The organism is Exiguobacterium sp. B2(2022), from assembly GCF_028823655.1.
GTDB lineage: Bacteria > Bacillota > Bacilli > Exiguobacteriales > Exiguobacteriaceae > Exiguobacterium > Exiguobacterium aestuarii_A.
This window is the reverse complement of sequence record NZ_JAPEHX010000007.1, coordinates 1-57,283: the sequence shown is the minus strand read 5'-3', so window position 1 is coordinate 57,283 and position 57,283 is coordinate 1. Positions and strand designations below refer to the sequence as shown.

Here is a 57,283-nt window from a genome sequence, read left to right as displayed (position 1 = left end):
GTTTCATGAAGTCGCCGACAATCATCAAAGTCAAAGCGAAAGAAATGACAGTTGAGAACATCAACCAACAGTTCATCGAATTGCGTGAAGGTCAAAAATTCGATACGCTTTGCCGTTTGATCGACATCGACTCACCAGAACTCAGCATCATCTTCGCTCGTACGAAGAAACGCGTTGACGAAGTGACAGAAGCACTTATCAAGCGCGGATATACAGCAGATGGTCTTCACGGAGACTTGACGCAATCAAAACGTGACCAAGTGATTCGTCGTTTCAAAAACGGAACAATCGATATCTTAGTAGCGACTGACGTTGCTGCACGTGGACTTGATATTTCAGGTGTCACGCACGTTTACAACTTCGATGTACCACAAGACCCAGAGAGCTATGTACACCGTATCGGTCGTACAGGTCGCGCTGGTAAAACAGGTACTGCCCTCACATTCATCACACCACGTGAGTTTGGACAAGTAAAAGCAATCGAACGTGTAACGAACAAACGCATGAACCGTCGTCACGTACCGACAATCGCGGAAGTACTTGAAGGAAATCAAAAGCAAGCAGCTGAAGAGTTGATCGAACGCGTTCAAGCGGGCGACTTCAAAGCGTACACGCAACTTGCGACTGAACTTCTTGAAGAGTATGAAGCAGTTGAAATTCTCGCTGCAGCCCTTCGTGGATTGACGAAAGAGCCAGATTCAACACCAGTTGAAATCTCGTACGCTGAACCAGTTCGTGTCAAACGTCAAGGTGGCCGTGGTGGCGATCGCGGTGGATACCGTGGTCGTAACGACCGTCGTGGCGGTGGATCGTCGTGGTGGACGCGGTGGCGAACGTCGTGATGGACGTAGCGGAGACCGTAAAGGATCATACCGTGGTGACGATCGTCGTCGCTCGGATGACCGTGGCCCACGCCGTCCGCGTGACTAATCATTGTGAAATGCCGCATTTCCTTAAGTGGATTTGCGGCTTTTTTTATTGTGTCGTGCTACACTAGTTGAGTAGAGATAGAAGGATGAGGTGTCAACGGATGGTGGAATTAAGTTTCGGTCTCCTTGTGCTACTTGGTTGTGTGCTCGCACTCAAACCAATCGTGTCAAAGACAGACCGTCCTAACTTTCGTTATATCCCCGTGGCGACATTGTTATTTGGAGCGATGATTTTTTTAGTGTTAGCCATTGGAGTAGGCGGAAAGATGGGCATTGCATATGGCGTAATGAGTATCGCCTATTTTATTGCTTGTTTCGGTGCCTATATGTATGTACACACGCGAACGAGCTGATTGTAGCTCGTTTTCGCATTTAACGAAGAGGTGATGAGTTATGGATGCGGTAGAAGTGATGGTCCATCCCGAAGAAGTGATGGTGACGTATGAACCAATCCTTGGAGCGGCGACGTTTCAAGTGGAAGGCTATATGGTACATGGGCGATTCCGAGGAGAATCGTTGACGCCATTTTTTTATGATGATGACGTTCCGCTCGAGTATCAATTAGACATCGCCCAACGGATGGAGCAACTGGCAGCAGCACAACTTCGAGACGCCAAGCCATTTGTCACATTCAGATGTCGGTCGGAATGGATTCTTGAAGAAGGGGGAGAAGCTTTTTTAGCTCCGCTTCGCGAATTGAACTTCCCGTTACATCGCATTTATGTGACGCTTCAAGGGACGGATTTGGTTGATGTTCCTCGCCTATCGCGTGTCATTCAATACTACCGTTCATATGGACTGAAAATTGCCCTAGACTTCGCAGAGTCGACGAGTATCGAGGACATTATGACACTCGCGCCAGAATTGTTGCTTGTCGATCTTGGTACGATGGTGGAGAAAAAGACGTTGTCGGTCACCTATCCGAACATGCTTCAAACGATGGAATATATCGCTTCGAAGCTCGGTGCACCGCTTCTGTACAAATCGATCAACCATATCGGACAGCTTCGTTATGCTTGGCAACACGGCGGTCGCTATTATATGGGTGGTTTGCTTGGTCTAGAAGACGAGCTTCCACAACGAGAAATCAAAGGAATGGGTGTCTTGGCGCAAGAAGTACCTTCTTTCTTTTTGCATGACCAGAAGCGATTGAATCGTTTATACGAACTTGAGTTTGAGTTACATCGTCGAATCGGAGAACTCGTTCAGTCCGGGAAGTGGTCGAAGGACAAGAAGGACGAATGGATTCAATACATCGCGCCGAAGCTCGAGGAAGTGTTTGTCCGTTACTATTTGACGGATAAGACAGGGTTTCAGACGAGTGCAAACGTCTACTGTGTGAACGGAGAATGGCGTGTCGATAATACGTATCGGGGTTACAACTGGAGTTTCCGTCCATATTTCATTCAAACGATGGCGGCCATGGACGTTCGAGGACGTGGCTATTTATCAGGAGACTATCGTGATTTCAGTTCAAACGAAGTGACGCGTACGTTCAGTTATCCGTTACCCGACGGCATGTTCTTGTTCGCCGACATATCCGAAGAATATCTGTACCAGAATCGATTATTAGACTGAAAGGAAGAGTTATGATGTTAGATTATGATTACGATGCGTTACGCGAAATCGGTCGAATCGTCGCACTTGCACGAGATGAGATGGCGAAAGCCGTCAAACCGGGCATGACGACAAAAGAATTGGATGCGATTGGGCAACGTATTTTAGAAGAAGAGGGTGCGGCTTCTGCACCGATTACGATGTATGAGTTCCCAGGATACACATGTATCTCACTCAATGACGTCGCCGCCCACGGGATTCCTGGAGAGGAAGTCATTCAAGAAGGCGATATCGTCAACGTTGACGTCTCGGCTGTGAAGGATGGCTATTATGCGGACACGGGTCGTACGGTCATTGCAGGCGCAGCAAAATCACCTCAACATGAACGATTGGTCGAAGTGTCGTTGACGTCGCTCGAAGCGGGTCTTAGCAAAGTCAAAGCGGGCGTGAAAGTCAACCAGATCGGGAAAGCCATTTATTCGGACGCGAGAAAGAATGGATTCACGGTCATTCGTAACTTGGCCGGACACGGACTCGGTCGGACGTTGCACGGAGAGCCGGAGACGATTTCAAACTACTACAGCCGCGAAGAGAATCAGCTCTTAAAAGCTGGGCAAGTGATTGCGGTCGAAACATTCATCTCGACGAAAGACGAAATCGTCTATCAGTCGGAAGAAGACGGATGGACACTCTTCACACCGAACAAGAGCCTCGTCTCACAGTTCGAGCATACGGTCATCGTCACAGAAGATGGATATGAAGTGTTAACGGGGTCATTCCGTTAAAAGAAGGTGTGGTTCTCGTGAACCGCACCTTCTTTATGTTTGTAAGAAAATCACTTCTTCGCGTAGCTGTTCAATCACATCCCAGTTGGGTTGTACCGAATCCGGAAGCGTCAACTTCCCATTCTCGACCTCGAGCGGTGTATCGAGCAAATCTTGTTCGAAGTAAGCGCTCGTTCCCGACATATCCGCCGGAAAGCTCGCGCCGCTGAGCGAAGCGAATAAAAGCGTGTGATACCTTCCGATTCCGGATTCATACATCCCAGTGACGCCTCGCTGAAACCACCGACACGTGCAGGCTTAATATTGACGATTTTACCCGCGCCGAGTTGCGTCATCGTCTCCACATCGTCGTAAGACGTAATCGACTCATCGAGGCAAATCGGTGTTTTGAGTTTTTGTTGAAGAGTCGCCGATTTGGCGAACTGGCGGCTCGGATACGGTTGTTCAATCATCAATAACTGATGGGCGTCGATTTGTTCGAACCATTCTATCGGTTGATCGGACGCGCTTCCGTTTAAGTCAATCATGAGTGGCGCATCTGGAAAGACAGCTCGGATTTCGCGTAGTGCCGGGAGTAATTCATTAGGGGAGGCTTTTAATTTGATTCGCTCGAAACCATCGGATAGCGCTGCTTCAATCGAGTTCATCGTCTGATGGGGTAGCCCAATCCCGATCGTTCTACCGCAGGAGACGGTATCCCTGGCCTTCATATACGACTTAAGTGACATGTTCGCGCGTGCAGCTTCAATCTCCCATAATGCACTTTCCCACATCGCTTTCGCCATTCGTTGACCGATAACCGATGAGACGAGGGTCGGAAACACGTCCGTCGTGACCGTCATGCCCTTTAATAGATGAAGAATCAATTTTGATGTATCAATCATGGACTGAGTCGTTTCTTCCGTGTACCAAGGTGTCTCAAAGGCGACACCTTCGCCATATCCGACGACACCATCTACAGTTTCAAGTCGAAGGATGAGTGTTCGTCTCACCGACAAAACGGCGTGCGCCGTTACGATGGGGTGTTTAAATGTCAAAGGGACGATTGAAAGGTCAGCACGTTTGATCATGGCAGTAGCTCCTTTAAGCGATGACGCATTAATTTTCCGTTCGCGTTTCGGGGTAGGTCCTCTACGTGATGAATCGCAAGCGGATGTTTATACTTGGCTAACTGGGAATCGAGGATTTTCTGCATCTCCGTCGGGTCATATGATCCGACGACGAAGGCGAGCGGGACTTCTCCCCAGGTCGGGTGTGCTTGTTTCGTAACCCCAACGTCTCGGACACCGGCACATCGTAACATCGCAGCCTCGATTTCAGCAGGATACACGTTTTCGCCACCAGAAATAATGAGGTCGCTTCGGCGATCGTGTACATATAAATACCCGTCTTTCATCGTTCCGAGATCACCTGTTTTCCAGTAACCGTCTGGTGTCCAAGCATCTGATTCAGGTTGTTCGAAGTACCCACTCGTCACAGTTGGTCCTTTTACCTCAATCTCCCCGTCCTGACTGATTCGGATCACGGTCGGTGCGATGGCTCTCCCGCTCGAACCGATATGTGAGAGCGCTTCGCTTGGAAGTAGCGTGGCGACTTGAGAACACGTTTCGGTCATCCCATATGTTTGAGCGACCGGTAACTGTCGTCGCTCTGCTTCTTCTAGTAACGGGCGAGGGACCGGTCCACCTCCGACGAGCAACGTCCGAAGGCGGTGTTTTTCTAAACCGGCATCTAGTAGTCGCTGTAGCATGATGGAGACGAGTGACAACTGGGTAATGCCTTCAGTTTCAATTAAATGAAGGGTTCGGTCGACATCAAAACGGGGTTCGACATATAGCGTCGAACCGATGATTGCACTCCGATACACTTGAGAGAGCCCGCTCATATGAAAAAGTGGCGTCACCGTAAGCATGCGGTCAGATGGACGATAGTTTAGATGCGCTTCGGCAGCACGTGCGCTTGCGAGATGATTGCCATACGTCTGTTGTACAGCCTTGGCCCGCCCCGTCGTACCGGACGTGAACATGAGAGACATGGTGTCATTTTCTTTCCACTCATGTGTCACCGTGAAACATGAACGCGCCCGACATGTCACGAAAAGTTGTGTGACTTGCAAATCAATCTCATCTTCGACGAGAAGCAAATCGACTCTTGCTGTGTTTAACTGAGTGCGCACTTCCTCTTCGGTCAACCGTGTATTGATTGGAACGAGTACTTTGCCAAGCAGGTGCACCGCATGGATGGCGATGATATAGTCTTTGCTGTTTTTAGCGAATATGCCAATCTTTTCGGCAGTGGGTGCCTGTTCATGGATGTATTGGGCAAGTTGCAGGCTCTCGGTACGTAACGCTTCCCACGTCAGTCTCTCTTCACGTGTCACGAGTGCAATCTGTGATGCCGGATGTTGATCAATCCATTCATACATGTCTGTAACCTCCAAAAAAAGAGTAGCGGAATCGCTACTCTCTCAACAAAATTAAGGGAAACGTGGGAATTGACCGAAGTCAGGGTCACGTTTTTCTTTGAACGCATCGCGTCCTTCTTTCGCTTCATCGGTTGTGTAGTAGAGAAGCGTTGCGTCTCCAGCGAGTTGCTGAAGTCCGGCAAGACCGTCTGTGTCCGCGTTCATTGCTGCTTTTAAGAAGCGAAGTGCAGTTGGTGAGTGTTGTAAGATTTCTTGGCACCACTTGACTGTTTCTGCTTCGAGTTGATCGAGAGGGACGACTGTGTTAACGAGTCCCATTTCGAGTGCTTCTTGTGCATCGTACTGGCGGCAAAGGTACCAGATTTCACGAGCTTTCTTATGACCGATAATGCGTGCTAAGTAACCAGAACCATATCCTGCATCGAACGAACCAACTTTAGGACCTGTTTGTCCGAAGCGAGCGTTGTCTGCTGCAATCGTTAAGTCACATACGACGTGAAGGACATGTCCTCCACCGATTGCGAAACCTGCGACCATGGCAATGACCGGTTTTGGAATGACGCGAATGAGGCGTTGGAGGTCGAGGACGTTCAAGCGTGGGATTTCATCTTCCCCGACGTATCCGCCATGCCCACGAACTTTTTGGTCTCCACCTGAACAGAATGCCTTTTCGCCTTCACCCGTCAAGATGATGACGCCGACTTCTTTATCGTCGCGTGCGCGTGCGAATGCATCAATCAATTCATTGACCGTCAACGGACGGAACGCGTTGCGTACCTCTGGACGGTTGATGGTGATTTTAGCAATCCCATTCCATGTTTCATATTTAATGTCTTCATACGTACGGACCGATGTCCAGTTCGCTACTGATTCCATTTTAAATACCCCCTAAAATCAATTTCTTTATTATTGTACCAAACTCTGGTGCATTCTCGATATGAGGAGCATGCCCCGCATCTGAAATTTCATAGATTTTAATATCAGACCGTTCTTTCTGCATGTCTCGTGCAATCGCTTTGAACTTAGAATCTTCTGCCCCGACAATCAAATCGACGTGGGGAAGGCGGTGCAATGCCCCCCAGAGCGAAGGCATATGACCTGTACCGATGGCGCGCAAACTGTTCGCAAGAGCAGTCGGATGTTGTGCGAGTCGGTCCTTCCTAAGTGATTGTTTCATCTCTTCAGTTTGTCGCCAAAGCGGAAGGTTCTCCCATCGCTTGACGAATGCGGAGAGTCCTTCGGTTTCGATGAATCGGGCAAGTTCTTCGTCTTGACGTCGACGAGCTGTCCGTTCTTTAGAAGATCGGAGACCGGGTGTCGTGCTGACCCCGATGACATGTTCGACGCGTTTGTCGCACGCGGCGAGTGTCAATCCGATTCGACCGCCGAGTGAATAACCGACGACTGTCCAAGGACGATCGTCTAAATCGAGTAGGCGTGAAAGATCCTTCACTTGTTGACTCATCGTCGAACGAGTGACGGGAGGGCGTTCCGTTGCGCCATGTTGCAATAATGAAGGTGACACGCGTCGAACCGGTAAGCCAGGGAATGAATCGACCCATTGAGCATTTCCCGTGAACCCGTGTAAAAATAATACTGGTTTTCCTTCTCCCCGAATGCGTACTTCATAGTCGACACCTCGCAACTCGACGATCATGCCTCGTTCTCCGTGATGAGACGAGCGCAGACAGACTGCGTCCATCCTCGGTGAGTTGTTACATTCTGCTCACGATCCGATGGGAACTCAATCAAATGAATGCCGTCTTCAATCGCTTCTTGAATCTCCTGTGGTTGCTCAATTAGACGATAGGACAACCCGTAAGTCTCGGCAAACCCACGAATGTTCAAATTAAGCGGTGTCCCAAACAAATCTTCGAAAAGTTGGGTATCGACGGAAGCTTGCGGTAAAAAGGAGAAAATCCCTCCACCATTATTATTCGAAATCACGACTGAAAACTTCCCAGGATGATGTTTTAACAGTTGTAGGGCATTGCTATCATGATAGAATGCCAAATCACCAATCAGTAGAGCGGCATGAGACGTGTCATAGCAGCTACCGAGTGCGCTCGAAAGAACACCGTCAATCCCGTTGGCGCCTCGGTTTGCAAGAACTTGCACGCTCTTTCCGGCGGATAATGTCGTATCGACATCACGAATCGGCATACTGTTACTGACGAAGAGACGTTCGATTGACGTATCGAGCAACCGTTTCGTCAATTCGGCTTCTCCCTGGAGTGAAGGCTTCGCCGTTTCCGTGACATTCTCGAAGAAACGTAGTCGTTCGACGTAACGTGAATCATTTATTGATTCAATGAGTGGTAAAAAGTCGAGTGCGTCTCCGTAACAGATGGTCGCACGGCTACTTGGGTCACGATAAGAGCCCGGCTCTTCAATCACAACTAGCTCCGTCGCAGTCATCCACTGATTGAGTCGTTTTGAAACGGGTGCGGCACCGAATCGGATGAACACATCCGGTAACCAGTCGGCTTTATGTTCACTTGCGAGCCACGTGTCGTAGTTCGTCAAGACACCGTCGAAACGACGCATGCCGCTGAGTGGATCCGCAAAGATTGGGATATGATGCTCGGTCGCTGATTTGTAAATGGCTTTTTGCCATGACATCGGTGTGTAAGGGCCGACAACGAATGCGAGTTGCTTTTGACTCGTACGTTCCAAAAAGATTTTCCGGTCGGTATTTGACGGGCGAACGCTCTGTCTTTCCGGTATAGCAGGTTCACCTTTCAGCGTCAGCTTCAACTGTTCAAGGTCTGGGAGTAACGGTTCTCGGAACGGGACATTCAAGTGAACGGGTCCCATCGGTGCCTGCATGGCAAGATTCGTGAATCGGGTGACTGTCTGCTGCATGAACGACAGCGTGGCTTCTTCAGGTACAGGTAAGTCGAGACTCGTCTTTACTTGTTCACCGTATAATCGGACTTGATTGATTGCTTGTGGTGCCCCGACGTTCCGAAGTTCATGTGGTCGATCGGTCGTCAAGACGATGAGCGGCAATTGCGAAATGAATGCCTCCGTCACCGCCGAGAAGTAATTTGTCGCAGCCGTACCGCTCGTGCAAATGAGTGCGACAGGGCGAATCATCTCCGTCGATCGAGTCAATCCGAGAGCGTAAAATGCAGCGGAGCGCTCATCGACGATGATGTGATGGCGGATTTGCGGGTGTAAATAAGCCGCTATCGCGAGTGGGGTCGAACGAGAACCCGGACTGATGACCACGTCGGTCACGCCAGATTCAACAAGTCGATTCACCATGGATGCTACCCAGTCGGTCAACATCTTATTCATGTAGGGTGCCTCCTTAATCGTGCGAATCAAACTGCAAAGCTTGTTTGATTGGACTCATTTTCATTTCGGTTTCTTCAAGCTCTTGCTCGAGTACAGAGTCTTTGACAATCCCGCCTCCTGCGTAAAGTGCGACGAACTGATGCTGGACGAGTGCCGAGCGGATGGCGACGACGAACTCGCCATCCCCTTCGTTATCGACCCAGCCAAATGGAGAACCGTACCATCCACGGTCGAACCGCTCGATTTCACGAAGCAATCGGACCGATGTCCGCTTCGGTGATCCTCCGAGGGCTGGAGTTGGATGGAGTGCTTCCGCTAACGACAACAAGGAAGCGTTTGTTTCAAGTGTCGCCTGGATTGGAGTATGCAGATGAAACACCGACCGATTCGCAAGAATTTGCGGTGTCTCGCTCGTGTGAATCGGCGCGGTATAAGGTGTCAAAGCTTGCTTAATATCTTTTACGACGATTTGATGTTCTTCACGATTTTTCGCATCATGTAACAGTTGTTCCTTCGCGAGGTCGCTTTCGATTTCAGTCTGAGGTCGCTTGATTGTTCCGGCGATGGCAGCTGTATTCAGTCGCATCCCTTCTTTTTGAATCAATCGTTCAGGTGTCGCCCCGAAGAAGCCGATGTCACGTTTTGGTTGATATAAGTAGATATAGCTCGACTCTTGATGGTCCGCCAAATGCTTTAAACTCTTGGCGAAAGGAAAGGCGTCGTCAGAACGTTGATAAATTTCTTCTCGCGCGATGACGATTTTTTCGACTCGCTCTTCCTCAATCAACTGCTTGGCTTGCTGAAAACTTGATTTGTAATGTTCCACACCGTCTTTTACTTTCGAATAGGACGGTGTTGACTCTTCGGCCGGACGAAGTGAGCTGAATTGCGCCAATTGATCGGCTAATTGAATTAAATACTGCTCGACCGATTGTTTCGAAGAGACAAGGGTCGCGACTGTCAATGTGTGTCGGTCTTTATAACGACGGTATAAAAATTTTGGAACGACGAGTGATGCCTCCCCAAAGGCATCCCACATACTCTTTTTTGGACGCATGAACGTATCAAATGAAAAGCCGGCAAACGCATGGACGGTTGCGTCGACATCTCGCCGATGGAGACTCCAATCGTACTGGAGTCGCTGAAATCGTTCGGGGCCTGAGGCACTCAAGACGAGCGCATCTCCGCAACCGAGCATTTCAAGCGTACGGTCCGGTGTCATGAAGTAATAATGGGACGTATCCGTGTTTTGAATGATTTGAAACGCATCGAACGCCGAAATTTCCCACGTGTAGGATGCGAGGACAGGACGTTGCCAAGCTCGCGCCCGTTTGTGAGCTTGCTCGATTCGTTGTTTTATATGTGTTTGAGTATCTGGCATGAAAGAAAAGCCTCCTCAATCCGATAGAATTCTCACTCTTTAGTGTATCATGAGTTCGCAATCCACTTGCCTATGAAATGCTCGAGAAATTGTAAGGAACATGAGAGAGATGGCTGACGTTGACAGATTTTTTCATCGAGACGTAAACTAACGAAGGGAGGGAACGAGATGAAACAGAAATCAAAAGGGGCATATTGGCGAATGATTCGCCCACATACCCTGACAGCAAGTTTTATTCCGGTCTTGCTCGGGACGTTCATCGTCCTCGATCAAACCGAACTGAAGTGGGGACTCTTTCTTGCGATGTTAGTCGCGTCAGTCCTCATTCAAATCGCAACGAACTTATTTAACGAGTATTATGACTATAAGCGAGGGTTAGACCATGAAGGATCGATCGGGATTGGTGGGTCCATTGTGCGCGACGGGTTTACGCCAAATCAAATCCTGTCAATCGCCCTTGGCATGTATGCTGTCTCGGCGATACTCGGACTTTATATCGCAGCGTCAACGAGTTGGCACCTGCTTTGGGTCGGTGCGTTATCCATGCTTGTTGGATACTTGTACACGGGAGGCCCGTTACCGATTGCGTATACGCCGTTTGGTGAGATTGTTGCCGGTCTCTTCATGGGATATGTCATCATTGGAATCGCTGGCTATATTCAAATCAATACGGTGACGACGGAATTGTTGCTCGTGTCGTTCCCGATGGCCTTGTTGATTGGGGCGATCTTACTTGCGAACAATATTCGAGACTTAGATAACGATAAAGAGAACGGGCGAAAAACAATCGCGTGTCTAGTCGGTCATCGACGTGCCGTATATGTGCTCGCGGCATTCTTTATCGCCGCATTAGTCGGCATCATCGTCGCCGTCGTGTATTATGGAGTCACACCATGGGTCTTGCTATCACTATTCACCGTGCCGGTCATGGTTCGAGCGATTCAACGGTTTTGGCAAAAGGCTGAACCGGCCGAATTGATGCCTGCGATGGCGATGACGGCGAAGGTGAATACGTTGTTCGGGGCATGGATGGTCGTCGGACTCATTGTTTCAAGATTTGTGATGTGAGAAAAGGGGAGGCGTTAACGTGTCAGTCGTAAAAGAAATGCTTGAATTTAACAAACGTTTCGTAGAGGAAAAACAGTACGAGCCGTTCGTATCTGATAAATTTCCGGATAAGAAAATCGTGATTTTGACGTGTATGGATACACGTTTGACGGAACTGTTACCTCAAGCGCTAGGACTTAAGAACGGAGACGCTAAAATCATCAAAAATGCGGGGGCTGTCTTGTCGCATCCATTTGGTTCAGCCATGCGTTCGATTTTAGTCGCGCTTTATGCGCTAGGCGCGGAGGAAGTTGTCGTGGTCGGTCATTACGATTGTGGGATGGCGGCAATCGAGCCGTCTGTTGTGATTGAAGAGATGGAACGACGAGGAATCGATCCTCAGACGTTGAAGACGTTGAAATCGTCAGGGATGGATTTGGAGCAATGGCTACATGGATTTGATTCGGTCGAAGAGAACGTCGTTCATTCAATCAACTTAATCAACAATCATCCATTATTACCACCAGGCACGAATGTCCACGGGTTCGTGATTGACCCGGCGACAGGACGTCTTGACCCAGTAGAGGCATAAGGAAGGAGCGCGTTCAACTCGAACGTGCTCCTTTTGTATTAGCCGTACGTATTTGTTGGGATGTCTTCATAGTCATCCTCTTCTTGTTTTTGTTTCGCTTTCTTTTTGTTCTTCTTGAAGTCACGTTCATATTCTTGTTCACTTGGCGTTTTAAAGAAACGCATCCACGTCGCGTTAATTTCAGACCCGATGAGGATGATCATTCCCGTCAATTGTAACCAAAGCAACGTGACGATGATTCCACCGAGCGATCCATAGGTCGAGTCGTAACTTCCGAAGTTTGAGACGTACAAACTGAATCCGAAAGATACAAGCTGCCAACCGATGACACCGAAGATGGCTCCTGGAATCGTACTTTTCCAGAATACATGTTGTTGCGGTGAAACTTTATAAAAAATCGAAAGCGTCAAAATCAAGACAACCGTCGTTAAAACGTAGCGGAACACATTGATCATCATCTCTTCTGCCCCGGTAATGTTGACGGGTAAATATTCGGTGACGAACGAAATGATTTGCGCCCCGAACACGTTTGAGATAATGAGGAGTAACATCCCGATTCCGAGTAAAATCGTCATTCCAAGCGCTAATCCTTTTTTGACAAAGAAATTCCGTTCATTGTCCTCGCCATACGCGTGTAGGGAAGTCGTGATGAGGCGATCGACCCCTTTTGCGGCAGACCATATGGCCAAAATCGCACCGAGCGATAAGAGACCGCCCCGCGGCTCCCCGATTGCGTCAAAAATACTCGTCAAAAATCCGGAAGCGGCGGATCCTGGTGCCAAATCATTTAATTGATTTTGGAATGAATCTTGTGAGACATCAAAAAATGATAAGAGTGCCAAAATGAAGATGATTCCGGGGAAAATCGATAAAAACCAAAAAAATGCGAGCGTGGCCCCGTAATCTTGTACATCATGCTCTTTAAAACGACGGAATAACTCTTTTCCAAACCCGAACCAATTCTTTTTTTCCTTTACTTCTGTCATTGCCATCATGAAACCCTCCTGACTCGGTCATTAAAAAAATGTTTCCCGAATTCGGTCGAGGATACACATGATTAATCCTCAGATAACGTCAAATCGTAAAAACGTGACTCATGCGAGGCGAGCTTTTCAGCGAGCGATGGAGGACGGACCGGAAGATGGGGTAACGCCGATCGTTTGATCCACATCGGGGTATAGGATCCGTTTGTCTGTTCTTCCTGGAACTCTTCACCCGTCCCAGTACCGAATTCGCCACCCGTCATCTTCGCCCAATAGTAAGGGTTTAACTCGTTATTAAAGGCAACATAGGCGGCAACCCCTTCTAACTCGACATGAACGCCGAGTTCTTCGAACGCTTCACGAACGGCTGTTTCTTCAGTCGTATGCCCGTATTCCACTCCGCCTCCAGGGAATACGTAATACAAGACGTTCTCTTTTTCGCGGCGAATCAAAGCCACTTCATCTTGGTCATTCATGAGAATGATCGCACTTCTTAATTTCGTTCGAACCACTGACATCGTTCCTTTCATTCCTGTAATTTTGCACAAAACGCATCGACGATTCGTCGATGCGTTCAACTCATTTTTGCGTAGGTTGTTCTAATGAATCATACATATCTTGCGTCAATCCGTTCTCGTGTGACGCGATGACTTTTCCTGCGACACGCATCCCGAGACGAAGCGCATCTTCAATTGGATGCTGTTTCATCAGTTCTGAGATGACAGCGGAGAAGAATGAGTCACCGGCCCCAGTAGAGTCGGCCACTTTCACTTTCGTTGTTGGGACGTGACCTTGTTCATTCGTACGAAGGTCGACATAAACCGCACCGAGCTCGCTCATCGTAACGATTGTGAGGGGTGCACCTTTCATGGCGAGTACTTCGGCGACGCGTAGTGCGTCGTCCACCGTGACGATTGACATATCGGACAAGATTTCCGCTTCTTCGCGGCTACAGATGAATCCAGTGAAGCCTTGGAGTAAATGGCGGTTCCGTTCAATGACAGAAAGGTGGCCACACACACCGTATAGTGGCAAGTCCATCTCACGGCAAAGTTCAATCGTTTCGTTTAAGACGTTAACAGACAAGTCTAAGTCGATTGCGACCGCATCGCTCTCTTTAAAGACCGTGTCGATTCGACGTAAAATCGCTTCTTCCATCCGTGCTTCGTCAGGTTGTTTCGAAATCGAAGTTTGGAGGTCGCCATTGTTATCCATGACGGCGAGCCACATTCCCATTCCGTTATCGTCGAGCATATCGACACCATCGACATTGACCTGTAAACCACGTAACTCCTCGAGGACGCCGACCCCGATTTGGTCGTTCGTGACAGTTGAGACGAAGCGAACGTCATTACCGAGTACACCTAAGTTTTGAGCAACGTTCCGACCTGTTCCGCCATTAGAGAAAGTGATGTCGCCGACATTTTTCGCATCTTTATGAAGCGGTGCGAAAGATGTTCCTTTAATATCGACAAACACTTTGCCGATGACTGCAATCGTATTCATATCATGTACCACCTTTAGCCAATCTTTCGATCTGTTTCAGTCTATTTAGACACATTGTTTCAATTATAACGAAATCGACATATCGTTTCAATCATCGTTTCTATTTTGTCGAATCGGTCACTCCCATGAAGAAGTGAGAAGGCGAAGTCCATTCAAGATGACCAGAATGGTAGAACCCTCGTGTCCGACGACCGCAAACGGCATGATGAGCAGTTCGAAAATGTTTGTGGCAATAAGGACGAGAATGACACCGAGCGCAAAGACGACGTTTTGTAGGACAATTCGGTTCAGTTTACGTGATTGACGAATGGCGTCGCTCAAACGCAAAAGGTCGTTTTTCATCAAGACGACATCGGCTGTTTCAAGAGCAGCATCAGTTCCTTCACCCATGGCGATTCCGACATCAGCGGTCGCAAGGGCGGGGGCATCGTTGATCCCGTCGCCAATCATTCCAATTGAACCGTACTCTTCTCGTAACGCTTTGATTTGTGAAACTTTTTCTTCTGGTAAACACTCGGCAATATAACGTGTCAATCCAGCTTCGTTTGCGATGGCACGGGCAGTCGCTTCATTATCTCCCGTAATCATGATGGTCGCGATCCCGAGGTCATTCAGACGCTTGATTGCTACTTTAGCCTCGGACCGCAATGTGTCTCGGAGGGCATAGGCGCCGATTGTACGAGAGTCATCACTAATAAACACGAGTGTGTGACCGGCTTCTTTCAGCCGTTCCACATCTTCTTTGAAGAAGTCACCACTTCGGTCAGCGAACTTCTGTTTACCGACGCGATATGTCGTCCCGTCAATTGTCGCCTCGATTCCGGAACCTGTGATGTCTTTAAAGTGCGTCATCTCTCCGGTATGTTTTCCGGTATACGAGACAAGGGCCTCTGCGAGCGGATGCATCGAATGCTCTTCAATCAAACTGACGATTCGGTTGACTTCGACTTCCTGTAAATCAGGTGAGATGAGCGCTTCTTGGACGATTGGTTTCCCGATCGTGAGCGTTCCGGTTTTATCAAATGCGATTGCTTTCAACCGACCCATGTTCTCGATATGAGCACCACCTTTGAACAGGATCCCGTGTTTCGCCGATGAGGCGATGGCTGCTAGGGCAGCCGGCGTGATGGCGGCAACAAGGGCACAAGGGGAAGCGACGACAAGTAAAATCATTCCACGATAAATACTTGTTTCGAGAGACCATGACGTGAAGAAGGGGCCGAGCAGGATGATGGCTGCGACGGATAGAAGAACAACTTGTACATATCGCCCTTCGTAGCGGTCGATGAACTGCGCAGAAGGTGACTTTTCTTCCTGCGCTTGCTGTACCATTTGAATGATTTTTTGGAACAACGTCTCGGTTGCGAGTTTTGTCACTTCGATCGTCAAGACACCGTTTAAGTTGACGCTTGAGCCGAACACGTCATCTCCGACCTGTCGGTCAACCGGGACAGACTCTCCTGTGATAGCGGCTTCTTCGACAGATGCGCTTCCTTTCATGATTCGCCCGTCAACAGGGATGCGTTCGCCTGGACGGACATAAATCTGGTCTCCAACTTTCAAATCATCAATATGGACAACTTCAAGTGCGTCAGAATCGGTTAAACGAGTTGCTTGTTCAGGTTGTAGCTCCATCAACGATTCAAGTGCGCGTTCATTTTTATTCATCGTGTATGTCTCGAGGGCGCCGGATAAGGCGAAGATGAAAATCAAGATTGCGCCTTCCATCCAATAGCCGATTGAAGCGGCGCGATAATCATGAGTAGTTCCACGTTCAAAGACTTTGTTTCAATCGTGTCCGTGATTCCCTCTTTCGCTTTTGCGTATCCTCCGATGAAAAAGGCAGATAAGTATAGCGTTACATGAATCCAAGGAGCTCCTTCTTGTGTTTCGGCGATATAAGCGAGTACAATCAATACACCGCTAATGAGCGCCATAATCAATTCGATATGTTCGTACCAGCTAGCCCGTTTGAAAACGTGGCTTTTTTCGTGTGTAACCGATTGGACGTTCATAGAATCCCTTCTTTCTAATTGATAATAAATCTCGATTAAATGATAATGATTGATGATGATTATCATCTTCAATTGGCTTAATATAAGGTTTTAGTCTTTAATTGACTCAATCCCTTTATTTATAATAATTATTATCTAGGTTCATTCTAACACGCTCATCAGTGACTCACAAATAAAAAGATTAAGGAGTTTTTGTGTCATGCAAAATATATTTCAACGCCCATGGACAGTGGCGTTTTTGGCGATTTTTAATACGTTGTTATGGGGCAGTGCCTTCCCGTTCATCAAACTGAGTTATGAGAAGTTGGATATTCAGTCGAACGAATATGGTCAACAGTTGTTGTTCGCAGGCGAGCGCTTCTTACTCGCCGGGGTTCTTCTGCTCATCATCAGTCAGACGGTATTGAAACGTTCAATTCGATTAACGCCTAAGAAGTTTAAAGCGTATGCGCATCTCGGTTCTTTTTTGACATTCCTTCAATATTTGTTCTTTTATATCGGACTCTCCATTTCGACTGGCGTTCAAGGGTCAATTATTGCCGGGTCGACATCGTTCTTCCAAATGGCGCTCGCTCATATCCGCTATGACGATGACAAATTGAATCGTTTAAAAGGACTTGCTTTGACGTTTGGCTTTTCTGGAATCGTGATCGCGAACTGGCCAGCAACCGGTTCGGAGTTTGGTTTTGGGTTAGGTGAAATTTTATTGATTTTGGCGATGGTAAGTGGTGCATTTGGGAATTTGATTGCGAAGGATTATTCGAAAGAATATGACGTTGCCCCGATGACAGCTTGGGCGATGGTGATTGGTTCGATTGGATTGCTCGTCATCGGCTACTTGTTAGATCCAAGTGGGATCTCGATGCCATACACCGGACAGACGATTGCCTTCTTCTTCTATTTAGCGATGTTGTCAGCGATTGGCTTCACACTCTGGAATACGTTGATGAAACATAATCCAGTCAGTCGGATTTCACTTTATATCTTCTTAGTTCCCTTATTTGGTGTCATGTTGTCAGGTATTTTACTCGGGGAGACCATACCGTGGAACGCGATTGTCGGACTCATTTTCGTTATCGTCGGGATTTATTTGTCTACTTATTTTCAAGGGAAGCGCGTGAAAAAACGAAGCGTGAGTCATTGAAACAAGAGACGGAGTTGACGGAATTAAAATCCCGTGACAAAATAAATTAAAAATTCTGAATTTTAAGCTCGGAAATCGGTCTTCGTTTGTAAAGACTTGCGTACGCAATCATTCAAAGGAAGGAGGAAAAACAATGACTAGAAATCGAATCGTCCGTAATATCCTCATCTCGCGTCAACCGAAAGATGAGTACGTCAAGTACGTGATGAAGTGCGTGAGTCAGAGTTTAAAAGAACGTCACGGTCCTGTGGCGACCCGCGCGACGAGACAAGGGGATGACATTCAGACGAGATGGCAGTTCGAAGACCGTGTCGTAGAGGTGACGTTGAAATCGGAAATCCTCGCCTCGCTGGACACGGAGCCGTTCGCACTAGATGAAGTGTTCATCCAGGCGTTGCAGTTAAACGATGAAGAGATGGATCGAGTTGTAGAGTAAAAGAGGGGCAGATGGTTCATGGGAACCATCTGCCTCTTTCTATTATATATTGATCGGTTTTGACTTAGAGGTGAAGAGTCGCAAGGCGAGAATGCCTAAAATCAACGTATACATGAAGAAATAAACCTCTTTCGGAAGCGATAACCAATAGGCGCCGATCATTGGTCCTGAAATCGAGCCGATACTGAATGAGATGCTATACAGCATGTTACCAGTCGGGAGGAGGGAGCGAGGGAGCACCTCTGTCATGTGTGCTAGACCAAGTGAATACGTCGACCCTAACCCTGCGCCGGCAAGAGCGAACAACACGAGGAGACCGACATACTGATCGACGACAAGATTCGCTAAAGCGAAGACGAGTGTACCGAACGCCAGGACGATTTGCAAAATTCGTTTCTTCCCATACAAGTCAGCGAGTCGACCGAGAGGGAGTTGGACGACGATCGACATGACGATGAACGTCGTAATCAGTGTACTCGTCTCTGTCAGGCTCATCCCGTTACGCGACGTAAAGATTGGGAAGTTGGCATTCAAGCTCGCTTCCAGGAATCCGTATGTAAACGCAGGGAGAAGCGTGTATCCCGCACCGACTAGAATCAACCGGATGCGTCCCTTCGAATCCGTCTTCACTTTCTCGATTTCAGGGAACTCATTCTCGACTTTAAAGACGAGCATCAATGAGGCAAGACAGAAAAAGACGATGATCAAAAACGGTAACCAAAACCATAGATCGACAAGTGGTGCAAGTAAAGGTCCGACGGCGAAACCAAGACTGAACGACATCCCATAATACGCCATCGCGCGACCGAGACTACGCTTATCTGTAGAAGATGTCACCCACACTTGTGAACCGTAGTGGAGGGCAGAGTCACCAAACCCGATAAAGAACCGCATCATCGCCCACACGAGTAAAGACGGCCAGATAGGCAAAGCGAAAGTCGCGAATGCGGTTAACACAATTCCGAGGACGATGGTCGGACGGAATCCGTATTTTCGGACGAAGCGCTCAAGGAGCGGCGCAGAAACGATTACCCCGACATAGAGCATCGTTGCATTCAATCCGTTCACCCAAGCAGGTGCTCCGTCACGTTCAATCAACGTGGACAGGAGGGGAATGAGCGCACCTTGAATCAAGCCGGATATAAAAACGATCAATAGTAAAATCATAAAACGAAAGCGGAGCATGGATTCACCTCATGAAGTCAAAGTAAAAAGCCGAGAAGGTTCTCAGCTTTTCGTGTCGTCAATCGGTTGTGGAGAGTGATTCAAGTGAAGCAATTCATCATCCCAACTGCCTTGACTAAACATTTCATCATGCTCTACTTTGTCTGAAACGAATGCGGCTGTCAATAAGATGCTAAGCACACCACCGAAAATAATAATGGCCATTACAGTGATCATCAATACATAAATCGCTGTCATCTATACACACCTCGATTCAGTTAATATACAGAACATTTCCCGAATAGAAATAATTAAAACGAGGTAGCTTTACGGGATTGGAAATCGACTGTCGGATAATAGGCTTGTTTGACGAGTGCGTTCGGCCCGAGACATTTCACGGCAGGACAGTGACAAGAGAGTGTAGCATTCAACTGACTGTTCGTCCATGTATCGTAAGCTTCTTGGAAAGACGTGTCATATACCGTACCGAGTGTACCGAGCTCATCACCAAAATCGGTCACGATAATCTGACCATCGAAGATATTCGTGTTAAGGCGTGAACGGCCGTCCGGATCGTTTCGGACCGTCACGTTTTTCGATTCATGAAGTCGTTTCAATAAAGCGCGATCTTCCGGCAAATCAGAACATGCATAGAAGGGTAATGTTCCAAACAACATCCAGACGTTCTCATCTCGGACATCGAGCAAGTCGTGAATGGCTTGGCGCGTATCCGCGAGTGACGCAGATTCGAGGGCGCTAGCCCAGTCTGCGGGGTACATTGGGTGAACCTCATGCCTTTGGCAACCGAGCGATACAATTTCTTCATGGATTTCTTTCAAATGAGGAATCGTTCGTTTGTTAATCATCGTTTCTGCCGACACAATGACGCCTTCGGCCGTGAGCGCGCGTGCGTTGTCTTTCATCGTCTGGAGCATTTTCAATCGTGCCTCTTCACTCGGTTTCCGATCCATCATTGCAAATCCACCTTCAAGGAAATCGGCATCGGTGCCCCAGTTATGCGAAATGTGCAAAACGTCCAAGTAAGGGGTAATAAGATGATAGCGAGATAACGGTAGTGTCAAGTTCGAGTTGATTTGCGTACGTGCCCCACGTTCTTTCGCATAACGCAACAGCGGGACGACATAGTTGCGAACCGACTTCATCGATAACATCGGCTCGCCACCTGTAATCGAGAAAGCGCGTAAATGTTCGATTTCATCTAACCGTTGAATCAACAGTTCGAGCGGCACTTCCGGTTCTTCCGTTTGGTCGAGCATATAACCGACCGCACAGTGCTCGCAGCGCATGTTACACAATTTTGTTGTAGTTACTTCGACGTTGGATAAGACGAGTCGACCATGTTCGACTTGGTCGAGATAGGCTTCCCAAGGGTCGAAGGTTGGGGAGATGTTTTGCATGTGGATTCCACCTTTTCATCAAGTTACACGAAATAGTATGCTATAATAGCAACTCTTTGTCACGAACCAAAGGAGCGATTACAAGATGGGTAAATCACGTACAGATACCGCCGGAAAGATGAACGTCCTAAAATCGAGAACGGAATTGCTATGTCTATCGGTCAATACGCTAGATGAGCATACGACACCTGAAGATTTACATCGCCTGTTAGCCGACATTGATTCGTTGCGCGCCAAAGTTGTGCGTTACGCCAAAGACCTAGAACAATCGTCTCGAAAGGATGAATCAGATTGAAATTAATTACAGGAGATTTTAAAGATGTCACAGTCGAACGACTTGGCATCAATGGAGAAGGCATTGCGACAATCAATCGCATGGTTATCTTCATTCCGAACTTATTGCCGGGAGAACGAGCAAAAGTCGAAATCACGCGTGTCGAGAAAAACTACGCGGAGGCACGTGTCGTCAAACGCGATAATGACTCAAAAGATCGCGTCAAAGCACCTTGCCCGATTTACGACGAGTGTGGTGGATGTCAAATCCAACATATGAGTTCACGTTTGCAGATGGAGTATAAGGAAGAAATCGTTCGAAACGCTTTCCGTCAAAAGACAAAACTCAACGTGGACAAATCGGATATCCGTCCGACAATCGGTATGGATGATCCATGGTATTATCGCAATAAATCACAGTTCCCACTCGGTACACGCCGTGGGGAAATCGTGTCTGGTCTTTACAAGCCGAATTCGAACCATCTCGTACCAATCGAGCACTGTATGGTTCAACAACGTGACACGACAAACATCAACAATGCGATTGTCCGTATTTTAAACGAACTCGACATTCCCGTCTACGATGCACGCCGGGACACAGGTTATGCTCGGACGGTCGTCGTTCGCTCAGGTTACAAAACGAATGATGTACAAGTCGTTTTGGTCGTCGGACATGAAGATGTTCCGGATTTAGATGAATTAAGTGACCGAATCATGGAATTGCCAAACGTCGTCTCATTCCATATCAACATCAACGCGAATCGTTCAGGTGTGATTTTTGGTTATCGGACGGTCCATATCGCAGGACAAGAGAAGATGGATGAACAACTTGATGATGTGCATTATCATCTATCACCACGTGCATTCTTCCAATTGAACCCGGCGCAAACTGAAAAAATGTATCGCGAAGTCGTTGAAGCGGCAGGGCTCACGGGCGAAGAACGTGTCATCGATGCCTATGCAGGTGTCGGTTCAATCGGTCTTTGGTTGGCACCGTATGCGAAAGAAATTCGCGGGATGGAAGTTGTCCCCGAAGCGGTCGAAGATGCGAATGACCATATGCGTGAAAACGGCTATAACCACGTCACGTATGTCGAAGGACGTGCCGAACACTGGATCCCGCGTTGGGTGAAAGATGGCTGGATTCCAGATGTCGTGGTCGTCGATCCGCCACGAACAGGGATGGATCATCAATTGATCAACTCGATTATTTCATCGAAGACGAAACGAATCGTTTACGTATCATGTAACCCGCAAACGCTCGCGCGAGATGCCGATCAGTTGATGAAAGCGGGATACAAGGTCATTTACGTTCAACCGTATGATATGTTCCCGCAGACGTCTCACGTTGAATCGGTCGTCGTGTTCGAGAAAAAGAAAAAGAAAAAATATTGACGAGTCCGTGAAAACACTTGCTGAGTAAGCGTTTTCACGTTATAGTTCAGATGTCAGACTTCTTCTCAAATTTAGAAGTGGAGGAACATCCAATGATTTCACAAGAACGCGTACAAGAACTTGTGCATAAAGCCATTGAAGCGCGCAAACGCGCCTATACACCGTATTCAAAATTTAACGTCGGAGCCGTCGTCATCGATGCATCTGGTAAAGAGATTACGGGATGTAACGTAGAGAACGCCTCGTACGGACTTTCGATGTGTGCCGAACGGACAGCCATCTTCAAAGCTGTCTCGGAAGGTAGTGACTCGATTGAGACGGTCGTTGTTGTCGGCGATACAGAAGGTCCGATTTCACCGTGTGGAGCGTGCCGTCAAGTCATCGCCGAATTCGCAGGAGAGGATTTTACCTTAATCCTTGCGAACTTGAACGGTGACACAAAAGTGATGACAAAAGAAGAAATGTTGCCTTACGGATTTTCACCGAAGGACTTAACGTAACAAGCTGCGGACGATTGTCCGCAGCTTGTTTATTCGTCTTTATATTTCTTTTCACTCGCCGATTCATCTTTGGAGTGACGTTTATTCTTCTCATCCTTCACCCGCTCATTCAATTCCTCGACGGGAATCGGGTCGACGGTTTGCATGCCGTCCTCGTCAAAAATACTCTCTTTGTCCGTATCGACAGCGTCCGGGTTATCAAACGGACGTTTCGATGTAGATCGTTTCTTTTCCATCCAATCGCCTCCTTCTCACTACAAATTCCACTCCTTGAAAATTTGTAAACGTTTTCGGTTTGGGTTTTAAGATGATGAAATGGTGGAATGAAGACTTCATAGTGAAGGAGGGGACAGGATGGATCGTAAAGTATTGATGGGGATTGTACTTGGTGTCGCAGGCGCAGCACTCGTTGCACCAAAAGTGGCGGCACTGCTTTCGCAACGTGAGGAAGAAGACACGTGGCAAAAGATGGACGAACGGGAAAGTGTGGATGCTGATCAGGATGAAGCGGAGCAAGGTCTCACGCAACTTGATTCGAGTCATCGTGCCGAATGGCAAGCGAACGGATACCCGCAGACACATGCAGAACGAGAGCGACTCGAGCAAGAGTCGGTCGAACAATATAAAGGGAAAGACATTTAAAAGGCAGCCTCGCGGCTGCCTTTTTACATATCGAACGCTTCTTCTGGTAATAGAGGTAAGCCGACCGTAACCGTCGTTCCTTGCCCAACCTCTGAGCTGAAGTGAAGCGATCCTTCATGTCGTTCGATAATATGTTTCGCGATGGCGAGGCCGAGACCGGTGCCGCCATCTTTTCGTGTCCGTGATTTATTGACGCGATAGAAACGCTCCGTCAATTTATCCAGATCTTCTTTCGGGATGCCTCGACCTTCATCGCGTATTTCTGTGATCGCATAGTTTGTCTCGGCGAATGTCTTCACATAAATCGTTTTGCCCGCCTCGGTGTAGCGGAGTGCATTATCGAGAAGGTTACCGATGACTTGTTCGAGTCGGTCATGGTCGCCAAGAATGATCAAGTCGAAGTCTAAATCGGATTCGATTGTCACTCCTTTTGCCCGGGCAATCGGTTCGAGTCGATAAAGGACATCTTCAAGCACTTGCGAATACACGACGGGTTCTTTTGTCATCGGGTACGAATCGCGCTCTAGCTGTGCGAGGTCGAGTAAGTCCGTGACGAGACGTTGAAGACGGTTCGTCTCGTTTTCGATGATGTCGTAATATTGCGCCCGTGTTTTTTCATCCAACGTGTCATCTTGAAGCATCTCCGTGTACCCACGAATGTAGGAAAGTGGGGTACGGAGTTCGTGACTGACGTTCGCGAGAAACTCTTTTCGCTGTTCTTCGACGAGTCCGAGTGACTCCGCCATCGAGTTGAGGGTATCCGCCAACTCGCCGATCTCATCATCATAAACGATTGGGATGCGGTGTGAGAAATCGCCTTGCGCATATACTTGTGAGGCACGCTTCATCTGGATGAGCGGCTGAATGATCGTATCGATGATCTGTTTACCGAATAGGAGCAAGTTCACAATCATGAGGACGAGTAAAAACGTGATCATGAGCCGAATCGGTTGGAACGGTTCGCTGATTTTACTGAGTTCCATATAGAGGATGAGCGCATTATCGAGTTCCCCGTCACGTATGAGCGGGAAAGCGGTCATTAATATATCGACGTCCTCGGTCGGATGCTTTCGCGTAACAGAAATGGCATACCCGTCTTGGAGACGTTCGAGGTCTTGTTGCCGTAGGAACGTCTTACCGGAGCCGAGTGTATCTTCTCGAACAGAGGAAAGGAATACTTTCGTTTCGGTCAGTTCGTTCGTATACGTCATACTGTCAGCGAACGCGTCAGAGAAACCGTCGGCCTTATAGATTGTGACGAGTTTCTCTCCGCGGTTGATGAGCAGTTCTTCTTGCGTTTGGATATAGAATTTGTCGTACAAATAGAACGTCATGATCAGAAACACGAACGCTGAGAAGAGGCTGGCTGTCCAGATGGTAATCCAAATCCGCTTCCGGATCGTGTATCGCTTCATCCGTTTGCCTCAAATTTATATCCGATGCCCCATACAGTTTGAATGTAACCGCCAGCCTCCCCGAGTTTCAGGCGTAACGTCTTAATGTGCGTGTCGACCGTGCGAAGGTTACCGTGATATTCGGTTCCCCAAATTTGATCGAGCAACTGTTCACGAGAGAACACTTTTTCGTCGTTCGTGATGAACAGGTAGAGTAAGTCAAACTCTTTTCGTGTCAGGTTGACGGTTTTTCCTTTCACGCTGACGGCGCGACCTTCGATATCGATGGAGAGAATGCCGACATCAAACGTCGCTTCTTGTTCTTTTGAAAAACTGTGTGTGCGACGGAGTGTCGCTTCGATACGAGCAAGTAACTCGCGCGGGCTAAACGGTTTCGTGATGTAGTCGTCAGCCCCGATTTTTAGACCGTGAATGCGGTCGAGTTCTTCAGAGCGTGCCGTCAACAGAATGATTGGAACGTTCGAGAACTCACGGATACGCATGCAAGCCGTCAATCCATCGAGTTCCGGCATCATCACGTCGAGTAAGACGAGATGGAACGTTTCTTCTTTTAAGCGTTCAATCGCTTCAAGGCCGTTTGAGGCGGTGACCGTCTCATACCCTTCTTTTTCTAAATTTGATACAAGTAAATCTCGCATTTGTTCTTCGTCATCAGTTACGAGGATACGAAACATTGATTCTGACATATGCCATTCTCCTTTACGAAACGGTTAACGAGAGTTGTGATGAATCCCTCATACCTTTATCATACCTATCTCTTCGAATTAGAACAGATTTATTCGGCTCCGACAAGTTACCTCCATCAAATCCACACAAAAACGCCACAAAAAAGCCAATTCTTTGACAGAATTGGCTCATGCTTCGAGTTGTGCCTCGTAAGGGACTTCGTATTCCGGGATGTGAAGAGCGTGCAAGTAAAGTTGGAAGCTCGACTTGGATACTTCGTATAATACATATTCCACATCACCTTGGTTGATCTCAGCGAGCAGTTCAGAACGAAGCTCATTCGCGCAAAATGCGTACGGGAGTTTCTCTGCTGCAGCAATCGATCGTTCATTCGACTTACGAATCTTTAAGAACACACTCTCAATATCAAGCTCGAAGAACAGTTCTGAGAAGAACGCCTCTTTCGCAACTTGATTATAACCTTTGCCGTGATACGGCTTGCCAAGCCACGTGCCGAGGAATCCATACCCGGATTCGATATCGAACAAGCTGATCGTCCCAATCGGGGTGCCATACTCGTTCGTGATGGTACGTGAGATGATATTTCCTTGCTCTTCTAGCTCGATGATTTGCTTCGTGCTAAATAAAAACTCGTCAAAGTGGACCGTCTTTTGACGGACATACGGAAAGACATCTGGGTGTTGCATCAGTTCGAACAACTCCGCGCAGTCGGTGAGCTCACGAAATTTGAGCACCTTTACATTCCTCCTCCTATTTCAGACCGCTGAAGAATAGTCGTAACGAAAGCATACTTCTGGCTTCGCTGTTCGAACCGCCTTGGCTGCTTTATGAAGTTACAAGATAATTTTATATAGTATTTTTAAAAAAGCAAGTAAATTATGCGTAAAATGCTTATGAAAAATAATGAAAATTATTCGACCTCATGATGCGTTTCCGCACGGTCTGTTTTATAGACAACTTCACCATTAACAATCGTCATAATCGGCTTCGCTAAATAGTCGAGCGGGAAGTGATTCCAGAGCACGAGATCGGCGTCTTTTCCGACTTCTAGTGAGCCGATGCGGTCGGCAACACCGAGTGATTCAGCAGGGTTGATGGTGATTCCTCGTAGCGCGATATCGACGGGTAACCCTTCACGTGCAGCAAGACCAGCACATAGATTTAAATACTGCACCGGCGTGTACGGATGATCGGTCGTAATGGAAACAATCATGTCGTGCTCATGGAGGATGCGGTACGTTTCCCACGTCTTATTTTGAAGTTCGATTTTCGACTTTCGCGTAAAGGTCGGTCCGACGGTGACATGTTTCACACCGAGCTCTTGTAACTTTTCTGCGACGAGGTGACCTTCCGTACAATGTTCGATGCGGTAGTCGAGGTCGAACTCTTTTGCAAAACGGACGACCGAAAGAATATCGTCTGCACGGTGCGCATGCACGCGAATCGGCATGTCGCGGTCGAGGGCGAGTTGGATCATCTGACTCCCGAACGTGCCGATCGTCTTCGTCGAACCGACCGTACGAAATGCTTCACGGAGCAAGCCCATGATTCCCATCCGCGTCAGGTCGCCCGTTTTCCCCATACTATGAATTCGTTTTGGGTTTTCGCCGAGTGCCATCTTCAGTCCCGCATGACGGCGGACAATCATATCATCAATATAGCGGCCGTGCGTTTTGATGACACTTGTCACACCGCCGATGACGTTCATACTCCCGGGCATGACCTGAACAGCGGTCACGCCAGCCATCAATGCTTCCTGGAACCCTTCATCGAGTGGGTAGACACCGTCGATGGCACGAGCATGAGGTGTCATCGCTTCGACCGTTTCGTTGGCGTCATTCCCGACAGAGCCTGTCCCCTCGTCGTATAGACCAAGATGGGTATGCGCGTCGATGAAACCAGGGAATAAAAAGTTCCCTTCTGCTTCGATGACATTCTCACCATCCGTCGGCTCGAGCAATTCTGCCATTTCGACAATCTTTCCATCACGGACACGGAGGTCTCCGTAAAAATGGGGGGCGGTAATCGGATAAATATGGGCGTTTCGAATAAGTAAGTGACTCACAATTCATTCTCCTTAAGCATCTTGTAATAAGTTTTTTAATGCGGGTTCTAATGTGTCATATCGGAAGTCAAAGCCATGTTGGAGCGCTTTGGTCGGTACGACTTTTGCTCCTTCTAAAACGATGACACTCTTTTCACCGAGTGCGAGTTTCATCATTGGGGCGGGTGCCGGGATCCAGTGAGGACGGTGCATCACTTTTGCAATCGTCTTCCCGAACTCATTCATCGTCACCGGTGTAGGGGCGGTTCCGTTTACAGGACCTTCGATTGTATCCGTTTCGATGATATGCACGAACAACCGCACGAGATCATCTAAATGAATCCATGGAACCCACTGCTTTCCTGATCCAATTTTACCACCGACTCCGAACTGATAGGGGAGTTTCATTAATGGGAACGCACCGCCATCATTCGATAAGACGACACCGGTACGCATTGTCACGAGACGAACGCCTAAATCACGAATCGGTTCAGCCTCTTGTTCCCAGAGGACACAAACATTCCCGAGGAAATTGGTTCGTGTCGGTAATGGGGTTTCTTCTGAATACGTGATAGAACGGTCTTCGCCGTATATGCCGATTGCCGAGCCGCTGATGACGACTTGAGGTTTTTGTTTTAACTGTTGAATGATCCGGACGACTTCCTTCGTCCCTTCGATTCGACTTTGGAGGATCGCTTGCTTTTGTTTATGAGTCCAGCGCCCGTCGTTGATGGATGCCCCTGCCAAATGGATGAACGCGTCTGTTCCTTCGAGCTCTTCTTCTGGCTTGCTATTTGGCGTTAGCCATTCGATGAACGACACCCCGCGATGGCGGGGACGTGGATGTCTTGTCAAGACGACGACTTGGTGACCGGCGTCAGTCAGTGCGCGGACGAGCGGTTGACCGATCAACCCGGTTCCACCGGTGATTGCGATTTTCATGAAATTCCCTCCGATATCATGTGTTGTTTCTAAAATGGGTATAAGTCAGTATATCCAGATGAATACCCTTTCTTCTAACTTATCAAAAATCCTTTACGCTTTCTGAACGTGATATGTTAGAAACATGAAACGGAGGGGAGTCGTTGTGAAAATTGCGAAGTTCACGACCCAGCAAAAGAATAAGGACCGATTGAACGTCTTCATCGAACGCGAAGGGAAAGAAGAATTTGCGTTCGCCATCGATGTTGACGTGTTTATCAAGTACGGGCTCACGAAAGGGATGGAGCTCGAAGACGACTTTGTGCAAGATGTGCTCGAGGCGGAAGAGGCACAGAAGGCTTATAAACTAGCCGTCAATTATTTATCGTACCGAATGCGTGCGATTTCAGAGGTGCAGGACTATCTCATGAAGAAGGAGTTAAGCGAAACTGCCATCAAACATGCCATCACGCGACTGAAAGAGCAGCGTTACTTGAATGATGCGGAATTTGGGAAAGCTTATGTCCAAACCAAATTCAATACGAGTCCAAGTGGACCGATCAAAATCAAACGTGAGCTCGAACAGCTCCGCATTCCGCCGGACGTGGTTGAATCCGTATTAGCATCAATCACACACGAAGAACTCGTCGAAAAGGCTGGAAAGTTCGTAAAACGGAAACAAATGGAAACAAATCGTCGTTCTGCCACAGAAGTGCAACAAAGAATTCAACAAACCCTGATGCAAAGGGGGTTTACCTTTGATATTATTTCAGAGGCGATTCAAACTTTTTGGGAAGAAGAGGACGAAGATGTCGAGATTGCGGCATGTCTGAAGCAGGCTGAAAAGTTGAATCGGAAGTTCAGCGGGTATGATGCGTTCGAGCGCAAGCAGCGCATGAAGATGCAGCTTCGGCGCAAAGGATTTCCGTATGATGTGATTGAACGTACGTTAGAGAGACTCGTTGAAGAAGAATCGTGATGGGACATCTGTTTACGGTAGGGGAAAACACGAAAAGGTGGGTCTACATTGACGATTTTAGAATGGATTACAGCACTGACACCGATTGTGGCCGTGCTCATCTTATTGGTAATTATGCGTTTACCTGCATCAGTAGCCATGCCCTTGTCACTCGTGACGACGGCGATTTTAGCGTTCTTCGTTTGGCAATTAGATGCGACTCGAATCATGGCGGCGACACTGCAAGGGCTCGTCATCGCCGTGACGACTGTATGGATTGTCTATGGTGCGATCGGAATGATGAATACGATGAAAGAAGGCGGCGGAATGAATGCGATTCGCTCTGGATTCGTCAACATCACACCCGATCCGCGTATTCAAGTTCTGATTGTCGGTTGGTTGTTCGTCTCATTCATTGAAGGGGCTTCAGGATTTGGTACACCGGCGACGGTTGCGGCACCGCTTTTAATCGCCCTCGGTTTTCCGCCGATTGCTGCTGTTGTGATCGCACTTTCTGCGGACGTATCAGCCGTCACGTTTGGAGCGGTCGGGACACCGGCACTCATCGGGATCGGAAATGGCCTTTCGCTAGATGTGAACCAACCGGAATCGATCGCCTTTTTGACGGAAGTCGTCTTGCAAACCGTATTGATTGATATGGTCGTCGGTCTATTCATCCCATTCATTTTAATTTTGATGCTGACACGCTTCTTCAGTAAGGAGAAGTCAATCAAACCGGCGCTCGAAGTATTTCCGATTGCAATCGTGGCAGCGCTGTTATATAGCGTACCAGCCTACATTTGGACACTTGTCCTCGGATTTGAATTTGGAGGAATGCTTGGTGGACTAACAGGTCTCGTCATTCTCGTAGCTATGGCGCGCAAAGGGATTCTCATGCCGAAGCGCGTATGGACGTTCGATGGATATATGGATGAATTGGAACCACCTACCGAAAAAGTAACAGTAACATCGAACAAGCGTGAACTACCGCAATGGAAAGCGTGGGCACCTTATCTCATCTTGACGATATTCTTAGTCCTCACCCGTACGGTTCCGTTCTTGAATGAACTATCTCGGAGCGTTCGAATCAACCTGCCGAACATTTTGGGCGTAGAAGGAATCTCGACGTCTTGGGAGCCGTTCTATTCACCGGGATTCATGTTCATCTTGACGATCATCGCAACATTCTTTTTGCACAACATGAGTTGGTCACAGGTGACGTCGGTCTTCAAAGCGACGACGTTTGGAATCGTCGGAACAGTCATCACGTTAGCAGCTTCTGTTCCAATGGTCCGTATTTTCATCCACTCTGAAGATGGGGGAGCTGGACTCGCATCGATGCCTGTCGAACTGGCAACGGCAGCTGCTGACACGTTCGGCGGGGTATGGCCACTTGTCGCACCGTGGATCGGGGCCCTCGGCGCCTTTGTCTCGGGCTCGGCGACCTTCTCAAACATGATGTTTTCAAGTTTAACGACAAACGTAGCCGAGTCTGTTGGAATCAACGAGACGCTCGCCTTGTCGATGCAGATGGCAGGAGCGAACGCAGGGAACATGATCTGTGTGTTGAACGTCGTAGCGGTTGCTTCCGTTGCGGGGCTGCTCGGTAAAGAAGGGACCATCATTCGATACACGCTCATGCCGATGATTTATTACGTCACGGCAACAGGGGTCATTGGTCTCATTTTGGGCATGTTTTTCTTAAACTGAATCAAGTTACAATTTTTTTACAAAATAATATTGACAATTTTCAGAACAGTCTGCTAAGGTTTGAGTAGATTTTAAAACTATGAAACGAGAGGAGCCAGAATGATGAACAACATTGCACTCACAAACACACTCAAAACATCATATGGCTACTCGTATTTAACTGCGTGACTTTGGCAGCTGGATAGGGGTAGTGTCCTTTCCCTGACCATGCAAAAGATTGAAGACTACTTCAAGCGCGCTTCATTTGATTGGTTGCACAATCAGGTGGAGTGCGCTTTTTTGCGTGCTTAGGTGGATTGGACGGAAGGGGGAAATCAGTCATGAAGCTGATTAAACAATTAGATTGGTTTATTAAAAAACAGAAGCGGACGTATTTGATTGCCATCATCTTACTCATCATCACGGGAGTTGTCGATATGCTGCCACCGTGGATTATTGGACAGGCGATTGATGCGATTCGTGAAGGAAGTTTGACGACAGAACGATTGATTCTCATTGTGTCATCACTTTTAGGCATCATGGTGTTGTCTTATGTGATGTCGTACTTGTGGATCGCCCGACTATTCGGGACAGCCTTTTTACTTGAAAAGAAATTGAGAGGTCGATTTTTCGGTCACCTCCTCAAACAGACGCCACGCTTTTATCAACAGCATCGTACGGGTGATTTGATGGCACTCGCGACAAATGACTTGAAAGCGGTTGAGCGGACAGCGGGATTTGGGGTTATGACATTGGTCGACTCGTTCAACATGACGCTCATCGCGTTGACAATCATGGGTGTATTCATCGATTGGAAGTTGACACTTGCTGCACTTTTACCGATGCCGATTCTCGCTTGGTCGATGAATAAACTCGGAAGCCAAATCCATACACGCTTCACAGCAGCCCAGGATTCATTTGGGGTAATGAACGACCAAGTCGTCGAGTCGATCTCAGGTCTTCGGGTCGTCCGTTCATTCGTTCAAGAAGAGGCGGACACGAAAAAGTTTGATGACATCACAGACGATGTCATGGCGAAAAACATGCACGTCGCAAAAATCGATGTATTGTTTGAACCGGTCATCAAACTTCTTGTCGGACTCAGTTATTTGATTGGGCTCTCGTTCGGGACGTATCTCGTCTTTACGAACGACATCACGCTCGGTCAACTCGTCTCGTTCAACATTTATTTAGGAATGCTCATTTGGCCGATGTATGCGTTCGGTGAACTGATCAACGTCGTACAACGGGGAACGGCGAGTCTCGAACGAATCGAATCGACGATGAACGAAGCTCCGGACGTTTCCTCTACGGGGACGGTCCAGATCGACGTTCCGGAGAAAATCACATTTAAGTCGCTCTCATTCCGTTATCCGAATGCGAATCGTGATTCGTTAGAGGACATCGTCCTGCACGTTTCGCGTGGTGAGACGATTGGGGTCGTCGGACCGACCGGGGCCGGAAAGACGACGTTACTCCGTCAGTTACTTCGGGAGTATCCGATTGATGATTCACTTCTCGTGAACGGCGTGCCGATTTCGGACATCAAACTCGAAACCGTTCGTGGCTGGAGTGGTTATGTGTCACAAGAACATCTTCTCTTCTCGAAAACGGTTCGCGATAACATTCGCTTCGGAGTGGATGATGTCTCGGATGAGGCGCTAGAGACGGCGATTCGTCTCGCGGCGTTTGATACAGATATCGAACATTTAGAGAACGGTTTAGATACGGTTGTCGGTGAGCAGGGTGTCATGCTGTCAGGCGGACAGAAACAACGTCTGTCAATTGCACGAGCGTTGTTGAAGAATCCTGAGATTTTACTCCTTGACGATTCGCTCTCAGCGGTCGATGCGAAGACAGAATCACGCATCATCGATTCCGTTCGTACGAGCCGTGAAGCGAAAACGACATTCATCGTCGCACACCGTCTTTCTGCGGTGGCGCATGCTGATCAGATTCTCGTCCTTCAAGACGGGCGTGTCACAGAACGTGGCACACATGACCAACTGATGGAACGCCACGGTTGGTACTATGAACAATTTATTCGACAAGGAGAGTCGGAGTAATCCGAGAAAGGGGGAATCTCTCATGATCGATCAATATGAATTAGATCCAGTTCGTCGGAAGAAAACGATCCGTTCACTCGTTGGGTACGCCAAACAAGTGAAACGCTCGATCTTCCTCGGATTGACATTACTCTTTTTAGCGGTCGGTGCAGAACTTGCCGGACCGTATATCGCCAAAATCATTATCGATGAGCATATCGTTGCCATTGAACGTGATTGGGTTCAAGTCGAGTCTGGCGGTAGCGTTTCCTTTGATGGAAACTCGTACGAGAAAGAAACAAGGCTTGACGGGCAAGACGTGGTTCAGCCTGTCTCCATCGTGCAGACGACGGACGGATACTATCTCGTCCCTGATGCTGTGATGAACGGGGGAATTCGAGATGTCGAAGGAGACGTGCTGACAATTACACGAGGTGATGAGACGGCGACATATGACAATATCGTTTCACTCTCATCGACTGACGTGTTCCAGTTTTATCAGACAGATTTACGAGCAGTGCTCATGCTATCTGGTCTCTATGTCGTCCTATTGCTACTCGCAGCCGGATTGAACTGGGGACAACAGATGCTCTTGCAACGTTCGGCGCACAGTATCGTGAAGACGATGCGTCTCGACGTGATGAAGCATTTGCAAACAATCCCGGTACGTTATTTTGACCAGACGCCGATCGGGAAGATTGTCAGTCGTGTCACGAACGACACGGAAACGATTCGGGACCTGTATTTAGGAGTACTTGCCCGTGTCTTCCAAAGCGTCGTCATGATGATTGGGGTACTGATTGCGATGTTCTTCCTAGACGTACGTCTAGGCTTCGTCTCACTTATCATCATCCCGGTCGTCATCGTCTGGATCAAATTGTTCCAGCGCTTCTCGACGAAAAATAACTTCCGCGTCCGTGCGCTCGTCGCGGATATGAATGCACAGTTGAATGAAAGCATTCAGACGATGCCGATCATTCAATCGTACGTCCGCGAAGACCTCGTCTATGACGAGTTCAACGAGAAGAACAGTGACAACTTCCAAACGAGACGAAAACTGTTGAAGTTGGATGCATTGATGAGTCATAACTTGGTCAACTTCTTCCGAAACATGGCGCTCGCTTTACTCATCTGGTTCGTCGGGGCGCAAACACTCGGTGGGGGAAGCATCCTGACACTCGGGATCTTGTATGCCTATATCGATTACGTCTCACGGATTTTTGAGCCGGTGACACAAATCATGAACCAGTTATCACCGCTTCAACAAGCGCTCGTATCGGCCGACCGGATGTTCCAGTTGCTCGATGAAAAAGGAGAGCCGGTCTCATCGGAACGCATTCCACGATTTAAAGGGGAAGTTGTCTTTGATGACGTGACATTCAGTTATGAAGCTGGGAAACCAGTGTTACAACAGATTGAACTACACGCAGCTCCGGGTGAGACGATTGCCCTTGTCGGACATACGGGCAGTGGGAAGAGTTCGATCATGAACTTGCTCATGCGTTTTTATGACCCATCGAAAGGCGTTCTCCGCATCGATGGAATGGACGTGACGAAACTGCCGACTCAGGCAGTACGAGACCACCTCGGAATCGTCTTACAAGACCCGTTCCTGTTCACTGGAACGATTCGAACAAACATCACACTTGGAGATGAATCCATTACAGATGACCAAGTATGGAAAGCACTGACAGCCGTAGGAGCGGACCGTTTTGTGAAGCAGTTGCCAAAAGGAATCGATGAACCGGTGATTGAACGTGGTGCTTCCCTTTCAAGTGGGGAACGACAGTTGATTAGTTTCGCTCGCGCCCTCGTCTTTGACCCGGCGATCCTCGTTCTCGATGAGGCGACAGCGAGTGTCGACTCGGAGACCGAGGCGCTGATTCAAGAGGCACTCAAAACACTCACGTACGGTCGAACGACGTTTGTCATCGCGCACCGACTCTCTACGATTCGGGAAGCGGACCAAATCCTCGTTCTCGACCATGGTCGAATCATCGAGCGTGGGAATCATCAGTCGCTCATCGAATTCGGTGGTGTCTATGCTCGAATGCACGAATTACAAAGTAAGCAACAAGCGATCAGTTAAGGAGGTCACATGGAAATCACGGGGAAATATAACCGCGCCAAAGTATTCAATGAACGAATCGATGACATGACGCGGAATCAGATTCAAACCCTTCTTGACCAACCGTTCACAGAAGGAGCATCGATTCGCATCATGCCGGATATGCACGCCGGGAAAGGGTCAGTCGTTGGCACGACGATGACGATTCACGATAAAGTCGTACCGAACTTGGTCGGTGTCGATTTAGGGTGTGGGATGCTTTGTACTGAAATCAAAGTAAAACGAATCGACTTTCAGCGACTCGATGACGTGATTCGCGAACTCGTACCGAGCGGGATGAACATTCGCGAGACGGTTCATCCGTACGCGTCTGAACTTCCACTTGAAGCGGTTCGAGCGCCGTATAAACTCGACCGTGCCTTGCGCTCGGTCGGGTCACTCGGCTCGGGGAACCATTTCATTGAAGTGAACCAGGATGACCAGGGACGTACGTTTCTCGTCATTCATTCGGGTTCGCGCCATCTCGGGGTACAGATTGCCGATCATTATCAAGAGCGCGCGATTCAACACATGATGGAAACGAGAGATGTAAAAGAAGCAATCGAACGATTGAAGGATGCTGGACGGCAGGGAGAGATCTCGACGTATCTGGAAGCGGAACGTGAAGCGCGGAAACCATTCCGTGACCTGGCTTATGTCGAACGGGAGGACATGGACGATTACATGCACGACGTGCGAATCGCCCAACAATACGCAGCAGCGAACCGTCGAGCGATGACAGATGTGATTGTGGAAGCGATGAAGTGGAACGTCGTCGATCAATTCGACACCGTTCACAACTATATCGACCATGACGCGATGATTCTTCGTAAAGGAGCCATCTCCGCGCAAGAAGGAGAGCGTGTCATCATTCCGATGAATATGCGAGACGGTTCGCTCATCTGTACGGGGAAAGGGAACCCAGACTGGAACTTCTCTGGTCCTCACGGAGCAGGTCGGATCATGTCCCGTTCAGCCGCGCGCAAACGCGTCGACTTCAAAGAATTTAAACGTACGATGGAAGGCGTTTGGTCGACTTCGGTTCGACCGTCTACGGTGGATGAGTCACCATTCGTCTACAAATCGATGAACGAGATCGTCCGTTATATCGAACCGGCGGTCAGCATCGACCAAGTCATCAAACCGTTGTACAACTTCAAGGCGAACTGAGTGGATTTCACTCAGTCTCGTCTTTTTCTTTTTTTCGCAAAATCTGATACGCTTACATCGAGGTGAACGAAATGGAAAAGCGGTTAAGTGATTTATCGAAATATGAGTTAGAGCAGGAGATTCAAGCCTTGCATGAGAGAAAACGGAAGGCTGAACAGATGGGCATGGTCAGCGAAATCGAAGTTGTCCTTCGACGGATTGCGATTGCCGAAAGCTATTTGGTCGACCCGACTTCGTTTCGTCCAGGTGAAACATATGTCGTCAACTACAACGACCAGCCGTTCCGCTTAAAATTCGTCAACGGTGTCATGGGTTGGGGTACGTTTGAAGGGGACATGACAGAACGGGCCATCCCGCTCTCTGAACTGTCGGAGGTGAAACGATGAACCGAAACGAACAATACGAGCGACTCGCGGCCATTCTAAAAGAGAAGAATGACGTGCTAAACGATTCGGAAGCCATCACATGGGTCGAAGTGCTATGGGAAGACTTTGAGACGTCGCTCGCCAAGGCAGGCGAACCGTATCCAGGAGAAGCGAAAGCGTTTCAATACGTCATTCAACAGATTGATGCATACGGCGCACAGCTCCATTTGTTCCAAACGAAGAACGAGAAATTTAAGCACTTGATGTCAAAACGAAATTTACACTGAATCACGTCCGTTGTGGCGTGATTTTTTATTTGCAATTCTCATTCAGTTCGTTATAATGAAGGTCGCTAATAGTTTGCTTGTAAGTATAGTATAGATAAACTTTCTTTAGTTGAACTCATGTTTCACTAAACTAGAAGGAGGCGTTCAGTCGTTGGAAGTAGGTCAAAACATTAAGCGACTCCGGATTAAAAAAGGATTGACCCAAGAGGAGTTAGCGGAGCGTACGGATTTGAGTAAAGGATACATCTCTCAAATCGAACGTGATTTAAGCTCTCCTTCATTAGAGACGTTATTTGATTTGTTGAGCGTCCTTGGAAGTTCACCAAAAGAGTTCTTCGATGAAGACTTGAATCAAAAAGTCGTATACACCGTCGATGATCGCACCACGTATACGGATGAGGAACGAAAATATCGAACGGAGTGGCTTATTCCGGAATCGAATGAGAAAGAAATGGAGCCAATTCTCGTCACGTTTTGCAAGAATGGAGAATTCAAACAATATGAACCGTCCCGCTCAGAGACATTGGTATATGTCTTGTCCGGAAAAGTGGCTTTGAAGTTAGGTCATCACACCTACTTTGCCAAGGCGGGAGAAACGATGTATTATGTCGCCTCGGACTCACACCAACTCGTCAACGATCACGATGGCGAAAGTGAATGTCTCATCGTAGCGACTCATTCATATTTATAAGTCAATAGAGGAGGAAACAGCATGAATGCAGAGACAATTATTCGTTTTGACCACGTGTCAAAGCGTTACGACGACACCGTCGTCCTAGAAGATATCAGTTTTGAGATTGAGCGTGGGAAGTTTTATACGCTTCTCGGTCCATCGGGATGTGGGAAGACGACAATCCTACGTCTCATCGCTGGATTTACCGACGCGACTGAAGGTGATCTTCACTTCAGTGGGAAGCGAATCAACGATGTACCCGCCAACAAACGACAAGTGAACACCGTGTTTCAAGATTATGCGCTGTTTCCTCATTTGAACGTATTTGAAAATGTCGCGTTTGGTCTCCGCATTAAAAAGTTGAAAGAAGTAGACATCAAAGCAAAAGTGGAGCAGGCTCTCAAGTTTGTTAACTTAGAAGGATACGGCTCGCGCGAAATCGATGAGATGTCAGGTGGGCAACGTCAACGTGTCGCGATCGCCCGCGCAATCGTGAACGAGCCAGAGGTCATCCTCCTCGATGAACCGTTGTCTGCCTTAGATTTGAAACTTCGTACAGAAATGCAATATGAATTACGCGAGTTGCAACAACGTCTCGGCATCACTTTCATCTTCGTCACACACGACCAAGAAGAGGCGCTCGCGATGTCCGATGAGATTTTCGTCATGAACAACGGGAAAATTGTTCAGAGTGGAACGCCGACTGATATTTACGACGAACCGATTAACCGCTTCGTCGCAGACTTCATCGGAGAATCGAATATCGTACCGGGTGTCATGCCAGAAGACAATGTCGTCACGTTCGCTGGCAAAACGTTCGATTGTGTCGACCAAGGGTTTGACCGTAATGAAAAAGTAGAGGTTATCATTCGTCCGGAAGATTTGGAGATGACATCGATCGATTCTGCGAAACTGATTGTCGATGTTGATTCACAGTTGTTCCGCGGCGTTCACTATGAGATTTGCTGTTACGACCAAGAAGGGAACGAGTGGCTCGTTCACTCGACGAAGAAGTCGACCGTCGGATCAAAAATCGGATTGACGTTTGACGAGGAAGCGATTCACGTCATGCGATTAGGAGAGACAGAAGAAGAGTTCGACCGTCGTCTCGAATCCTATGAGGAGGTCCCTCATGAATCAAACTAACCAGACCGCAAAGACGGTATATTTGACGACATACTGGATTTGGATTGCCTTATTCGTCGTCGCGCCACTCGTCCTCGTCGTCTATTATTCGTTTTTTGATATCGACGGGAACTTGAGTTTAGAGAACTATCAGACGTTCTTCTCTTCGACGTACTTGTCGATGACGTTATCATCATTTTGGTACGCGTTCCTGATTACGTTCTTCTCGCTACTCGTCGGGTACCCGACGGCGTATTTGTTGACGAAGACGAAGCATAAACAGCTTTGGCTCTTGCTCATCTTGCTTCCGTCATGGATTAACTTGTTATTAAAAGCGTACGCGTTCCTCGGGATTTTTGGAACGTACGGCATCACGAATCAGTTTTTAGAGGCGATTGGGATTGGGACGAAGCAGATTCTCTTCACGGACTTCAGTTTCGTCTTCGTCTCGGTATACATTTTCATTCCGTTCATGATTTTGCCGATTTACAACGCGATTGAAAAATTACCACCATCTCTCGTCTATGCATCACGCGACCTAGGTGCATCGAACTGGACGACGTTCCGACGTGTCATCTTCCCGTTGACGCTTGATGGCGTCAAGTCAGGGATTCAAATTGTCTTTATCCCGGCGTTGTCACTCTTCATGATCACACGCCTGATCGCAGGAAACCGTGTCATCACGCTCGGTACAGCGATTGAACAACAATTCCTCGTTACGCAAAACTGGGGGATGGGATCTACGATTGCCGTCTTCTTGATTTTGGCGATGGTTCTCGTCATGGTCATCACGCGTGACTGGGGTGCGAAAGGAGCGGTCCGTCGATGAAACGTAAACGATTCAAACTATCAAACCTATATTTGGCGGCCGTGTTCTTCATTTTATACGCGCCAATCTTATATCTCGTCTTTTACTCGTTCAACAGTGGCGGGACGATGAGTAACTTCGAAGGATTCACCCTTGAGTGGTATAAGTCACTCTTCACGGACACGCGACTTCTTGTCATCGTCTTGAACACGATCGTCATCGCCCTATTATCGGCGACAATTTCGACCGTGCTCGGTGTCATCGGAGCGCTCGCCATCTATACGGCGAAACAAAAGTATACGAAGACATCCTTGTTGTCTTTGAACAACGTCTTGATTGTCAGTCCGGACGTTATCATCGGGGCATCGTTCTTGATTCTCTTCACGATGCTCGGGATTCAGTTAGGCTTCTATTCGGTTCTCTTGTCGCACATTGCGTTCTCGGTTCCGATTGTCGTCATCTTGGTGTTGCCGAAACTTCAAGAGATGAGCCCGACGCTGATCGATGCGTCGCGTGATTTAGGGGCAAGTACATGGGATGTGTTGACGAAAGTCATTCTCCCTTATATCACACCAGGTGTGTTCGCCGGATTCTTCACAGCACTCACGTATTCGTTAGATGACTTTGCAGTCACGTTCTTCGTGACAGGGAACGGGTTCACGACACTTGCAGTAGAAGTCTACTCGCGGGCTCGTCAAGGAATCTCGCTTGAAATCAACGCGTTATCTGCGATTTTGTTCGTCTTCACCCTCATCCTTGTCATTGGATATTATGTGTTGGCGCAACGAGGAGCAAAGGAGGTTAGACGATGAAAAAATTAATCATCATGCTGGCTGTTCCGTTGATTGTCAGCTTCGGTCTCCTTCTTTGGATTCAGCAACTGAACGCTGCGCAAGGATTTGGTGGAGACAATACGCTTGTCGTCTATAACTGGGGAGACTATATCGATGAGGACTTGATCGGTGAGTTCGAAGAACAGAGTGGACTAAAAGTTGTCTATCAGACGTTCGATTCGAACGAGGCGATGCTCACGAAAATTGAGCAAGGGGGTACGGCGTTCGATGTAGCCGTCCCGTCAGACTATGCGATTAGTAAGATGATTGAAGAGGATTTGTTGCTTCCAATCGACTACGAGAAGCTTGAGAATTTCGATAACATCGATCCACGCTTTCTTGACAAATCGTTCGACCCAGGTAACAAGTACTCGGTCCCTTACTTCTGGGGAACGGTCGGGATTGTCTATAATCCCGAAATGGTCGATGGTGAAATCACATCGTGGAACGACTTGTGGGAGATGCCGCTTGAAAATGACATCCTTCTTGCAGACGGAACACGAGAAGTAATGGGCTTCGGCTTGAATTCGCTCGGCTATTCGCTCAATACGACGAACAAAGATGAGTTGATTGAAGCGGAACAAAAGTTAGAAACGCTTTGGCCAAACATCAAAGCAATCGTCGGGGATGAAATTAAAATGTTGATGGCAAACCGTGAAGCAGCAGCGGCTGTCGTTTGGTCTGGAGATGCGTCGGAAATCATGTACGAAAATGAAGAACTAACGTATGTCATTCCAGAAGAGGGGACGAATCTTTGGTTCGATAACCTCGTGATTCCGAGTACGGCACAAAATGTAGACGGTGCGCATCAATTCATCGACTTCATGCTAGATGCCGAGATTGCAGCCCGTAATACGGACTACGTCGGCTATTCGACTCCGAACGAAGCGGCACTCGAATTTTTAGATGAAGAAGTCACATCAGATGAGCGGTTCTACCCATCTCGCGAAGTGACGCAAGAACTTGAAGTGTATGAAAACTTAGGGAAGCGGATGAACGCTTACTATAACGAATTGTACTTGCGCTTTAAAATGCAGAGTAAATGACAAGACATCCCTCACTCATTACGAGTGGGGGATGTTTTTTTAACGCTTATAAGCTGATTCGATGTCCTCGACATGTTTCATCATGACAGCTGCGTCGACTTGTGTGAAAGATAATAAGGTCTCATATAATTGTATTTGTTCATCTTGGTCGAAGACGAAATCTTGGTAGGTGGTCAACTGTTTAGCCCATTGTTGACGATTCAAAACGGGAACGTCTGATGACTCAATTTGTTTCAGTGTAGATCGATTGCTGAATACAATCCATGAATGGAGATGTGTTCGGTCGAGTCCGAGAACTTGCTCAATGGCTTTCAGGTGTAATTCATTTTGTTTGATTGGGTTGAAGAAGCGATGTTTTCTACGACGGGGAAGTGTCTGCGTCCAGTATTGGTCACGTGCACGCCCAAAAATCCATCCGCTATAATTTTTGGATTCAATGACATGGATTCCAGCCTGATTGATGAAGACGACATCAATCTCTGTTGTTCGATCTTTCTTTGAGGGATGAGGCAAATAAAGATTCGTCAATATGAGCGGTTGAGAGAATGTTGACTCGATGTCTGCCACACACAAATATTCACCATAAAGTCCTGTATCTTGAACGACTTTGACATATGAATGCCGTGTCTGTTCATAGTATTGACTTCGTTTGTAGCGTCTAATCTTGTAGACGATGATGGATGCGAGTATGAGAAAAATCGGTGTGAAGATCACAAGCAAGGTCTCAAATATATTCTCTAATAATTCGGTAAGTAATGTAGTCATCGAAGGCCTCCCTTTTTCTCCACTATACATAAGAAATCAATTATATATGTATATTTTTTACAATTAAGGATAATCGTTTTTTGAAAATGAGAAAGGACCCATCGGAATGGGTCCTTTCTGTCATGCTTCATGTTTTAACGCGTCACGCTCTTCTTCTGTAAAGACTCGAGAACGTCCTAAAAATCGTTTCCCTTCGACACCCTCGAGGGAAAACATACCACCTCGACCATCGACCACATCGATAATGAGTTGTGTATGCTTCCAATAATCATATTGTTTCTCGTGGATATAGAATGGGGTGTCTCCGATTTCACCAAGGAGCACATCGTGATCGCCCACCATGAACTCGTCGCGTGGAAAGCACATGGGTGAACTTCCATCACAACATCCTCCCGATTGATGAAATAGAAGTGGGCCATGTTTCGATTTTAGACGTTCGATCAGTTCGAGCGCGGCGGGGGTGGCCTCGACTCGTTTCACCATCTTAGAAGAACCCGAGCTTCTGTTCGCTGTAGCTGACGAGCATGTTTTTCGTCCGTTGATAATGGCTAAGCATCATCTTATGGTTCTCGCGACCAATCCCAGACATTTTGTAGCCGCCGAACGCAGCGTGTGCCGGGTATGAATGGTAGCAGTTGATCCAGACGCGGCCTGCTTGGATTTCACGACCGAATCGATAGGCACGGTTCATGTCACGTGTCCACACGCCTGCCCCAAGTCCGTAAAGCGTATCATTCGCGATGGCGAGTGCTTCCGCATCATCTTTGAACGTCGTCACCGATAAGACCGGTCCGAAAATCTCTTCTTGGAAAATACGCATCTTGTTATGACCTTTAAAGATGGTCGGTTGAATGTAATACCCATCCGCAAGGTCTCCATCCATCATGTTACGTTCTCCACCGATGAGACACTCCGCGCCTTCTTCTTTCCCGATTTCAAGGTAAGAGAGGATTTTCTCCATTTGTTCGTTCGATGCTTGTGCACCCATCATGACGTCCGAATCGAGCGGATTGCCGAGTTTAATCGCTTTGACGCGCTCGAGCACACGCTCCATGAATTTGTCATAGATGGATTCTTGGATCAATGCACGAGACGGACACGTACACACTTCACCTTGGTTTAAGGCGAACATGACGAGGCCTTCAATCGCTTTATCAAAGAAATCATCATCGGCTTCCATGATATCTGCGAAGAAGATGTTCGGAGATTTCCCACCAAGCTCGAGTGTGACCGGGATGATGTTTTGTGAAGCGTACTGCATGATCAAGCGACCCGTTGTTGTCTCGCCTGTGAAGGCGACTTTATCGACACGGTCACTCGATGCGAGCGGTTTACCTGCCTCGAGACCGAAACCGTTTACGATGTTGACGACACCTGGTGGCAATAAGTCTTCAATGAGTTCCATGAGGACCATGATCGAAGAAGGTGTTTGTTCAGCCGGTTTTAAGACGACACAGTTTCCAGCCGCGAGTGCCGGTGCGAGTTTCCAGACGGCCATCAAAATCGGGAAGTTCCAAGGAATGATTTGAGCGACGACGCCGAGCGGCTCATGGAAGTGATAGGCGACTGTATCGTTGTCGAGTTCACTAATTCCGCCTTCCTGAGAACGAATCACACCGGCGAAGTAACGGAAGTGATCAATCGCGAGCGGAAGGTCGGCATTGAGCGTTTCCCGAACAGCTTTACCGTTCTCCCACGTTTCTGCATATGCGAGCATCTCGAGATTTTCTTCCATGCGATCAGCAATTTTATTCAAGATGACAGAACGTTCCGCGACGGACGTTTTGCCCCAATCCTCTTTTGCTGCATGTGCAGCATCCAATGCGAGTTCAATATCCTCTTTCGTTGAGCGGGCGACTTCACATAATACTTTCCCATTTACAGGAGATGTGTTTTCAAAGTATTCTCCACCAGCCGGTGCGGTCCACTTTCCGTTAATAAAGTTCTCGTAACGGTCCTTAAACTGTACTTTCGTTCCTGCTGAGTTCGGTACTTCATAAATCATGTTCGTTCCTCCCTTTTCACACGAGATAGAGGAGTTATGTATGCGCTTACATTATTATATAAGCGAACAACTCCCTTTTTTCATCGTAACGGTTCGTTGTGATAAAAGTCAAAATTTTTTGACAATAATTTGTCAATCTTTTGTAAAAACGTTTTGAAGTCAAGATTTGTGGTAATCAGTACATTGTGTACATCATTTAATTACCTATAAGGAGTGAACCGACATGGCGAAGACATATCAAGTTGACCCGGCGCACAGTTCCATCACCTTTACTGTTAAACATATGATGATTTCAAAGGTGAAAGGCGAATTTAAAGAATTTGATATCGAAGCGAATGGGGACCCGAACGACTTGGCAAATGCAAGTGTGAAAGTGACGATTCAGGCGGCGTCCGTGGATACGAATAATTCGGATCGAGACAACCACCTCCGTTCAGGAGACTTCTTCAATGCAGAAGAATATCCACATATCGTGTTTCAATCAACTTCATTCCGCTCAAAAGGTGGCGGTGAGTTTGAATTGATAGGGGATTTGACGATTCGAGGGACGACTCGGGAAGAAACGTTCGAAGTGGAGTATGAGGGAAGCGCAAAAGATCCGTGGGGCAACATGAAACATGCCTTCTCAGGAGAGGGTTCTCTTAACCGAGAGGACTATGGATTGACGTGGAACCAGGCACTTGAGGCTGGAGGCGTCCTTGTCGATAAGAAAGTCAAATTTGAGTTCGAGTTGCAATTCACTGAAGCCGAGGCATAAGAAAAGTCGCTCAACCGAGCGACTTTTTATTGTTCGTAAACTAGTTTTTTCTGAAGGCTGTCTTCACTGAATACCCAACCAGTAAAGGAAGATAATACTTCGTTTGACTGTTCGTCTACGATGACGACAGCAACGAACGGATACATATTTTTTGAGAAATAACGTAAATTCGTGAAACGATATTCAATCATTCCGTTATGGCGTGTCACGGTATACGTGTGAATTTTTGAAAACTCGAGGAACGCCTGTAAATCTGCATTTTTTCGAGCTTCGACGAAATGAAGATCTTCTTCCCCAGGCATCGGTTTGTCGCGGAAGCGACCACACTCGATGACTTTCCCTTTCTTCACTTTCACGGCTCCGAGACCATCGCGGAAACGGACGGCAACGTGCCAATCATCCCAACCGATTCCTGGTGAGATAAATAGTTCATGTGCACCGGCAAAGTGTCGTGCCACAGTAGCGAGAGCACGGTTACGCAATTTAAACTGAATTGCATAGTAACTAATGACAAGCGCAATGAGCAATGCAAAAATAGGGACAGTCGCACCGGTAATCATCCATAATGCATATGCACCGTAATAAGCAGAGAACAAGTACGGATCAAACGTTCCGATGACACCCCAGCCAATCCATTTTTTCGAAAATGGCTGTAGCGCTTGCGTCCCGTAAGCGTTGAACAAGTCGACCGTGACGTGTAACAACACAGCGATTTGTGCCATGACCCATAGAGAGGCGGGATTGACGCCAAGCACCGTACCGATGACGGCACTGACGATAATCGGCCAAGCAAGCAGTGCGGTGATTCCGTGTGAACGACCGCGATGTTGGCGTAAATACGTACTATTTCCTTTTAACTTAAAGACGGTGTCGAAGTCTGGTGCATGCGAGCCGACGAGAGCCGTGGCTGTCATGGCCAGAAACATCTGTGCATCACCTGACACCTCCGGGCTGAGCGTCGCGATGGCACTTAAACCAAGTCCCATACCAATGTGTGTCGCAGTATCCAATGTGCTTCAGCACCTCCATCAATAAACACAATATAACGTCATCTATTCTTATTTATCATACAATATTTTTAAAACGAGGGGAAACACAATGCTTAATCTTGATAAATTGTTCACAAATTATAATATTCATCAATTCAATGAGGAATTGGTCACATGGTTCAATCGTGAAAAGCGTGATTTACCTTGGCGTCATGCGAAAAATCCATATCGTGTTTGGGTGAGTGAGGTCATGTTACAACAGACGAGAGTCGATACGGTCATTCCGTATTACAACCGTTTTATGGAACGCTTCCCGACACTTGAGGCGCTCGCTTCTGCTGAAACAGACGAAGTCGTCAAATATTGGGAAGGTCTCGGTTATTACTCACGCATCCGAAACTTACACGAGGCAGTCAAAGAAGTCGCTTCTGTTTATGATGGCATCGTCCCCGAAGAGAAGGAACGTTTCGAAAAATTGAAGGGAGTCGGCCCTTATACGACGGGAGCGGTGTTGTCGATTGCTTACAACCAACCGGAACCAGCAGTCGATGGGAACGTCATGCGCGTCATGTCGCGACAATTCGGGATCTATGACGATATCGCCGTACCGAAGACGCGTAAACTGTTTGAACAAGTCGTTCGTCGTTTGATGGACCCGACACATGCGTCCGATTTTAATGAGGGCGTCATGGAATTAGGGGCGACGGTCTGTACACCGAAAAATCCGATGTGCTCGCTTTGTCCGGTCCAAGACACCTGTTATGCGTATGCCCACCACGTTCAAGATGAGCTGCCGGTGAAAACGAAAAAAGGAGCGGCACGTGTCGAAATGTATGACGCGCTATGTATCGAAAAAGATGGGAAAGTCGCCTATGAACAACGACCAGAAAAAGGACTGCTCGCTGGGATGTGGCAATATCCGCTTACCGAACGAGGAACGGGGGAACAGGTAAACGGAACTTATCTCGGGCAAGTGAAACACGTCTTCTCCCATATCGTTTGGTATATCGATTTATATCGAGTCGATACGCTCCCGACCGATGATGTCGTTTGGTTAGACGCCTCAGAGCGCGAGGTGAAGACGGTTTCTGTGGCTCAACAAAAACTAGAACGATTGGCAGGTGGTGAAAGTGAGACGATTTGATGTAGAGTCGACATACGATACGGCGGTTGATACGCTATGGGATCTATTACAGGATGCTTCGCTTTTGACGAAGCTGACAAAGTTTCCTAAAGTACGTCTAATGGGAGATGGTGCCTCGGTCGAAGGCAATGAAGTGAAGTTGTTAATAGGGGTCGGTCCAATAGAATTGCCCTGGAATAGTGCCATCACGATTTCAGGAAACAGGGCGTTCTGTGATCAAGGGAAGACACTGCCGTTTCCGTTCAAACGGTTCACGCACGTGCACCGAGTCGAGTCGCGTGACGGAAAGGCGGTCATGATTGACGAAGTGACGTTCGATAGCTATGTCCCGAACATACTCGTCGAATATTTCGTGCTTCGTCCGATGTTTCAGGAACGGGCACGGACCTTCCAAAAAACACTAAATTCATGAAAATAAGAGATTTCCTTTTTCATTGGTTCTGAAAGTCGTTATAATTAAATATGAGAATTGTATAGCATCACAGCGGAAAGGAGGAGCTTATGAGCTTATTTCCCAAAGCAGGTAGCAAAATCGAGATACAGAGCTACAAGCACAACGGAACTTTGCATCGCGTTTGGGAAGAAACGCTCGTCCTTCAGTCGTCAAAAACGGATATGATCGGATTCAATGACCGCATCATGGTCAGTGAGTCAGACGGTCGGCAATGGAGAACGCGTGAGCCGGCAATTTGCTACTTTTCATCTGAGTATTGGTTCAATGTCATCTGTATGATTCGCGAAGACGGGATTTACTACTACTGTAATCTAGGTTCGCCGACTACATTTGATGGGGATGAACGTGCCATCAAATACATCGATTACGATTTGGACATCAAGGTGTTCCCGGATATGTCGTATACGATTTTAGATGAAGATGAATATGAGCGGCATCGTCGCGAGATGAATTATCCGAAAGCGATTGATCGAATCTTGAAGCAGAACGTGCAAGAACTGATCAACTGGATTCGAGGACGGAAAGGGCCGTTCAACCCAACATTCGTCGATGAATGGTATCGCGAATACGAAGCACGTTACCGGAGATGATTCCTCATCTCCGCTTTTTTTCTTAATGAAGGAGGAACTATGGGTAGTATTAAACGTTATCTGCAATTCGTTAAGCCTTATAAAAAACAAATTGCCCTAACGATTTTCGTCGGGATTTTAAAGTTTTCGATTCCGCTCGGATTACCGTTACTTTATAAATATGTCATTGATAATTATTTAGGTGATGATGCGCCGAGACAGGACTATACGACGCTTGTCTGGTTATTCAGTATCGTCTTCTTCGTCTTTCTCGTTCTCAAGCCGCCGATTGAATACTTGCGTCAATATTTGGCGCAGTGGGCCGCGACCCGTGTCTTGTTCGATGTACGGAACAGACTGTTCGATCACGTCCAGAAGTTGTCGCTTCGCTTTTATTCAAACAATAAGACGGGGCAAATCATTTCGCGGATCATCAACGACGTCGAACAGACGAAAGACTTCGTCATCACCGGCTTGATGAATATTTGGCTCGATATGATTACGATTTTCATCGCTATTGGAATCATGTATACGATTGATCCACAACTCACACTGATTGCCATCTTACCACTTCCGTTCTATGCATTTGCGGTCCGTTATTTCTATGGACGGTTGCGTCGCTTGACGCGCGAACGCTCCGCGGCGCTCGCTGATCTTCAGGGACATTTGACAGAACGTGTGAACGGGATGGCGGTCATTCGAAGCTTTGCGCTAGAGCCATATGAAAATAAGGCGTTCGAGCAACAAAACGGTGGGTTCTTGAATGCGGCGCTTAAACATACGAGTTGGAACGCCAAAACGTATGTCGTCGTGTCCACCATCACTGACATCGCGCCAATCCTCATCTTCACAACGGCGTCTTGGCTCGTTATTCAAGAACAGGTAACGCTCGGTACGCTCGTTGCATTCATTGCTTATATTGACCGTCTGTATGCGCCGCTCGGGCGTCTCGTCAACTCGGCGACGACACTCACGCAGTCGGTCGCTTCGATGGACCGTGTCTTTGAATTCTTGGATGAGACATATGATATCGAGGAGAAACCGAACGGATTCGTCCCACTGTCGACAGCGGGTAAAATCGATCTTGAGCATGTGAGCTTTTCATATGAGCAAGACGGAACACGAGCATTGAACGATGTGAACCTTCAAATTCGCTCCGGGGAACGCGTAGCATTCGTCGGGATGTCCGGTGGCGGAAAGTCCACACTGGTCAGTCTGATTCCACGCTTCTATGACGTGACGGATGGAAGTATCAAAATCGACGGGGTCGATGTACGTGATTTCAAATTGCGTGCGCTCCGTGACCAGATTGGAATGGTTATGCAGGACTCCGTCCTCTTCAGTGAATCGGTCGCGATGAACATCCGCATGGGGAATCCGGATGCGACGGATGAAGAAGTCATCGAAGCGGCGAAGGCGGCTAACGCCCATGAGTTTATCTCGAAACTGCAAGACGGATATGCGACACCGGTCGGGGAGAAAGGTGTCAAGCTCTCCGGGGGACAAAAGCAACGACTTGCAATCGCGCGTGTGTTCTTGAAGAACCCTCCGATTTTGATTCTAGATGAGGCGACAAGTGCGCTCGACTTAGAAAGTGAAGCGATGATTCAAGACTCGCTTGCTCGTCTGACGAAAGGGCGGACGACGTTAATCGTTGCCCATCGCTTGTCGACGATCACCGACGCCGATCAAATCGTCGTCGTCGAGAACGGACAAATCATGGAGACGGGGACGCACGAAGAACTGATGCGTCGTCGTGGTGCCTATTATGATTTGTATATGATTCAAGATTTAGCCGTAGTTGAATAACGAAAAAGTCGAGTCCGTATAGGGCTCGACTTTTTTAGTGGTCTAAAAATCGTTTACGCACATCGGGGGAAGGGAGCGTGCACACTTCCTTCTTCCCGAATAGACGTGTCCGATGTTTGGCGAAGAGATCATATCCGCGATCACGAATCCATTTAGGTACGAATCGGATGAATCGGAGCAGGCGCCAACGGCCATCAAGGTGCTCGGCAATCCGAATCGCTGCGTCTGATTTCAAGTAAGGAACACCTTCTTCAATGTAGACGATACTGTCGACTGATTCTGGGATTCGGTGTCGTGCTCGATACGAATGACCGACCTCGCTTTGGAGCGATGCAAAGTGAATCGAGGCATGTCGGTCGTGACGAATAATGAACTGGACACTGGCATCGCAAAAGTTGCAGTCTCCATCGAATAACACAATCGCAGGCAAGTGCTTCGCCTCCTTCATCGTACTGTTTTACCGTTTTGTCTTCATGTTAAACGTCAAGCCGCGAGTTGGCGAGCGGGTTGCATCTTATATAGCGATACATAATACAAGTAAGCACCGAGGGCACCAAAGATAAAGATATACCCGCTCATGAAGATAGGACCGATGAACGCACCGACGACGATACCGGCTGCCGCGACGAGTTTGGCGCCATGGAACGTCAGGCCGCCGAATGCAAGATAAGAAGCGCGTCGCTCGGGGTCGAGTAAATCGACTTGTTTCACTTGTCGAATCGGAGAGTAGAGAAGTTCACCAATCGTAAAGATGATGGCGAGTGCAGCGAGAACGATGAAGGAATTCATCGATGTGATGGCGGCATAGGCCGTCACGTACAACGATAATCCGACGAAGAAGACGGCTTTCTCTTTAAACCGCTTGACGAATGCGGTGACGGCGAACGTGATGGCGACGACGAGCAACGTGTTTTCAAGTTGCATAAAAGCCATCATGCGTACCCCGTCAAACGGTATTCCGAGAATTTGTCGACTTTCGAAGGACTCTGCTAAATGAACACCGATGTAATTCGCCATATGAAACTCGGTCGAAAAGACGAGCATACTTCCGAGGACGAAGGTGATCCAACGACGATCGCGCAACGCGATTTTATAGTTTTCGATGACCCCGTGAATCGGATTTGACGGAGTCGAACGGTTCCCGGTATATGTGTCGACCAAATAACGTTGAAGCACAATCGTCGTGATTGTAAGAACGATTGTCATGCCGATGAAGAGAGCGAAGCGATGGTCTCGATAAAAGGCACCTCCAAGCATGACTCCTCCTGCGATAGCCAAATTGACGAGCCAATAGTCATATACATAGATGGCTTTTCGATTCGACTCTTCCATTGAATCGATGACGATCGCCTCGAGTGCCGGATAGTTCAACCCGTTCGACACGGCATGCCCGAAGTAAAGGATGGCGACGACAAGTGCCCAGTTATTCGATGGGTGAATGGCGACGGTCATACCAAGAAAACAGATGATTTGAATCACCTGACCAATTTGTAAGATAACCTTCCGATTGAAACGATCGGAGAAGTACCCACCGAATAGGCCGGTCAAGTAGCCGACGATCACGAATGACGTCATGATAATTCCAGCGGGCACTTTGCCAAGTTCTTCTGAAAAGTAGAGCGCCATGAATGGGAAAATGGCAGAGCCAACAATCCGAATGCAAAATCCGCAAACGAGTCGAGCGCCATGAATGGGAAAATGGCAGAGCCAACAATCCGAATGCAAAATCCGCAAACGAGTCGCAAGCGGACGTTTAATGGAAAATCCTTAAATTTCATATTCTGAGCACCTCCTTGGTTCTACTGTAATGGGGTACGATACATGAAAAAAAGAGACATTTTTAGTGAAGATGTCCCCTTTTAGGCAATAAAAAAGAGATGCTCACGCATCTCTTTCTCACAACTGTGCAAACGAGCGGTTGACCGCTTCGATTGTCTCGTCGATATCTTGTTCCGTATGTTCTGTTGTGAGGAACCATGCCTCATATTTCGATGGGGCCAAGTTCACGCCGTTTTCAAGCATCAACTTGAAGAAGCGTCCGAACTTCTCACCGTCCGATTTTTCAGCACCCTCATAATCAGTGACGATTTCATCCGTGAAGTATACCGTGAGCGCTCCCTTTAAACGGTTGAGCGTGATGGTCACGTCATGTTTCTCTGCCGCTTCACGGATCCCTGCCTCAAGTCGTGCACCGAGCTTGTCTAACTTTTCATAAACGCCAGGTTGTTCAAGTACTTCGAGACACGCGATTCCTGTCGCCATCGAGGCCGGGTTTCCTGCCATTGTGCCGGCTTGATACGCAGGTCCGAGTGGTGCGACCGTCTCCATGATTTCGGCTTTTCCGCCATAAGCGCCAATTGGTAGACCACCACCAATAATCTTCCCAAGTGCCGTCATATCCGGTTCGATTCCGTATACTTGTTGGGCACTTCCATATGTGAAGCGGAATGCTGTGATGACTTCATCATAGATGACGAGAGCGCCATGTTCGTGCGTGATGTCATTAACAGCCTGGAGGAAACCTGGCTTCGGTTCTACGATTCCGAAGTTCCCGACAATCGGCTCGACGAGAACACATGCGACCTGGTCTCCCCATTCCTTCATCATCTCGCGATACGCTTCGATGTCGTTGAATGGGACGGTGATGACTTCTTTAGCTGTGGCTTTTGTCACACCTGCTGAGTCTGGAGAACCGAGTGTTGCCGGACCACTACCTGCTGCAATCAGCATGAGATCCGAATGTCCGTGGTAGCAACCGCTGAATTTCACAACGAGTTCACGACCGGTATAAGCACGGGCGACTCGAACTGTCGTCATCACGGCTTCTGTTCCAGAGTTGGTGAATCGTACCTTATCCATAGAAGGAATGGCTTGTTTTAGTTTCTTGGCAAACTCGACTTCAAGACGGTGAGGTGTTCCGTATAATAAACCTTTTGAAGAAGCGTTCATAAGCGCTTCATGAATGTGTGGGTGGGCATGGCCCGTAATGATTGGACCGTATGCCGCCAAATAATCGATGTAACGGTTGCCGTCTACATCATAAAAATAGGCACCTTCGCCGCGTTCCATATAAACAGGGGCGCCGCCACCGACCGCTTTAAATGAGCGGGATGGACTGTTGACACCTCCGACGATGTGAGTGAGTGCATCTTGGTATAATGCATCGGATGACTGACGATTTGATGAAGTAGTCATATGTATTTCCTCCTTATTCAAATTCGCACTTATTGTATCATAGCCGTCAACCGCATAAGCTCAGTGTTTGACGAGTAGTTGAGAAATCAGTACACTATTTATAAAGATTACTATGTAAGAAATAAGTTAATGTTTAAAACTATTTCGCATGAATTTTATAGAAGAAATGAGGGATTGACGTGGGAAGCGAAATGCTTGACCATGCTGTTCAGTCGCTCCGGGAACATGGAGTCAGAATGACGCCTCAGCGCCAGGCCATTTTGGAGTACCTCGTCACGGAGCACAGTCACCCGACAGCGGATGACATTTATAAGGCACTTGCCGCACGGTTTCCAAACATGAGTGTGGCCACTGTATATAATAACTTGCGCGTCTTTAAAGAAGTAGGTCTCGTTCAAGAGATGAACTACGGGGACGCCTCTAGTCGCTTTGATTTTGTGACGTCGAAACACTATCACATCATCTGTGACACGTGTGGGAAAGTTGTCGACTTTAACTATCCGGTATTAGATGAAATCGAATCGGTTGCATCTCAATTGACTGGGTTCAAAGTTGATCGTCACCGTCTTGAAGTGTACGGAACGTGTCCGTCTTGCCAATCTGAGCAATCACAAACACATTAAAAACCACATCCGAGCATTCGGATGTGGTTTTTTGTTGTCAGTCAATTTGTTCTGACTGACGCTTGTTATATTTTTCATCAAACTCTTTACCTTCAAGTGAGCGGTCAATTGTGAGCGGTTCGTCACAATGCATACATAAGTCGACGCGCCCAAGCATTTTCGTCTCTTTTTCGCAATTCGGACACGTGACGATGATTGCTTTTGTCGAGGCCATCCCGACGATGAAGTAAAGGGCAGAGCTTGCGAGCACCATGATAAATCCAAGCAGCATAAAAATAATCATGAGCCAAGTGATGGATTTAGCGAGAAGTCCGAGATACATGACGCCGATTCCGCCGAAAATCAGGAGTAATGCTATATTACGTGCACGGTTGATTTTGTTCCCCCGTTTTTTCATAAGTGAATCCCTCCAATAGTCTGTCTCTATCATAGCTCATCTTCAAACGGGTGAGAAGTTCCTGCACTTTTTCGGCAGGAGTTTTTTGAAAAGAGGGCGAATCTTGTTCGTATCGAAAATGACAATCGTCATATATAGTCAACTTACGATTGGGAGAGAAGGGGTCCAGATGACGATGGAATATGCGACTCGCACTATTTATTCAGAATATGCTGCATTAAAAACAACACTTGGAATTATTGAAGTGAAGAAAAAACGAGCACGTGATCCGTTGACGGATCAATCGGACCGTCTGCTCATTGTCATTGAAGCGAGACCGGATGCATTTTGGACGGTGAAACATTATCAGGTCGGTCAAGAAAGAATCGTCTTGCACGTCGTGAGTGACTCGATGATGGACAGATGGATCGTCTTAAATGAAAACCGACGCGCGATTCATTGGATTGAAGACGGAATTGTTCTATTTGAACGGAATGAATACATCTTAGAGTTGAGACAACGGAACCGTAATTTGACGAATAGGGAACAACGTCTTCAACTATCGCTTTCGTTTGCGAAACTATTGCGTCGTTTTGAAGATGGTCGCTATTTATTTTTAGAAGGCGAATTCCAAGATGCCTTTACCCAGATTCACCATGCGCTCACACACTTGGCGCGACTTTCGATTTTAGAGGCTGGAATTCATCCTGAAATTGTTTTATGGGAACAAGTCCGAGCAATCGATCTAGAAATTTATAAGCTGCACGAAGAACTTGTCGGGGGACAAGAAACGCTTGAACAACGAATCCATCTTGTCGTGATTGGAATGGAACATTTGATTCAATCAAAAGTGTTGCCCGGCACACTATTATTACTTCAGACGATGCAAGAAAAAGAGGGGGCTTGGACGTTCTCCGAATTGATGGATCATCCAAACTTAAATGAGCTTCGTGTCGACCTCGGAAGTATCATCGGATTTTTAGTGAGAAAAGGATATGTTCGTACGGTCACGAGACCTACAAAAGGAGTTGGAGTAGAAGCAGTACTTTATGAGATTGCCTAATTCCCCGTATGTAAGCATGATGAGGAGACGATACGTCGCATGAAATTTTTGAAGTTTAGCATCGGAACGATTTTCATTCTATTTGTCACGTTTATGATTTCCGTCGTCGTCGCTCTCTTTACGATGGGGGACCCGATTACACAAGGACGCCCTATTCTTTGGACGATTTGGTATATAGCGGCTCTGTTGATTGTATGTATGGGTCTTTACGATTTTTCGCCTCTCTCAAATCGGAAAGTGAAACGGGTCCTCGGCTGGGGAGCTTTGTCAGGTGTGATGGTATTCGCTTCTGTTAAAGGGTACTACATGTATCAAGACCATTTGAAAATTGAAGAGCGTGGTGTAGAGTTAATCGATTATCAGCCATTTACGAACTCAGATCGATTGGCGAAATTGAATCATCCAACATCCGTTTCATTCGTAAACGGCGTGCCACGGTTGGATGGTGCGACAGCCCTTTACCCGATGTATGCTTCATTCGTCGAAGCGGTGTATCCAAACTCCGGAACGTATGACCCGTATAATGATCAAGTGAGTAAAGTCGTCTCGACAACAACGCCAGAAGCATACAGTCGATTGATGAACGATCAAACGGACTTGATTTTTGTCGCGGGTCCGTCGGATCGTCAGTTGCAAGTTGCGAAGCAAAAAGACGTATCTCTACATATGACACCTGTTGGTAGAGAAGCATTTGTTTTCTTCGTTCATGAAGATAATCCGGTCGAGTCATTGACGATGGAACAAGTCCGTGGAATTTATGCAGGGGACATCCGAAATTGGAAAGAGGTCGGTGGCAACTCAGAAACCATTCGTGCTTTTCAACGACCAGAGGATAGCGGTAGTCAAACAGCATTGCAAAAGATGATGGGTGAACGAAAGTTGATGGAGGCACCGGTTGAAGATGTACCTCAAGGGATGGGTGGAATCATTCAGCAAGCCTCATCGTATCGAAATCATAAAAATGCGATCGGATTCTCATTCCGATACTATGCGACAGAAATGGTGAATGATCATAAAATCAAGTTACTTCGTATAGAAGGAATCGAACCAACCGTTAAAACGATTCAAGACGGATCTTATCCGCTGACCTCTGAATTCTACGCAGTTACTACGGAAGAAAAAGCAGAACAATATGATGCTTTTCTAGCATGGTTAGGTAGCGATGATGGTCAGGCGTTGGTCGAAAAGACGGGTTACGTTCGTCTTAAATGAAACAGGTGATCAAGGTTTACTTTTCGTCTTATCAGCGAAGAGTAAATCTTTTTTTAAATTTTATTGTTTTTTGTATTGACGAAGTGGTAAATAGAGATTATAGTTATAAACGTTGTCACGGCAAAAGATTATTTCAGAAAAACAATTTGTGAAAAAAGTTGTTGACGAAAACAATTGAAACGTGATAGATTAATGAAGTCGCCAAGAGCGACAGACGAACTTTGAAAACTGAACGATGAGGCAAAAATAAGTTTTACAATTTTTGAATGAAGCGCAAGCTTCGTCAATTTAAGAGCTATATCAAATTCTTTGGAGAGTTTGATCCTGGCTCAGGACGAACGCTGGCGGCGTGCCTAATACATGCAAGTCGAGCGCAGGAAACCGTCTGAACCCTTCGGGGGGACGACGGCGGAATGAGCGGCGGACGGGTGAGTAACACGTAAAGAACCTGCCCATAGGTCTGGGATAACCACGAGAAATCGGGGCTAATACCGGATGTGTCATCGGACCGCATGGTCCGCTGATGAAAGGCGCTCCGGCGTCGCCCATGGATGGCTTTGCGGTGCATTAGCTAGTTGGTGGGGTAACGGCCCACCAAGGCGACGATGCATAGCCGACCTGAGAGGGTGATCGGCCACACTGGGACTGAGACAC

General features: G+C 47.6%; 57 protein-coding genes, 1 rRNA gene and 2 pseudogenes (1 of these 60 cut by a window edge). 33 read left to right on the top strand and 27 right to left on the bottom strand.

What is annotated here, in order from left to right; translation table 11 throughout:
- The 4 genes and pseudogenes from ON063_RS02580 to map form a co-directional block, all read left to right on the top strand.
- A pseudogene (locus ON063_RS02580) lies at positions 1–930 on the top strand (DEAD/DEAH box helicase); it begins 583 nt to the left of the window's first position.
- Between the two features lie 100 nt (positions 931–1,030).
- Positions 1,031–1,282 (top strand): hypothetical protein, encoded by a 252-nt coding sequence (locus ON063_RS02575; RefSeq protein WP_214747211.1) that lies wholly within the window; start codon positions 1,031–1,033, stop codon positions 1,280–1,282.
- 40 nt (positions 1,283–1,322) lie between these two features.
- Entirely contained in the window at positions 1,323–2,507 is a 1,185-nt protein-coding gene (locus ON063_RS02570; RefSeq protein ID WP_224863258.1) for an EAL-associated domain-containing protein, read from the top strand.
- Between the two features lie 14 nt (positions 2,508–2,521).
- On the top strand, positions 2,522–3,271 hold the full coding sequence (gene map, locus ON063_RS02565) for a type I methionyl aminopeptidase (protein WP_274664132.1): 750 nt from the start codon (positions 2,522–2,524) through the stop codon (positions 3,269–3,271).
- A 110-nt stretch (positions 3,272–3,381) separates the two neighbouring features.
- On the opposite strand, the gene ON063_RS02560 is transcribed toward map, so the two are convergent.
- The 6 genes from ON063_RS02560 to ON063_RS02535 are packed head-to-tail and all read right to left on the bottom strand — an operon-like array spanning position 3,382 to position 10,380.
- The gene (locus ON063_RS02560) at positions 3,382–4,341 is read right to left on the bottom strand and encodes an enolase C-terminal domain-like protein (RefSeq protein WP_274664131.1); all 960 of its coding nucleotides are present in this window, start codon (positions 4,339–4,341) and stop codon (positions 3,382–3,384) included.
- Entirely contained in the window at positions 4,338–5,696 is a 1,359-nt protein-coding gene (gene menE, locus ON063_RS02555) for an o-succinylbenzoate--CoA ligase (protein WP_274664130.1), read from the bottom strand. The genes ON063_RS02560 and menE overlap by 4 nt, the downstream gene beginning before the upstream one ends.
- Before the next feature lie 51 nt (positions 5,697–5,747).
- Positions 5,748–6,572: a 1,4-dihydroxy-2-naphthoyl-CoA synthase gene (menB, locus tag ON063_RS02550; protein ID WP_214696369.1), complete on the bottom strand. Its 825-nt coding sequence runs from the start codon at positions 6,570–6,572 to the stop codon at positions 5,748–5,750.
- A gap of 1 nt (position 6,573) precedes the next feature.
- On the bottom strand, positions 6,574–7,353 hold the full coding sequence (locus tag ON063_RS02545) for an alpha/beta fold hydrolase (protein WP_274664129.1): 780 nt from the start codon (positions 7,351–7,353) through the stop codon (positions 6,574–6,576).
- Positions 7,350–8,999 carry a 2-succinyl-5-enolpyruvyl-6-hydroxy-3-cyclohexene-1-carboxylic-acid synthase gene (gene menD, locus ON063_RS02540; RefSeq protein ID WP_274664128.1) on the bottom strand — a complete coding sequence of 550 codons (1,650 nt, stop codon included), beginning with the start codon at positions 8,997–8,999 and terminating at the stop codon, positions 7,350–7,352. Before menD ends, ON063_RS02545 begins: the two co-directional genes overlap by 4 nt.
- A gap of 13 nt (positions 9,000–9,012) precedes the next feature.
- The gene (locus ON063_RS02535; protein ID WP_274664127.1) at positions 9,013–10,380 is read right to left on the bottom strand and encodes an isochorismate synthase; all 1,368 of its coding nucleotides are present in this window, start codon (positions 10,378–10,380) and stop codon (positions 9,013–9,015) included.
- 168 nt (positions 10,381–10,548) lie between these two features.
- Here ON063_RS02535 and ON063_RS02530 point away from each other — a divergent pair, with 168 nt between their 5' ends.
- Together ON063_RS02530 and ON063_RS02525 are read left to right on the top strand one after the other, a co-directional pair.
- Entirely contained in the window at positions 10,549–11,448 is a 900-nt protein-coding gene (locus ON063_RS02530) for a 1,4-dihydroxy-2-naphthoate polyprenyltransferase (RefSeq protein ID WP_214696362.1), read from the top strand.
- A 37-nt stretch (positions 11,449–11,485) separates the two neighbouring features.
- A complete protein-coding gene (locus tag ON063_RS02525; protein ID WP_074033130.1) occupies positions 11,486–12,019 on the top strand; it encodes a beta-class carbonic anhydrase in 534 nt (177 codons plus the stop codon).
- A 38-nt stretch (positions 12,020–12,057) separates the two neighbouring features.
- Here ON063_RS02525 and ON063_RS02520 read toward each other — a convergent pair whose 3' ends face one another.
- The 4 genes and pseudogenes from ON063_RS02520 to ON063_RS02505 form a co-directional block, all read right to left on the bottom strand.
- Positions 12,058–13,011 (bottom strand): YihY/virulence factor BrkB family protein, encoded by a 954-nt coding sequence (locus ON063_RS02520; protein WP_274664126.1) that lies wholly within the window; start codon positions 13,009–13,011, stop codon positions 12,058–12,060.
- 65 nt (positions 13,012–13,076) lie between these two features.
- Complete coding sequence (locus tag ON063_RS02515) at positions 13,077–13,520, bottom strand: NUDIX domain-containing protein (RefSeq protein WP_274664125.1); 444 nt, start codon at positions 13,518–13,520, stop codon at positions 13,077–13,079.
- 61 nt (positions 13,521–13,581) lie between these two features.
- On the bottom strand, positions 13,582–14,508 hold the full coding sequence (locus ON063_RS02510; protein WP_074033083.1) for a carbohydrate kinase family protein: 927 nt from the start codon (positions 14,506–14,508) through the stop codon (positions 13,582–13,584).
- 117 nt (positions 14,509–14,625) lie between these two features.
- Positions 14,626–16,523, bottom strand: a pseudogene (locus tag ON063_RS02505) (heavy metal translocating P-type ATPase).
- Positions 16,524–16,722: 199 nt separating this feature from the next.
- Here ON063_RS02505 and ON063_RS02500 point away from each other — a divergent pair.
- Both ON063_RS02500 and ON063_RS02495 read left to right on the top strand, forming a co-directional pair.
- Positions 16,723–17,667, top strand: coding sequence for a DMT family transporter (locus ON063_RS02500; RefSeq protein ID WP_274664124.1), 945 nt, complete (start codon positions 16,723–16,725; stop codon positions 17,665–17,667).
- A gap of 133 nt (positions 17,668–17,800) precedes the next feature.
- Positions 17,801–18,103, top strand: a complete 303-nt coding sequence (locus ON063_RS02495) for a hypothetical protein (protein ID WP_274664123.1) — start codon at positions 17,801–17,803, stop codon at positions 18,101–18,103.
- A gap of 42 nt (positions 18,104–18,145) precedes the next feature.
- Here the strand turns inward: ON063_RS02495 and ON063_RS02490 are convergent, their stop codons facing one another.
- Genes ON063_RS02490 through yfkAB form a run of 3 tightly spaced genes read right to left on the bottom strand, consistent with a single transcriptional unit; the run spans position 18,146 to position 20,685 of the window.
- Positions 18,146–19,288, bottom strand: coding sequence for an MFS transporter (locus ON063_RS02490; protein ID WP_274664122.1), 1,143 nt, complete (start codon positions 19,286–19,288; stop codon positions 18,146–18,148).
- A gap of 42 nt (positions 19,289–19,330) precedes the next feature.
- The gene (locus tag ON063_RS02485; protein ID WP_074033088.1) at positions 19,331–19,525 is read right to left on the bottom strand and encodes a hypothetical protein; all 195 of its coding nucleotides are present in this window, start codon (positions 19,523–19,525) and stop codon (positions 19,331–19,333) included.
- 53 nt (positions 19,526–19,578) lie between these two features.
- The gene (gene yfkAB, locus ON063_RS02480; protein ID WP_274664121.1) at positions 19,579–20,685 is read right to left on the bottom strand and encodes a radical SAM/CxCxxxxC motif protein YfkAB; all 1,107 of its coding nucleotides are present in this window, start codon (positions 20,683–20,685) and stop codon (positions 19,579–19,581) included.
- An 85-nt stretch (positions 20,686–20,770) separates the two neighbouring features.
- Between yfkAB and ON063_RS02475 the strand changes: the two genes are divergently transcribed.
- The 3 genes from ON063_RS02475 to ON063_RS02465 are packed head-to-tail and all read left to right on the top strand — an operon-like array spanning position 20,771 to position 22,853.
- On the top strand, positions 20,771–20,980 hold the full coding sequence (locus ON063_RS02475) for a hypothetical protein (protein WP_015880867.1): 210 nt from the start codon (positions 20,771–20,773) through the stop codon (positions 20,978–20,980).
- Positions 20,977–22,353, top strand: coding sequence for a 23S rRNA (uracil(1939)-C(5))-methyltransferase RlmD (rlmD, locus tag ON063_RS02470; protein WP_274664120.1), 1,377 nt, complete (start codon positions 20,977–20,979; stop codon positions 22,351–22,353). Before ON063_RS02475 ends, rlmD begins: the two co-directional genes overlap by 4 nt.
- Before the next feature lie 50 nt (positions 22,354–22,403).
- Entirely contained in the window at positions 22,404–22,853 is a 450-nt protein-coding gene (locus tag ON063_RS02465) for a cytidine deaminase (RefSeq protein ID WP_214747524.1), read from the top strand.
- Positions 22,854–22,882: 29 nt separating this feature from the next.
- On the opposite strand, the gene ON063_RS02460 is transcribed toward ON063_RS02465, so the two are convergent.
- On the bottom strand, positions 22,883–23,089 hold the full coding sequence (locus ON063_RS02460) for a hypothetical protein (protein WP_274664119.1): 207 nt from the start codon (positions 23,087–23,089) through the stop codon (positions 22,883–22,885).
- A gap of 118 nt (positions 23,090–23,207) precedes the next feature.
- On the opposite strand from ON063_RS02460, the gene ON063_RS02455 reads away from it, so the two are divergent.
- Positions 23,208–23,495: a hypothetical protein gene (locus ON063_RS02455; RefSeq protein WP_074033093.1), complete on the top strand. Its 288-nt coding sequence runs from the start codon at positions 23,208–23,210 to the stop codon at positions 23,493–23,495.
- A gap of 23 nt (positions 23,496–23,518) precedes the next feature.
- On the opposite strand, the gene ON063_RS02450 is transcribed toward ON063_RS02455, so the two are convergent.
- From ON063_RS02450 to ON063_RS02430, 5 genes are all read right to left on the bottom strand, one after another.
- Positions 23,519–24,910: a sensor histidine kinase gene (locus tag ON063_RS02450; RefSeq protein ID WP_214747166.1), complete on the bottom strand. Its 1,392-nt coding sequence runs from the start codon at positions 24,908–24,910 to the stop codon at positions 23,519–23,521.
- Positions 24,907–25,596, bottom strand: coding sequence for a response regulator transcription factor (locus tag ON063_RS02445; RefSeq protein ID WP_015880873.1), 690 nt, complete (start codon positions 25,594–25,596; stop codon positions 24,907–24,909). Before ON063_RS02445 ends, ON063_RS02450 begins: the two co-directional genes overlap by 4 nt.
- A 168-nt stretch (positions 25,597–25,764) precedes the next feature.
- Positions 25,765–26,331 carry a GNAT family N-acetyltransferase gene (locus ON063_RS02440; protein ID WP_274664118.1) on the bottom strand — a complete coding sequence of 189 codons (567 nt, stop codon included), beginning with the start codon at positions 26,329–26,331 and terminating at the stop codon, positions 25,765–25,767.
- A 176-nt stretch (positions 26,332–26,507) separates the two neighbouring features.
- On the bottom strand, positions 26,508–27,662 hold the full coding sequence (locus ON063_RS02435) for an amidohydrolase (protein WP_274664117.1): 1,155 nt from the start codon (positions 27,660–27,662) through the stop codon (positions 26,508–26,510).
- Between the two features lie 12 nt (positions 27,663–27,674).
- Positions 27,675–28,583, bottom strand: a complete 909-nt coding sequence (locus ON063_RS02430) for a TIGR01777 family oxidoreductase (RefSeq protein ID WP_274664116.1) — start codon at positions 28,581–28,583, stop codon at positions 27,675–27,677.
- A 145-nt stretch (positions 28,584–28,728) separates the two neighbouring features.
- On the opposite strand from ON063_RS02430, the gene recX reads away from it, so the two are divergent.
- The 12 genes from recX (at position 28,729) to ON063_RS02370 (ending at position 41,668) form a co-directional block, all read left to right on the top strand.
- Positions 28,729–29,541, top strand: a complete 813-nt coding sequence (recX, locus tag ON063_RS02425) for a recombination regulator RecX (RefSeq protein ID WP_274664115.1) — start codon at positions 28,729–28,731, stop codon at positions 29,539–29,541.
- A gap of 48 nt (positions 29,542–29,589) precedes the next feature.
- The gene (locus ON063_RS02420) at positions 29,590–31,230 is read left to right on the top strand and encodes an L-lactate permease (RefSeq protein WP_274664114.1); all 1,641 of its coding nucleotides are present in this window, start codon (positions 29,590–29,592) and stop codon (positions 31,228–31,230) included.
- Between the two features lie 320 nt (positions 31,231–31,550).
- Positions 31,551–33,275: an ABC transporter ATP-binding protein gene (locus tag ON063_RS02415; protein ID WP_274664113.1), complete on the top strand. Its 1,725-nt coding sequence runs from the start codon at positions 31,551–31,553 to the stop codon at positions 33,273–33,275.
- 22 nt (positions 33,276–33,297) lie between these two features.
- Complete coding sequence (locus ON063_RS02410) at positions 33,298–35,343, top strand: ABC transporter ATP-binding protein (protein WP_274664112.1); 2,046 nt, start codon at positions 33,298–33,300, stop codon at positions 35,341–35,343.
- A gap of 9 nt (positions 35,344–35,352) precedes the next feature.
- Entirely contained in the window at positions 35,353–36,531 is a 1,179-nt protein-coding gene (locus ON063_RS02405) for an RtcB family protein (RefSeq protein WP_274664111.1), read from the top strand.
- A gap of 71 nt (positions 36,532–36,602) precedes the next feature.
- Entirely contained in the window at positions 36,603–36,917 is a 315-nt protein-coding gene (locus ON063_RS02400; protein ID WP_074033104.1) for a YfhH family protein, read from the top strand.
- Positions 36,914–37,183, top strand: coding sequence for a YfhJ family protein (locus ON063_RS02395; RefSeq protein WP_074033105.1), 270 nt, complete (start codon positions 36,914–36,916; stop codon positions 37,181–37,183). Before ON063_RS02400 ends, ON063_RS02395 begins: the two co-directional genes overlap by 4 nt.
- 151 nt (positions 37,184–37,334) lie before the next feature.
- Positions 37,335–37,874, top strand: a complete 540-nt coding sequence (locus tag ON063_RS02390; protein ID WP_074033106.1) for a helix-turn-helix domain-containing protein — start codon at positions 37,335–37,337, stop codon at positions 37,872–37,874.
- Positions 37,875–37,895: 21 nt separating this feature from the next.
- Positions 37,896–39,002, top strand: a complete 1,107-nt coding sequence (locus ON063_RS02385) for an ABC transporter ATP-binding protein (RefSeq protein WP_274664110.1) — start codon at positions 37,896–37,898, stop codon at positions 39,000–39,002.
- Positions 38,989–39,810, top strand: a complete 822-nt coding sequence (locus ON063_RS02380) for an ABC transporter permease (protein WP_074033108.1) — start codon at positions 38,989–38,991, stop codon at positions 39,808–39,810. The genes ON063_RS02385 and ON063_RS02380 overlap by 14 nt, the downstream gene beginning before the upstream one ends.
- Positions 39,807–40,601 carry an ABC transporter permease gene (locus ON063_RS02375; protein ID WP_074033109.1) on the top strand — a complete coding sequence of 265 codons (795 nt, stop codon included), beginning with the start codon at positions 39,807–39,809 and terminating at the stop codon, positions 40,599–40,601. The genes ON063_RS02380 and ON063_RS02375 overlap by 4 nt, the downstream gene beginning before the upstream one ends.
- A complete protein-coding gene (locus tag ON063_RS02370) occupies positions 40,598–41,668 on the top strand; it encodes an ABC transporter substrate-binding protein (RefSeq protein ID WP_214822244.1) in 1,071 nt (356 codons plus the stop codon). Before ON063_RS02375 ends, ON063_RS02370 begins: the two co-directional genes overlap by 4 nt.
- A 39-nt stretch (positions 41,669–41,707) precedes the next feature.
- Here the strand turns inward: ON063_RS02370 and ON063_RS02365 are convergent, their stop codons facing one another.
- The 3 genes from ON063_RS02365 to adh form a co-directional block, all read right to left on the bottom strand.
- Positions 41,708–42,433 (bottom strand): nuclease-related domain-containing protein, encoded by a 726-nt coding sequence (locus ON063_RS02365; RefSeq protein ID WP_274664109.1) that lies wholly within the window; start codon positions 42,431–42,433, stop codon positions 41,708–41,710.
- A gap of 120 nt (positions 42,434–42,553) precedes the next feature.
- Entirely contained in the window at positions 42,554–42,916 is a 363-nt protein-coding gene (locus ON063_RS02360; RefSeq protein ID WP_214747124.1) for a DUF779 domain-containing protein, read from the bottom strand.
- A gap of 1 nt (position 42,917) precedes the next feature.
- The gene (gene adh, locus ON063_RS02355; protein WP_214761149.1) at positions 42,918–44,438 is read right to left on the bottom strand and encodes an aldehyde dehydrogenase; all 1,521 of its coding nucleotides are present in this window, start codon (positions 44,436–44,438) and stop codon (positions 42,918–42,920) included.
- A 223-nt stretch (positions 44,439–44,661) separates the two neighbouring features.
- Between adh and ON063_RS02350 the strand changes: the two genes are divergently transcribed.
- The gene (locus ON063_RS02350; protein ID WP_274664108.1) at positions 44,662–45,195 is read left to right on the top strand and encodes a YceI family protein; all 534 of its coding nucleotides are present in this window, start codon (positions 44,662–44,664) and stop codon (positions 45,193–45,195) included.
- Positions 45,196–45,221: 26 nt separating this feature from the next.
- Here the strand turns inward: ON063_RS02350 and ON063_RS02345 are convergent, their stop codons facing one another.
- The gene (locus tag ON063_RS02345) at positions 45,222–46,205 is read right to left on the bottom strand and encodes a metal-dependent hydrolase (protein WP_026826711.1); all 984 of its coding nucleotides are present in this window, start codon (positions 46,203–46,205) and stop codon (positions 45,222–45,224) included.
- A gap of 88 nt (positions 46,206–46,293) precedes the next feature.
- Between ON063_RS02345 and mutY the strand changes: the two genes are divergently transcribed.
- From mutY to ON063_RS02325, 4 genes are all read left to right on the top strand, one after another.
- Positions 46,294–47,328, top strand: a complete 1,035-nt coding sequence (gene mutY, locus ON063_RS02340; protein ID WP_274664107.1) for an A/G-specific adenine glycosylase — start codon at positions 46,294–46,296, stop codon at positions 47,326–47,328.
- Positions 47,315–47,740 (top strand): hypothetical protein, encoded by a 426-nt coding sequence (locus ON063_RS02335; RefSeq protein WP_274664106.1) that lies wholly within the window; start codon positions 47,315–47,317, stop codon positions 47,738–47,740. Before mutY ends, ON063_RS02335 begins: the two co-directional genes overlap by 14 nt.
- Positions 47,741–47,829: 89 nt before the next feature.
- Entirely contained in the window at positions 47,830–48,372 is a 543-nt protein-coding gene (gene ntdP / locus ON063_RS02330) for a nucleoside tri-diphosphate phosphatase (RefSeq protein ID WP_015880896.1), read from the top strand.
- Positions 48,373–48,411: 39 nt separating this feature from the next.
- Entirely contained in the window at positions 48,412–50,160 is a 1,749-nt protein-coding gene (locus ON063_RS02325) for an ABC transporter ATP-binding protein (RefSeq protein WP_274664105.1), read from the top strand.
- 34 nt (positions 50,161–50,194) lie between these two features.
- Here ON063_RS02325 and ON063_RS02320 read toward each other — a convergent pair whose 3' ends face one another.
- From ON063_RS02320 to ON063_RS02310, 3 genes are all read right to left on the bottom strand, one after another.
- Positions 50,195–50,590: a thiol-disulfide oxidoreductase DCC family protein gene (locus tag ON063_RS02320; RefSeq protein WP_214750060.1), complete on the bottom strand. Its 396-nt coding sequence runs from the start codon at positions 50,588–50,590 to the stop codon at positions 50,195–50,197.
- Positions 50,591–50,643: 53 nt separating this feature from the next.
- Positions 50,644–51,786, bottom strand: coding sequence for an MFS transporter (locus ON063_RS02315; RefSeq protein ID WP_274664104.1), 1,143 nt, complete (start codon positions 51,784–51,786; stop codon positions 50,644–50,646).
- Between the two features lie 270 nt (positions 51,787–52,056).
- Positions 52,057–53,355: a glutamate-1-semialdehyde 2,1-aminomutase gene (locus tag ON063_RS02310; RefSeq protein WP_214697372.1), complete on the bottom strand. Its 1,299-nt coding sequence runs from the start codon at positions 53,353–53,355 to the stop codon at positions 52,057–52,059.
- A 191-nt stretch (positions 53,356–53,546) separates the two neighbouring features.
- Here ON063_RS02310 and perR point away from each other — a divergent pair, with 191 nt between their 5' ends.
- On the top strand, positions 53,547–53,978 hold the full coding sequence (gene perR, locus ON063_RS02305; RefSeq protein WP_031421138.1) for a peroxide-responsive transcriptional repressor PerR: 432 nt from the start codon (positions 53,547–53,549) through the stop codon (positions 53,976–53,978).
- 37 nt (positions 53,979–54,015) lie between these two features.
- Here perR and ON063_RS02300 read toward each other — a convergent pair whose 3' ends face one another.
- Positions 54,016–54,375, bottom strand: coding sequence for a YgzB family protein (locus tag ON063_RS02300; protein WP_274664103.1), 360 nt, complete (start codon positions 54,373–54,375; stop codon positions 54,016–54,018).
- Between the two features lie 103 nt (positions 54,376–54,478).
- Between ON063_RS02300 and ON063_RS02295 the strand changes: the two genes are divergently transcribed.
- From ON063_RS02295 to ON063_RS02285, 3 genes are all read left to right on the top strand, one after another.
- Positions 54,479–55,417, top strand: a complete 939-nt coding sequence (locus ON063_RS02295) for a nucleotidyltransferase-like protein (RefSeq protein ID WP_271305989.1) — start codon at positions 54,479–54,481, stop codon at positions 55,415–55,417.
- A gap of 39 nt (positions 55,418–55,456) precedes the next feature.
- Positions 55,457–56,629 carry a substrate-binding domain-containing protein gene (locus ON063_RS02290; RefSeq protein WP_274664102.1) on the top strand — a complete coding sequence of 391 codons (1,173 nt, stop codon included), beginning with the start codon at positions 55,457–55,459 and terminating at the stop codon, positions 56,627–56,629.
- Between the two features lie 306 nt (positions 56,630–56,935).
- A 16S ribosomal RNA gene (locus ON063_RS02285) occupies positions 56,936–57,283 on the top strand; the annotation flags it as partial.

What these genes read in the sequence shown, in the direction of transcription:
- ON063_RS02315 (WP_274664104.1), bottom strand. Translation starts at nt 51,786, where the DNA reads ATGGCGCTCTACTTTTCAGAAGAACTTGGCAAAGTGCCCGCTGGAATT.
- mutY (WP_274664107.1), top strand. Translation starts at nt 46,294, where the DNA reads ATGCTTAATCTTGATAAATTGTTCACAAATTATAATATTCATCAATTC.
- map (WP_274664132.1), top strand. Translation starts at nt 2,522, where the DNA reads ATGTTAGATTATGATTACGATGCGTTACGCGAAATCGGTCGAATCGTC.
- ON063_RS02520 (WP_274664126.1), bottom strand. Translation starts at nt 13,011, where the DNA reads ATGGCAATGACAGAAGTAAAGGAAAAAAAGAATTGGTTCGGGTTTGGA.
- ON063_RS02300 (WP_274664103.1), bottom strand. Translation starts at nt 54,375, where the DNA reads ATGAAAAAACGGGGGAACAAAATCAACCGTGCACGTAATATAGCATTA.
- ON063_RS02360 (WP_214747124.1), bottom strand. Translation starts at nt 42,916, where the DNA reads ATGGTGAAACGAGTCGAGGCCACCCCCGCCGCGCTCGAACTGATCGAA.
- ON063_RS02370 (WP_214822244.1), top strand. Translation starts at nt 40,598, where the DNA reads ATGAAAAAATTAATCATCATGCTGGCTGTTCCGTTGATTGTCAGCTTC.
- ON063_RS02570 (WP_224863258.1), top strand. Translation starts at nt 1,323, where the DNA reads ATGGATGCGGTAGAAGTGATGGTCCATCCCGAAGAAGTGATGGTGACG.
- ON063_RS02475 (WP_015880867.1), top strand. Translation starts at nt 20,771, where the DNA reads ATGGGTAAATCACGTACAGATACCGCCGGAAAGATGAACGTCCTAAAA.
- ON063_RS02560 (WP_274664131.1), bottom strand. Translation starts at nt 4,341, where the DNA reads ATGATCAAACGTGCTGACCTTTCAATCGTCCCTTTGACATTTAAACAC.
- ON063_RS02325 (WP_274664105.1), top strand. Translation starts at nt 48,412, where the DNA reads ATGGGTAGTATTAAACGTTATCTGCAATTCGTTAAGCCTTATAAAAAA.
- yfkAB (WP_274664121.1), bottom strand. Translation starts at nt 20,685, where the DNA reads ATGCAAAACATCTCCCCAACCTTCGACCCTTGGGAAGCCTATCTCGAC.
- ON063_RS02575 (WP_214747211.1), top strand. Translation starts at nt 1,031, where the DNA reads ATGGTGGAATTAAGTTTCGGTCTCCTTGTGCTACTTGGTTGTGTGCTC.
- ON063_RS02380 (WP_074033108.1), top strand. Translation starts at nt 38,989, where the DNA reads ATGAATCAAACTAACCAGACCGCAAAGACGGTATATTTGACGACATAC.
- ntdP (WP_015880896.1), top strand. Translation starts at nt 47,830, where the DNA reads ATGAGCTTATTTCCCAAAGCAGGTAGCAAAATCGAGATACAGAGCTAC.
- ON063_RS02365 (WP_274664109.1), bottom strand. Translation starts at nt 42,433, where the DNA reads ATGACTACATTACTTACCGAATTATTAGAGAATATATTTGAGACCTTG.
- ON063_RS02385 (WP_274664110.1), top strand. Translation starts at nt 37,896, where the DNA reads ATGAATGCAGAGACAATTATTCGTTTTGACCACGTGTCAAAGCGTTAC.
- ON063_RS02445 (WP_015880873.1), bottom strand. Translation starts at nt 25,596, where the DNA reads ATGTCAGAATCAATGTTTCGTATCCTCGTAACTGATGACGAAGAACAA.
- menD (WP_274664128.1), bottom strand. Translation starts at nt 8,999, where the DNA reads ATGAATAAGATGTTGACCGACTGGGTAGCATCCATGGTGAATCGACTT.
- ON063_RS02415 (WP_274664113.1), top strand. Translation starts at nt 31,551, where the DNA reads ATGAAGCTGATTAAACAATTAGATTGGTTTATTAAAAAACAGAAGCGG.
- ON063_RS02530 (WP_214696362.1), top strand. Translation starts at nt 10,549, where the DNA reads ATGAAACAGAAATCAAAAGGGGCATATTGGCGAATGATTCGCCCACAT.
- perR (WP_031421138.1), top strand. Translation starts at nt 53,547, where the DNA reads ATGCTTGACCATGCTGTTCAGTCGCTCCGGGAACATGGAGTCAGAATG.
- ON063_RS02545 (WP_274664129.1), bottom strand. Translation starts at nt 7,353, where the DNA reads ATGATCGTCGAGTTGCGAGGTGTCGACTATGAAGTACGCATTCGGGGA.
- ON063_RS02485 (WP_074033088.1), bottom strand. Translation starts at nt 19,525, where the DNA reads ATGACAGCGATTTATGTATTGATGATCACTGTAATGGCCATTATTATT.
- menB (WP_214696369.1), bottom strand. Translation starts at nt 6,572, where the DNA reads ATGGAATCAGTAGCGAACTGGACATCGGTCCGTACGTATGAAGACATT.
- ON063_RS02350 (WP_274664108.1), top strand. Translation starts at nt 44,662, where the DNA reads ATGGCGAAGACATATCAAGTTGACCCGGCGCACAGTTCCATCACCTTT.
- adh (WP_214761149.1), bottom strand. Translation starts at nt 44,438, where the DNA reads ATGATTTATGAAGTACCGAACTCAGCAGGAACGAAAGTACAGTTTAAG.
- ON063_RS02525 (WP_074033130.1), top strand. Translation starts at nt 11,486, where the DNA reads ATGCTTGAATTTAACAAACGTTTCGTAGAGGAAAAACAGTACGAGCCG.
- ON063_RS02290 (WP_274664102.1), top strand. Translation starts at nt 55,457, where the DNA reads ATGAAATTTTTGAAGTTTAGCATCGGAACGATTTTCATTCTATTTGTC.
- ON063_RS02535 (WP_274664127.1), bottom strand. Translation starts at nt 10,380, where the DNA reads ATGCCAGATACTCAAACACATATAAAACAACGAATCGAGCAAGCTCAC.
- ON063_RS02405 (WP_274664111.1), top strand. Translation starts at nt 35,353, where the DNA reads ATGGAAATCACGGGGAAATATAACCGCGCCAAAGTATTCAATGAACGA.
- ON063_RS02495 (WP_274664123.1), top strand. Translation starts at nt 17,801, where the DNA reads ATGACTAGAAATCGAATCGTCCGTAATATCCTCATCTCGCGTCAACCG.
- ON063_RS02510 (WP_074033083.1), bottom strand. Translation starts at nt 14,508, where the DNA reads ATGAATACGATTGCAGTCATCGGCAAAGTGTTTGTCGATATTAAAGGA.
- ON063_RS02455 (WP_074033093.1), top strand. Translation starts at nt 23,208, where the DNA reads ATGGATCGTAAAGTATTGATGGGGATTGTACTTGGTGTCGCAGGCGCA.
- ON063_RS02310 (WP_214697372.1), bottom strand. Translation starts at nt 53,355, where the DNA reads ATGACTACTTCATCAAATCGTCAGTCATCCGATGCATTATACCAAGAT.
- menE (WP_274664130.1), bottom strand. Translation starts at nt 5,696, where the DNA reads ATGTATGAATGGATTGATCAACATCCGGCATCACAGATTGCACTCGTG.
- ON063_RS02395 (WP_074033105.1), top strand. Translation starts at nt 36,914, where the DNA reads ATGAACCGAAACGAACAATACGAGCGACTCGCGGCCATTCTAAAAGAG.
- ON063_RS02465 (WP_214747524.1), top strand. Translation starts at nt 22,404, where the DNA reads ATGTCAGACTTCTTCTCAAATTTAGAAGTGGAGGAACATCCAATGATT.
- ON063_RS02375 (WP_074033109.1), top strand. Translation starts at nt 39,807, where the DNA reads ATGAAACGTAAACGATTCAAACTATCAAACCTATATTTGGCGGCCGTG.
- ON063_RS02410 (WP_274664112.1), top strand. Translation starts at nt 33,298, where the DNA reads ATGATCGATCAATATGAATTAGATCCAGTTCGTCGGAAGAAAACGATC.
- ON063_RS02400 (WP_074033104.1), top strand. Translation starts at nt 36,603, where the DNA reads ATGGAAAAGCGGTTAAGTGATTTATCGAAATATGAGTTAGAGCAGGAG.
- ON063_RS02515 (WP_274664125.1), bottom strand. Translation starts at nt 13,520, where the DNA reads ATGTCAGTGGTTCGAACGAAATTAAGAAGTGCGATCATTCTCATGAAT.
- ON063_RS02460 (WP_274664119.1), bottom strand. Translation starts at nt 23,089, where the DNA reads ATGGAAAAGAAACGATCTACATCGAAACGTCCGTTTGATAACCCGGAC.
- ON063_RS02430 (WP_274664116.1), bottom strand. Translation starts at nt 28,583, where the DNA reads ATGAAAATCGCAATCACCGGTGGAACCGGGTTGATCGGTCAACCGCTC.
- ON063_RS02450 (WP_214747166.1), bottom strand. Translation starts at nt 24,910, where the DNA reads ATGAAGCGATACACGATCCGGAAGCGGATTTGGATTACCATCTGGACA.
- ON063_RS02500 (WP_274664124.1), top strand. Translation starts at nt 16,723, where the DNA reads ATGCAAAATATATTTCAACGCCCATGGACAGTGGCGTTTTTGGCGATT.
- ON063_RS02490 (WP_274664122.1), bottom strand. Translation starts at nt 19,288, where the DNA reads ATGCTCCGCTTTCGTTTTATGATTTTACTATTGATCGTTTTTATATCC.